This window comes from Rubrivivax sp. JA1055 (assembly GCF_020966565.1).
Classification (GTDB): Bacteria; Pseudomonadota; Gammaproteobacteria; order Burkholderiales; family Burkholderiaceae_C; genus Rubrivivax; species Rubrivivax benzoatilyticus.
Genome location: NZ_JAJKFP010000001.1, coordinates 225,799 through 282,678, shown reverse-complemented (window position 1 = coordinate 282,678; position 56,880 = coordinate 225,799). Strand labels below are relative to the sequence as shown.

At 73.6% G+C, this 56,880-nt stretch carries 46 protein-coding genes and 1 riboswitch (2 of these 47 cut by a window edge); of the genes, 10 read left to right on the top strand and 36 right to left on the bottom strand.

Features of this window, described 5'->3' with window-relative positions; genetic code table 11:
* Together LOC65_RS01175 and LOC65_RS01170 are read right to left on the bottom strand one after the other, a co-directional pair.
* Positions 1-34, bottom strand: partial view of a hypothetical protein gene (locus LOC65_RS01175; RefSeq protein ID WP_009856087.1) — the 5' end (the start) only. 323 nt of this gene lie to the left of the window's left edge; 34 of the gene's 357 nt are visible here — the first part of the coding sequence; it begins with the start codon at positions 32-34; the stop codon falls past the left edge of the window.
* Positions 35-79: 45 nt separating this feature from the next.
* The gene (locus tag LOC65_RS01170) at positions 80-922 is read right to left on the bottom strand and encodes a dioxygenase (protein WP_230246299.1); all 843 of its coding nucleotides are present in this window, start codon (positions 920-922) and stop codon (positions 80-82) included.
* An 86-nt stretch (positions 923-1,008) separates the two neighbouring features.
* Between LOC65_RS01170 and LOC65_RS01165 the strand changes: the two genes are divergently transcribed.
* On the top strand, positions 1,009-3,540 hold the full coding sequence (locus LOC65_RS01165) for an ABC transporter permease (RefSeq protein WP_009856089.1): 2,532 nt from the start codon (positions 1,009-1,011) through the stop codon (positions 3,538-3,540).
* A 7-nt stretch (positions 3,541-3,547) separates the two neighbouring features.
* On the opposite strand, the gene LOC65_RS01160 is transcribed toward LOC65_RS01165, so the two are convergent.
* From LOC65_RS01160 to LOC65_RS01120, 9 genes are all read right to left on the bottom strand, one after another.
* Positions 3,548-6,862, bottom strand: a complete 3,315-nt coding sequence (locus LOC65_RS01160) for a PAS-domain containing protein (protein WP_230246298.1) — start codon at positions 6,860-6,862, stop codon at positions 3,548-3,550.
* A gap of 94 nt (positions 6,863-6,956) precedes the next feature.
* Positions 6,957-8,888: a Cache 3/Cache 2 fusion domain-containing protein gene (locus LOC65_RS01155; RefSeq protein ID WP_230246296.1), complete on the bottom strand. Its 1,932-nt coding sequence runs from the start codon at positions 8,886-8,888 to the stop codon at positions 6,957-6,959.
* A gap of 308 nt (positions 8,889-9,196) precedes the next feature.
* On the bottom strand, positions 9,197-9,754 hold the full coding sequence (locus LOC65_RS01150) for a chemotaxis protein CheW (protein WP_230246294.1): 558 nt from the start codon (positions 9,752-9,754) through the stop codon (positions 9,197-9,199).
* Positions 9,755-9,844: 90 nt separating this feature from the next.
* On the bottom strand, positions 9,845-11,494 hold the full coding sequence (locus LOC65_RS19435; RefSeq protein ID WP_310736910.1) for a methyl-accepting chemotaxis protein: 1,650 nt from the start codon (positions 11,492-11,494) through the stop codon (positions 9,845-9,847).
* 37 nt (positions 11,495-11,531) lie between these two features.
* Complete coding sequence (locus LOC65_RS01140) at positions 11,532-13,304, bottom strand: methyl-accepting chemotaxis protein (RefSeq protein ID WP_230246292.1); 1,773 nt, start codon at positions 13,302-13,304, stop codon at positions 11,532-11,534.
* 58 nt (positions 13,305-13,362) lie between these two features.
* Positions 13,363-14,976 carry a methyl-accepting chemotaxis protein gene (locus tag LOC65_RS01135; protein ID WP_230246291.1) on the bottom strand — a complete coding sequence of 538 codons (1,614 nt, stop codon included), beginning with the start codon at positions 14,974-14,976 and terminating at the stop codon, positions 13,363-13,365.
* A gap of 122 nt (positions 14,977-15,098) precedes the next feature.
* Positions 15,099-17,252 (bottom strand): chemotaxis protein CheA, encoded by a 2,154-nt coding sequence (locus LOC65_RS01130; protein ID WP_029718952.1) that lies wholly within the window; start codon positions 17,250-17,252, stop codon positions 15,099-15,101.
* Positions 17,253-17,292: 40 nt separating this feature from the next.
* Positions 17,293-17,655, bottom strand: a complete 363-nt coding sequence (locus tag LOC65_RS01125) for a response regulator (protein ID WP_009857434.1) — start codon at positions 17,653-17,655, stop codon at positions 17,293-17,295.
* Positions 17,656-17,709: 54 nt separating this feature from the next.
* Positions 17,710-18,171 carry a hypothetical protein gene (locus LOC65_RS01120; protein ID WP_009857433.1) on the bottom strand — a complete coding sequence of 154 codons (462 nt, stop codon included), beginning with the start codon at positions 18,169-18,171 and terminating at the stop codon, positions 17,710-17,712.
* 217 nt (positions 18,172-18,388) lie between these two features.
* Between LOC65_RS01120 and LOC65_RS01115 the strand changes: the two genes are divergently transcribed.
* Genes LOC65_RS01115 through LOC65_RS01105 form a run of 3 tightly spaced genes read left to right on the top strand, consistent with a single transcriptional unit; the run spans position 18,389 to position 21,376 of the window.
* Positions 18,389-19,525 carry a response regulator gene (locus LOC65_RS01115; RefSeq protein WP_029718953.1) on the top strand — a complete coding sequence of 379 codons (1,137 nt, stop codon included), beginning with the start codon at positions 18,389-18,391 and terminating at the stop codon, positions 19,523-19,525.
* A 25-nt stretch (positions 19,526-19,550) separates the two neighbouring features.
* Positions 19,551-20,186, top strand: coding sequence for a response regulator transcription factor (locus LOC65_RS01110; protein WP_009857431.1), 636 nt, complete (start codon positions 19,551-19,553; stop codon positions 20,184-20,186).
* Complete coding sequence (locus LOC65_RS01105; protein ID WP_230246290.1) at positions 20,183-21,376, top strand: SUMF1/EgtB/PvdO family nonheme iron enzyme; 1,194 nt, start codon at positions 20,183-20,185, stop codon at positions 21,374-21,376. The genes LOC65_RS01110 and LOC65_RS01105 overlap by 4 nt, the downstream gene beginning before the upstream one ends.
* Positions 21,377-21,412: 36 nt before the next feature.
* Here the strand turns inward: LOC65_RS01105 and LOC65_RS01100 are convergent, their stop codons facing one another.
* Positions 21,413-21,889, bottom strand: coding sequence for a hypothetical protein (locus tag LOC65_RS01100; protein WP_230246289.1), 477 nt, complete (start codon positions 21,887-21,889; stop codon positions 21,413-21,415).
* A 205-nt stretch (positions 21,890-22,094) separates the two neighbouring features.
* On the opposite strand from LOC65_RS01100, the gene LOC65_RS01095 reads away from it, so the two are divergent.
* From LOC65_RS01095 to LOC65_RS01085, 3 genes are all read left to right on the top strand, one after another.
* On the top strand, positions 22,095-24,815 hold the full coding sequence (locus LOC65_RS01095; RefSeq protein WP_230246288.1) for an HAD-IC family P-type ATPase: 2,721 nt from the start codon (positions 22,095-22,097) through the stop codon (positions 24,813-24,815).
* Positions 24,812-25,813 carry a sodium:calcium antiporter gene (locus LOC65_RS01090; RefSeq protein WP_009856426.1) on the top strand — a complete coding sequence of 334 codons (1,002 nt, stop codon included), beginning with the start codon at positions 24,812-24,814 and terminating at the stop codon, positions 25,811-25,813. Before LOC65_RS01095 ends, LOC65_RS01090 begins: the two co-directional genes overlap by 4 nt.
* Before the next feature lie 68 nt (positions 25,814-25,881).
* On the top strand, positions 25,882-28,047 hold the full coding sequence (locus tag LOC65_RS01085) for a TonB-dependent receptor (RefSeq protein ID WP_230246287.1): 2,166 nt from the start codon (positions 25,882-25,884) through the stop codon (positions 28,045-28,047).
* Here LOC65_RS01085 and LOC65_RS01080 read toward each other — a convergent pair.
* Positions 28,044-29,084 carry a substrate-binding domain-containing protein gene (locus LOC65_RS01080; protein ID WP_230246286.1) on the bottom strand — a complete coding sequence of 347 codons (1,041 nt, stop codon included), beginning with the start codon at positions 29,082-29,084 and terminating at the stop codon, positions 28,044-28,046. The two genes, LOC65_RS01085 and LOC65_RS01080, sit on opposite strands and share 4 nt — an antisense overlap.
* A gap of 125 nt (positions 29,085-29,209) precedes the next feature.
* Positions 29,210-31,723 carry a GspE/PulE family protein gene (locus LOC65_RS01075; protein WP_230246285.1) on the bottom strand — a complete coding sequence of 838 codons (2,514 nt, stop codon included), beginning with the start codon at positions 31,721-31,723 and terminating at the stop codon, positions 29,210-29,212.
* Positions 31,724-31,949: 226 nt separating this feature from the next.
* Here LOC65_RS01075 and LOC65_RS01070 point away from each other — a divergent pair, with 226 nt between their 5' ends.
* Positions 31,950-35,552: a hydantoinase B/oxoprolinase family protein gene (locus tag LOC65_RS01070; protein WP_230246283.1), complete on the top strand. Its 3,603-nt coding sequence runs from the start codon at positions 31,950-31,952 to the stop codon at positions 35,550-35,552.
* Here LOC65_RS01070 and LOC65_RS01065 read toward each other — a convergent pair.
* Positions 35,537-36,214 carry a phosphatase PAP2 family protein gene (locus tag LOC65_RS01065; protein WP_230246282.1) on the bottom strand — a complete coding sequence of 226 codons (678 nt, stop codon included), beginning with the start codon at positions 36,212-36,214 and terminating at the stop codon, positions 35,537-35,539. The genes LOC65_RS01070 and LOC65_RS01065 overlap by 16 nt on opposite strands.
* Positions 36,211-37,845, bottom strand: a complete 1,635-nt coding sequence (locus LOC65_RS01060) for a phosphoethanolamine transferase (RefSeq protein ID WP_230246281.1) — start codon at positions 37,843-37,845, stop codon at positions 36,211-36,213. The genes LOC65_RS01065 and LOC65_RS01060 overlap by 4 nt, the downstream gene beginning before the upstream one ends.
* A gap of 43 nt (positions 37,846-37,888) precedes the next feature.
* Here LOC65_RS01060 and pcp point away from each other — a divergent pair, with 43 nt between their 5' ends.
* Entirely contained in the window at positions 37,889-38,542 is a 654-nt protein-coding gene (gene pcp, locus LOC65_RS01055; protein WP_230246280.1) for a pyroglutamyl-peptidase I, read from the top strand.
* Here the strand turns inward: pcp and tolA are convergent, their stop codons facing one another.
* From tolA to LOC65_RS00960, 19 genes are all read right to left on the bottom strand, one after another.
* On the bottom strand, positions 38,543-39,388 hold the full coding sequence (gene tolA / locus LOC65_RS01050; protein WP_164963214.1) for a cell envelope integrity protein TolA: 846 nt from the start codon (positions 39,386-39,388) through the stop codon (positions 38,543-38,545).
* 4 nt (positions 39,389-39,392) lie between these two features.
* Entirely contained in the window at positions 39,393-39,833 is a 441-nt protein-coding gene (locus LOC65_RS01045) for an ExbD/TolR family protein (protein WP_164963215.1), read from the bottom strand.
* 1 nt (position 39,834) lies between these two features.
* The gene (gene tolQ, locus LOC65_RS01040) at positions 39,835-40,518 is read right to left on the bottom strand and encodes a protein TolQ (protein WP_164963216.1); all 684 of its coding nucleotides are present in this window, start codon (positions 40,516-40,518) and stop codon (positions 39,835-39,837) included.
* Positions 40,515-40,919: a tol-pal system-associated acyl-CoA thioesterase gene (gene ybgC / locus LOC65_RS01035; protein WP_164963217.1), complete on the bottom strand. Its 405-nt coding sequence runs from the start codon at positions 40,917-40,919 to the stop codon at positions 40,515-40,517. The genes tolQ and ybgC overlap by 4 nt, the downstream gene beginning before the upstream one ends.
* A gap of 60 nt (positions 40,920-40,979) precedes the next feature.
* Entirely contained in the window at positions 40,980-42,161 is a 1,182-nt protein-coding gene (locus LOC65_RS01030) for a pyridoxal phosphate-dependent aminotransferase (RefSeq protein WP_230246279.1), read from the bottom strand.
* The gene (gene nusB, locus LOC65_RS01025; RefSeq protein ID WP_009856581.1) at positions 42,161-42,640 is read right to left on the bottom strand and encodes a transcription antitermination factor NusB; all 480 of its coding nucleotides are present in this window, start codon (positions 42,638-42,640) and stop codon (positions 42,161-42,163) included. Before nusB ends, LOC65_RS01030 begins: the two co-directional genes overlap by 1 nt.
* Positions 42,637-43,101: a 6,7-dimethyl-8-ribityllumazine synthase gene (gene ribH / locus LOC65_RS01020; protein WP_009856582.1), complete on the bottom strand. Its 465-nt coding sequence runs from the start codon at positions 43,099-43,101 to the stop codon at positions 42,637-42,639. The genes nusB and ribH overlap by 4 nt, the downstream gene beginning before the upstream one ends.
* 9 nt (positions 43,102-43,110) lie before the next feature.
* Positions 43,111-44,208, bottom strand: coding sequence for a bifunctional 3,4-dihydroxy-2-butanone-4-phosphate synthase/GTP cyclohydrolase II (gene ribBA / locus LOC65_RS01015; RefSeq protein WP_230246278.1), 1,098 nt, complete (start codon positions 44,206-44,208; stop codon positions 43,111-43,113).
* A gap of 106 nt (positions 44,209-44,314) precedes the next feature.
* Complete coding sequence (locus LOC65_RS01010) at positions 44,315-45,112, bottom strand: PEP-CTERM sorting domain-containing protein (protein WP_029718958.1); 798 nt, start codon at positions 45,110-45,112, stop codon at positions 44,315-44,317.
* Between the two features lie 92 nt (positions 45,113-45,204).
* A complete protein-coding gene (gene ribD, locus LOC65_RS01005) occupies positions 45,205-46,317 on the bottom strand; it encodes a bifunctional diaminohydroxyphosphoribosylaminopyrimidine deaminase/5-amino-6-(5-phosphoribosylamino)uracil reductase RibD (RefSeq protein WP_230246276.1) in 1,113 nt (370 codons plus the stop codon).
* 43 nt (positions 46,318-46,360) lie between these two features.
* Complete coding sequence (locus LOC65_RS01000; protein ID WP_230246274.1) at positions 46,361-47,563, bottom strand: prepilin-type N-terminal cleavage/methylation domain-containing protein; 1,203 nt, start codon at positions 47,561-47,563, stop codon at positions 46,361-46,363.
* Complete coding sequence (locus LOC65_RS00995; protein WP_230246272.1) at positions 47,560-48,942, bottom strand: PilX N-terminal domain-containing pilus assembly protein; 1,383 nt, start codon at positions 48,940-48,942, stop codon at positions 47,560-47,562. The genes LOC65_RS01000 and LOC65_RS00995 overlap by 4 nt, the downstream gene beginning before the upstream one ends.
* The gene (locus tag LOC65_RS00990) at positions 48,939-49,691 is read right to left on the bottom strand and encodes a prepilin-type N-terminal cleavage/methylation domain-containing protein (RefSeq protein WP_230246270.1); all 753 of its coding nucleotides are present in this window, start codon (positions 49,689-49,691) and stop codon (positions 48,939-48,941) included. The genes LOC65_RS00995 and LOC65_RS00990 overlap by 4 nt, the downstream gene beginning before the upstream one ends.
* Positions 49,685-50,281 (bottom strand): Tfp pilus assembly protein FimT/FimU, encoded by a 597-nt coding sequence (locus LOC65_RS00985; protein WP_009857415.1) that lies wholly within the window; start codon positions 50,279-50,281, stop codon positions 49,685-49,687. The genes LOC65_RS00990 and LOC65_RS00985 overlap by 7 nt, the downstream gene beginning before the upstream one ends.
* Positions 50,281-50,766: a type IV pilin protein gene (locus tag LOC65_RS00980; protein WP_029718961.1), complete on the bottom strand. Its 486-nt coding sequence runs from the start codon at positions 50,764-50,766 to the stop codon at positions 50,281-50,283. The genes LOC65_RS00985 and LOC65_RS00980 overlap by 1 nt, the downstream gene beginning before the upstream one ends.
* 91 nt (positions 50,767-50,857) lie before the next feature.
* Positions 50,858-51,385: a Tfp pilus assembly protein FimT/FimU gene (locus LOC65_RS00975; RefSeq protein ID WP_230246269.1), complete on the bottom strand. Its 528-nt coding sequence runs from the start codon at positions 51,383-51,385 to the stop codon at positions 50,858-50,860.
* Positions 51,386-51,499: 114 nt separating this feature from the next.
* A complete protein-coding gene (nrdR, locus tag LOC65_RS00970) occupies positions 51,500-51,943 on the bottom strand; it encodes a transcriptional regulator NrdR (protein ID WP_009857412.1) in 444 nt (147 codons plus the stop codon).
* Positions 51,944-51,959: 16 nt separating this feature from the next.
* On the bottom strand, positions 51,960-53,210 hold the full coding sequence (gene glyA / locus LOC65_RS00965) for a serine hydroxymethyltransferase (protein WP_230246268.1): 1,251 nt from the start codon (positions 53,208-53,210) through the stop codon (positions 51,960-51,962).
* A 54-nt stretch (positions 53,211-53,264) separates the two neighbouring features.
* Positions 53,265-53,380: riboswitch (ZMP/ZTP riboswitch) on the bottom strand.
* 54 nt (positions 53,381-53,434) lie between these two features.
* Entirely contained in the window at positions 53,435-54,304 is an 870-nt protein-coding gene (locus LOC65_RS00960) for a lytic transglycosylase domain-containing protein (RefSeq protein WP_009857410.1), read from the bottom strand.
* 264 nt (positions 54,305-54,568) lie between these two features.
* Between LOC65_RS00960 and LOC65_RS00955 the strand changes: the two genes are divergently transcribed.
* On the top strand, positions 54,569-56,122 hold the full coding sequence (locus LOC65_RS00955) for a UbiD family decarboxylase (RefSeq protein ID WP_230246267.1): 1,554 nt from the start codon (positions 54,569-54,571) through the stop codon (positions 56,120-56,122).
* Between the two features lie 486 nt (positions 56,123-56,608).
* Here the strand turns inward: LOC65_RS00955 and LOC65_RS00950 are convergent, their stop codons facing one another.
* A protein-coding gene (locus tag LOC65_RS00950) for a GNAT family N-acetyltransferase (RefSeq protein WP_230246266.1) crosses the window boundary here: on the bottom strand, positions 56,609-56,880 show its 3' end. Its footprint extends 568 nt past the window's final position; only the last 272 of its 840 coding nucleotides appear in the window; its start codon lies beyond the right edge, outside the window; it ends in the stop codon at positions 56,609-56,611.

Here is a 56,880-nt window from a genome sequence, read left to right as displayed (position 1 = left end):
CCAGCGCGGTGACGATCCAGATGAAGGCGATCATGGCGCGACGATAACCGCGCCGCCGAAGCCTCGTGCGCCGCGTGCCTCAGCCCGCCAGCGCCGCGGCCAGCCGCGCCGCCTGCGGCCCGAAGGCGTAGGCGTCCATGCCCAGGTCGCCGTAGGTCAGGCTGGCGTGCACGCGGCGCGCCACCGGCGCAACGCCGGCGGCGCCGGCGGCGACGAAGTACGGCAGCAGGTGCTCGTCGCTCGGGTGCATCAGCGCCGCGTGCGGCGCCTGGCTGCGCCAGGCCAGCAGCGCGGGCCAGTCGGCCGCCTCGCCCTTGTCGGCGAACCAGTCGCGGAAAGCCGTGCTCTCCGGCGTCGCCGGGGCGTCGATGCGGCCGGCGCCCAGCGCGGCGAAGACCCGGCGCAGGTTGTGCGTGATGCTGCCGCTGGCCAGCACCAGCACACCGTCGGCGGCCAGCGGCGCCAGCGCACGGCCCAGCGCGAACAGCCGCGCCGGCGCCCAGCCCGGCGGCCAGGCCAGCGGCAGCACCGGCAGGTCGGCGTCGGGGTAGACGTGCAGCAGCGGCGTCCAGACGCCGTGGTCCAGGCCGCCGCCGTCGTGGCGCTGCACGGGGATGCCGGCGTCGGCCAGCAGCGCCTGGACGCGGGTGGCGAGCTCGGGCGCACCCGGCGCGTCGTAGCGCAGCCGGTACAGCGCGTCGGGGAAACCGCCGAAGTCGTGGATCGTCTCGTGCTGCTCGCCGGCCACCAGCACCGGCTCGCGTGTCAGGCCGTGCGCCGAGATCGCCAGGATCGCGCGCGGGCGGCCGAAGGTGGCGTCGATGGCCGGGCCGAGGCGGCGGAAGAAATCGCCGGCTTCGCCCGGTTCGAGCGCGGTCATCGGCGAGCCGTGGGACAGGAACAGCGGGGGCAGCGGGTTCATGGCCTCATTTCAGCAGCCCGCCGGGCTGTCCGGGTTCAGCCCGCTTGCACGGGCCGTTCAAGGGCTTTCGGGTACCGTCGCGCCCCATGCACGCCTCGATCCCTGCGCTCGCGTGGCGCCAGACGCTGCGCGACCTGCGCGCCGGCGAACTGCGCCTGCTGTTCTTCGCCGTGATGCTGGCCGTCGCCGCGCTGACGGCGGTGGGTTTCTTCGCCGACCGCCTGAATGGCGGCCTGGCGCGCGACGCACGCCAGCTGCTCGGCGGTGACGCGCTGGTCAGCAGCGACCGCCCGACGCCGCCGGAGCTGGTGCAGCTCGCCGCCGCCAGCGGGCTGCGCAGCGCGACCAGCGTCTCGTTCCCGAGCATGGCGCGTGCGCCCGACGATCTCGGCGGTGCCAGCCGGCTGGTCGCCGTCAAGGCGGTCAGCGACGGCTACCCGCTGCGCGGCGCGCTGCAGCTCAAGGCGCTGCAGGGCGACGGTGTCGAGACGGTGGCCGCCGGCCCGCGCCCCGGCACGGTGTGGGTCGACGCGGCGGTGCTCGCCTCGCTGCAACTCGCGCCCGGCCAGCCGCTGCTGCTGGGCGACGCGACGCTGACGGTGGCGCGGGTCATCGCCGTCGAGCCCGACCGCGGTGCCGGCTTCACCAGCTTCTCGCCGCGCGTGATGCTGCACGAGAGCGACCTGGCGGCCACCGGCCTGGTGCAGCCGGCGAGCCGGCTGAACTACCGTTTCGCCGTCGCCGCGCCCGAGGGCCGCGATGCGCTGGTGCGCCAGTTCGTGCAGCAGGCCGAGGAACGCATCCACGCCGTGCCGCTGCGCGGCGTGCGCCTGGAGTCGCTGCAGAGCGGCCGCCCCGAGATGCGCCAGACGCTGGACCGCGCCGAGAAGTTCCTGAACCTCGTCGCGCTGCTGGCGGCGCTGCTGGCCGCGGTGGCGGTGGCGATCGCCGCGCGCGACTTCGCTGCGCGCCATCTGGACGACTGCGCGATGCTGCGCGTGCTGGGGCTGGCGCAGCGCCGCATCGCCGGTGCCTACGCGCTGGAGTTCGCGGCGCTCGGGCTGGCCGCCAGCGCCGCCGGTGTCGCCGTCGGCTGGCTGGTGCACCACGTCTTCGTCTTCCTGCTCGCCGGCCTCGTCAACGCCACGCTGCCGGCGCCGTCTCTGTGGCCGGCGGCCTTCGGCGTCGGCGTCGGCATGACGCTGCTGCTGGGCTTCGGCCTGCCGCCGGTGCTGCAGTTGGCGCGGGTGCCGCCGCTGCGCGTGATCCGCCGCGACGTCGGCACGCTGAAACCGGCGTCGCTGCTGGTGCTGGCCGCCGGCACCGGCGGCTTCGCGGCGCTGCTGCTGGCCGTGGCGTCCGACCCCAAGCTCGGGTTGATCGCGGTCGGCGGTTTCGCCGCCGCGATCGCGGTCTTCGCGCTGCTGTCCTGGGCGGCGGTGACGCTGCTGCGCCGCGCCGTGCCCGAGGCCGGCGCGCCGCGCTGGCTGGTGCTGGCCACGCGCCAGCTCACCGCGCGCCCGGCCTTCGCGGTGCTGCAGGTCTCGGCGCTGGCCGTCGGCCTGCTGGCGCTGGTGCTGCTGGTGCTGCTGCGCACCGACCTCGTCGCCAGCTGGCGTGGCGCGACACCGCCGGACGCGCCCGACCGTTTCGTCATCAACGTGCAGCCCGACCAGGCCGCACCGTTCCGCCAGACGCTGGCCGAGGCCGGCGTCACGCGCTACGACTGGTATCCGATGATCCGCGGCCGCCTGGTGGCGATCAACGGCCGCGCCGTCAGCGCCGACGACTACAGCGACGACCGCGCGGCGCGCCTCGTCGACCGCGAGTTCAACCTCAGCCACGCCGAGCAGCGCCCGGAGCACAACGAGATCGTCGCCGGCCGCTGGACGCCGGGCGAGGCCGGCGCGGTGTCGGTCGAGGAAGGCATCGCCCAGACGCTGGGCCTGAAGCTCGGCGACACGCTGCGCTTCGACGTCGCCGGGCTGCAGCAGGAGGCGCGTGTGACCAGCCTGCGCAAGGTCGACTGGGGCTCGATGCGGGTCAACTTCTTCGTCGTCTTCCCGGTGGCCGAGCTGCCCGAGCTTCCGGCCAGCTACATCGGCGCCTTCCGCGCGCCGGCGCAGCCGGGTTTCGACAACGCGCTGGCGCGCGCCTACCCCAACGTCACCGCGATCGACGTTTCGGCCTCGATCGCCCAGGTGCAGGGCGTGCTCGACCAGGTGATCCGGGCGGTGGAGTTCCTGTTCGGCTTCACGCTGGTGGCCGGGCTGGTGGTGCTGTTCGCGGCGGTGTCGGCGACGCGCGAGTCGCGTTCACGCGAGTTCGCGGTGATGCGCGCGATGGGCGCCGGCAGCCGCCTGCTGGCCCAGGTGCAGCGTGCCGAGCTGCTGGGCGTCGGCGCGCTGGCCGGGCTGCTGGCCTCGCTGGCGGCGATGGCGGTGGGCTGGGCGCTGGCGCGTTACGCCTTCGAGTTCGACTGGCGGCCGTCGCCGCTGGTGCCGCTGGCCGGCGCGGCGGCCGGCGCGGCGCTGGCGCTGGCCGCCGGCTGGTGGGGCTTGCGCGACGTGCTGCGCCGCCCGGTCGTCGAGACGCTGCGCCGCGCGACGGTGCAGTGAGCCGGCGTCAGCCGGCGTCGAGCGCGCGGTCGATGGCCTCGAGCAGCCGGCGCTGTTCGAGCGGCTTGGTCAGGTAGTCGGCGAAGCCGGCCTCGCGTGCGGCGGCGATGCGATCGGGCATCGCGTCGGCGCTGACCGCGACGACCGGGATCGCCTGCGTCTCGGGGCGCGCGCGCATCCGGCGCAGCAGCTCGAAACCGTCGGCGTCGGGCAGCTGGATGTCCAGCAGCACCAGCGCCGGCCGCGCCGCCAGCGCCAGCGCCAGGCCGGACTCGGCGTCGTCGGCCAGCAGCAGCTCCAGCTCGGGCCGGCGCGCCAGCATGGCCTCCATCAGCATCTGGTTGACGGCGTTGTCCTCGACGTAGAGCAGGGTGCGGCGCTGCGGCGCCGGCGGCCCCGAGGCGTCGGCGCTGCTGCGCTCCAGGCGGACCCAGAAGGTGCTGCCGCGGCCCGGTGCGCTGTCCAGCCCGATGCGCCCGTGCATGGCCTCGACCAGCCACTTGGCCAGCGCCAGGCCGACACCGGCGCCGTCACTGGCGGCGTGCGCGCCCTCCAGGCGCTCGAAGGCCTGGAACACGCGCCGCTGGTCGGCCGGCGCGATGCCGGGGCCGTCGTCGTGCACCTCCAGGCGCAGGTGCTCGCCCTCGTCGCGCCAGGCGATGCTGACGCGGCCGCCGCGGCGGTTGTACTTGACGGCGTTGGTCAGCAGCCCGGCCAGCCCCTGGCGCAGGCGCGCCGCGTCGGCGAGCACGAAGCCCTCGACGGCGACGGCCGGCGGCTCCAGCCGCACGCCGCGTTCGGCGGCCAGCGGCGCGACGAGGCGGCAGGCTTCGGCTACCGCGGCCGCCGCCGGCACCGCCTCCAGCCGCACGCCCAGCGTGCCGCCGTCGATGCCGGCCAGGTCCAGCACCTGGTCGATCATCGCCAGCAGGTGGCGGCCGCCGCGCAGCACCTGCTGCAGGCGCTGGCGCTGCAGCGGCGTCAGCGGCTCGGCAGCGTCGGACTCGAGCAGCTGGCCGAAACCCAGCACCGCGTTCAGCGGCGTGCGCAGCTCGTGCGACATGCGCGATAGGAAGTCACTCTTGGCGCGGTTGGCGCGTTCGGCGTCGTCGCGCGCGGCGATCAGCGCCGCCTCGGCCGCCTTGCGTGCGGTGATGTCCCAGCCGTAGCGGATCCAGCCCTCCAGGCCGCCGCCCGGCGTGCGGCGCGGCACGCAGGTGTCGGCGATCCAGCCCCAGCCGCCGTCGGCGCGGCGCAGCCGGTATTCGGCGGAGAAGCTGCGCGCCTCGGGGCGTGCGGCCTCGAAGGCGGCGATGCAGGCGGCCTGGTCGTCGGCGTGCACGCGTGCGTGCCAGGGTTCGGCCAGCGCCTGCTCGACACCGCTGCCGGTGAACGCCTGCCAGCGCTGGTTGACCCACTCGGGCCGGCCGTCGGGCGCGCAGACGACGACCAGCGCCGGCGCCGCGTCGGCCAGCGAACGGAAGCGCGACTCGCTCTCGCGCAGCGCCTGCTCGGCGTGCAGTGCGTCGGTGATGTCGGTGAAGGTGCGCACCACCGGCCCGCCGTCGCTGCGGTAGGTGGCGACCTGCAGCGTGCGGCCGTCGGCGCCGGTGCGCTGGTAGCTGGCGGGCAGGGCGTCGAGGTCGCCGCGCAGCGCGGCCTCGATCGGCTCGCGCGCCGTCGGGTCGAGCTCGCCCGGCGCCGGGCCGACGCCGCCGTGGTCGACCTGCCAGCGCGCGAACTCGTTGAGCGTCGGGTGCGTGCGCAGCAGCTCCTCGGGCACGCCGGTCAGCTCGACGAGGCGGCGGTTCCAGGCCGCGGCGCGCCCCTGCTCGTCCAGCGTCAGCACGCCCTGCGGCAGGTTGGCTAGCGTGGCCTCGAGCAGGCGCGACTTCTCCTCCAGCAGCCGGCTGGTGCGCTGCTGCAGCTCGGTGGCGCGGCGCAGCTCGCCGATGTCGGAGAACAGGCCGATGGCGCCGGTCTTGCGGCCCTGCGCGTCGAGGATCGGCGTCGCCTGGTTCATGCACCACAGCGGCGTGCCGTCGTCGCGGCGCAGCCGCAGCTCGTAGTGGCCGACCTCGCCGGCCTCGCGGCGGCGCACCTGCTCGCGCAGGATCACCGCCTGGTCCTCGTCGACGAACTCCCAGACCGTGCGTCCGCGCAGCGCCTCCAGCCGCAGGCCGAGCATGCGGCACATCGCCGGGTTGGCGTCGGTGGTGCGCAGCGCGTTGTCGACGAACCAGAAGCCCTGCGTGGTGCTGTCCAGCAGCAGCGCCAGCATGCGCTGCTTCTCGGCCAGCGCGGCCTCGGCGGCCAGGCGCTGGGTGATGTCGACGGCCACGGCGACGAAGCCGCCGTCGGGCGTGGCGTTGCGGCGCAGCTCGACGGTGCGGCCGTCGGGCATCACGCGCACCGTGGTCGCGTGGCCGCCGCCGCGCAGCAGCGCCAGCCAGCGCTCGATGGTGGCCTCGGGGTCGCCGCCGCCCAGGCGGCCGGCGCGCACCTGCGCCTCCAGCAGCGCGCGCACCGGGGTGCCCGGGCGGCCGAGCGCCGGGTCCAGCCGCGTGATCTCGGCGAAGCGCGGGTTCATCGCCCGCACGCGCAGGTCGGGCCCGGCGACGAGCAGGCCTTCGTCGACGTGGTCGAAGATCAGGCGCAGCAGGGCCTCGCTGTCGCGTGCGGCCACCAGGCTGCGCTGTTCCTGGCGGCGTGCCGTCGCCAGCGCCAGGCGCTGGCGCCAGTTGCGCTCGGCCGAGACCAGGCCGTACAGCCCCAGCAGCGCCGCCACCGCGATGCCCAGCAGCACCGACGGCGCCGGCGGCTGGTTCTCCGTCAGCAGCCGCAGCGTCACCGGCGTCACCGCCGGCAGCGCGAACAGCACGCCGGCCAGCCGGTCGAACTGCGCCAGCACCAGCGCCGCGGTCGACATGCCGGCCACCGCGATCATCAGCACCGTCAGGCCGTGGTGCGTGTCGGCCATCGGCATCAGCGCCGCGCCGCCCCAGACGCAGCCGTTGAGGAAGGTGCCGGCGCGAAAGCGTGTCAGCCAGGGCGCCTGCACCTCGGGATCGGGCGCGCAGCGGCGGTGGCGCGACAGCGCCCACAGCCGGCCCGCCAGCAGCAGCGCCAGCACGGCCAGCCAGCCGAGCAGGGCGCCGTCGGGCACGTCGCCGTGCAGCGCCCAGGCGACGAACGTCGCGACGCCGGCACTGCCCAGCACCGAGAACGGGACCGCCGACGCGTGCTCGGCCACCTGCGACAGGTGCACCTCGCGCTCGATCTCGGCGTCCTTCTCGTGCTCCGCGGGCTTCGGTGATCGCACGGGGCGCTTCCCTCCGGTCAGGTCACGTAGTGTGACCGCAGGCGGGGGCGGTCTTCCACGCCCCGGCACCGGTTCGCGTGGGCCGCCTCACGGCTCAGGAGCCGGACACGCGGAACGCGGCGATGGCCTGCGCGAGCTGCCGCGCCTGTTCGCGCAGCGACTCCGACGCGGCGGCCGACTGCTCGACCAGCGCGGCGTTCTGCTGCGTCATGCGGTCCAGCGTGGCGACGGCGTCGTTGATGTCGCCGATGTCCTGGTGCTGCTCGGCCGACGCGGCGGAGATCTCGGCGATGGTCGCGCTGACGCGTTCGACCGCGGCGACGATCTCGTCCATCGTCGTGCCGGCGTCGGCGACCAGGCGGGCGCCGGTGTCGACCTTCTCGACCGAGTTGCCGATCAGCACCTTGATCTCGCGTGCGGCCTCGGCGGCGCGCCCGGCCAGCGAGCGCACCTCGCCGGCGACGACCGCGAAGCCGCGGCCCTGCTCGCCGGCGCGCGCGGCTTCCACCGCCGCGTTCAGCGCCAGGATGTTGGTCTGGAAGGCGATGCCGTCGATGGTGCCGATGATGTCGGCGATGCGGCGCGAGCTGGCGTTGATCTCGTCCATCGTCGCCACGACCTGGCCGACGACCTCGCCGCCGCGGCGTGCGGTGCCGGCGGCGGCGCCGGCGAGTTCACGCGCCTGCGACGCGGCGTCGGCGCTGTGGCGCGCGCTGCCGGCGAGCTGGCCGACGCTGGAGGCGGTCTGCTGCAGGCTGCCGGCGGTCTGCTCGGTGCGCTGGCTGAGGTCGGCGTTGCCGGCGGCGATCTCGCCCGAGGCGGTGTCGATCGACTCGGCCGACTGGCGCACGCTGGCCAGCGTGCCGCCCAGGCGCAGGCGCATCGCCTCGACGTCGCGGATCAGCTCGCCGACCTCGTCGTCGCGCTCGCTCTCGACGTGGCGCGTCAGGTCGCCGGCGGCCACCGCCTCGACGGCGTGCGCGAGCTCGCGCAGCGGCTGGGCCACGCCGCGGCGCAGCACGACGAACAGCGACGCGCCCAGCGCCGCGGTGACCAGGCCCAGCAGCAGCCAGAACGGCCGCAGCCCGGCCCAGGTGGCGGCCATCGCCTGGCCTTGCGAGACCTCGGCGAGCACGACCCAGCCGGTGGACGGCACCTTGCGCGCCACGGCCCAGGTGTCGCCGCTGTCGCGGTCGACGAAGCCGGGCGAGGGCAGGCGCTCGCCGGCGCCGGCCGCCGGCAGCGCCGCCAGCAGCGCGGCGGCGCCGGGCACGGCCTCCAGCACCTTCTGGCCGGCGGCCTCGCGGTGGGCGATGAAGACCGCGTCCTCGGGCCTGGCCTTGGGGTCGACGATGACGATGCCGCCGGTGCCGGCGAGCCGGGCCTCGGCGGCCAGTTTGCGCAGCGCGGCGCGGTAGGCGCTCTGGTCGAAGCCGACGAAGAGCACGCCGACGACGCGGCCCTGGGCGTCGCGCAGCGCGTCGTAGCGCGCCATGTAGGGTTTGCCGAAGAGCTGCGCCGGGCCGACGTAGGAGCCGCCGGCCTTCAGCGCCGCGTAGGCCGGGTGCTGCGTGCCCAGCGGCGTGCCGACGGCGCGCGAGCCGTCCTCCTTCTTCAGCGAGGTCGTGATGCGCACGAAGTCCTCGCCCTGGGCGGCGAACACCGTGGCCACGCCGCCGGTCAGCGACGCGAAGCGGTCGACGAGCGTGAACTCGCCGGCGAGCGCCTGCCCGGCGGCCGTCAGCGTGTCGCCGTCGAGCGCGTAGGGGCCGGGCAGGTCGGCGGCGAAGGCGCCGTAGAGCTTGTCGGCCATCGTGCGCGCCGCGCCGTCGAAGGCCTCGGCCATGTCGGCGACGGCCTGGGCGCGTTCGCCGAAACGCTCGACGTTGGCCTCGTTGGCGTTGCGCACCGTGATCCAGCTCTGCAGCGCCGCCGCGGCGCCCAGCGCCAGCGCCAGGCCCAGGCCGCCGGCCAGCGAGATGCGGCGCGCGATCGAGCCGTTGCGGGAAGCCGTGGGCCTGTTCATCGGGGCGGGTGCGGGCTGGGGCATCGGGTCGGCAGATCGTGCGTCGCGCGCAGGTTCGACCGGTCCGGGGCGGCGCGTGCCCGGCGGCGTGGAGGCGGCGTCGCCGCGGCGCCGGGGCCTGCGGGGGCCGCCGGCGTGAGCGGCTGCGCCCGTTCAGCCCGCGGCGCGGGTGCAGGGCCGGCGGCGGCTGCAGACGGCGCTGCCGCCCGAGGCGGCAGCGGCCGGAACGCGGCCCGGCGACGGAGACGGCGCGGCCCGTGGTCCTCATCAGGGTGGGCCCCGGCGAGCGCGGCCCGGCTCCCGAGGGCTCAGTGCGTGGCGCCGTCCATCAGGCCCATGTCGGCGCTGCTCATCAGCGCCTCGATGTCGACCAGGATCAGCATGCGCTCGGCGTCGCCGCTCTTCACCGCGCCGATGCCGGTGATGTAGTGGGCCTCGATGCTGGAGCTGAGCTCCGGCGCCGGCTTGATCTGCTCGCGGTTGAGCTCGAGCACGTCGGACACCGAGTCGACCACGGCGCCGACGACGCGGCCGCGCACGTTGAGCACGATGACGACGGTGAAGCCGTTGTACTCGGCGCTCTCGCAGCCGAGCTTCAGGCGCAGGTCGATGATCGGCACGATGACGCCGCGCAGGTTCACGACACCCTTGATGAACGACGGCGCGTTGGCGATGCGCGTCGGCGGCTCGTAGGAGCGGATCTCCTGCACGCGCAGGATGTCGATGCCGTACTCCTCGCCGCCGAGGCGGAAGGTGAGGAACTCACCGCCGGCCTGGCCCTCGACGGCCGCGGCGCCGTTCGAGGCGGAGGCCGCGCGCGTGCGCTCGCTGCGGGCAGAGGGGGCAACTTCGGTCAGCATGTCCATTTCGTGTCCTTCAGGAAGGCGTCGTACGGGTTATCGACCGTCGCGGCGCCGAGTTGAGCGGGGCGGGCGTGGCAGATGCCACGCCGGGCGTCAGAACGTTTCCCAGTCGCCGTCGTCGCGTGCGGCCGGCGCGGCGGGCGAGGCGGGCGCCGCCGGGGCGGTCGGACGCGGCGTCTGCGCGCGCACCGGGGCGGCGGCCGGCTCCGGCGACGCGGCCTCGCGGGCCGGTGTCGCGGCCGGCCTGGACGGCGGCTTCGGCGCGGCCGGCGGCGTCGCGGCGCGGGCGCTGTCGCCGGCACGGGCGATCAGCTCGCGCGCCAGCACCGGCGGCGTGGCCGTGGCGGTCTGGGTCAGGTGGAAGGTGGCCACCAGCTCGGCCAGGCGGGTGCCCTGCTCGCGCAGCGAGCCGGCGGCGGCGGCCGACTGCTCGACCAGCGCGGCGTTCTGCTGCGTCATCTGGTCGAGCTGGTTGACGGCGCCGTTGACCTGGGCGATGCCACTGCTCTGCTCGGCGGTGGCGGCGCTGATCTCGCCGATGATGTCGGAGACGCGCTGCACGCTGGCGACGATCTCCTGCATCGTGCTGCCGGCGTCGCCGACGAGCCGGGCGCCGGCCTCGACCTTGTCGACCGAGTCGCCGATCAGCGTCTTGATCTCGCGCGCCGCCGAGGCCGAGCGCTGGGCCAGCGCCCGCACCTCGCCGGCGACGACCGCGAAGCCGCGGCCCTGCTCGCCGGCGCGCGCCGCCTCGACGGCGGCGTTGAGCGCCAGGATGTTGGTCTGGAACGCGATGCCGTCGATGACGCCGATGATGTCGGCGATCTTCTTCGAGCTGGTGTTGATCTGGTCCATCGTCGAGACGACCTGGGCCACGACCTCGCCGCCGCGCTGGGCGGTGTCGGCGGCGCTGCCGGCGAGCTGGTTGGCCTGGCGCGCGGCGTCGGCGCTCTGGCGCACGTTGCCGGTCAGCTGCTCCATCGAGCTGGCGGTCTGCTGCAGGCTGCCGGCGGTCTGCTCGGTGCGCTGGCTCAGGTCGAGGTTGCCGGTGGCGATCTCGTTGGACGCGGTGCGGATCGAGTCGGCGCTCGCGCGCACCTCGGCCAGCGTCTTCTCGACGTGGCGCAGCGCCTGCTGCAGGCGGTGCGTGGCCGGCGACTGCGCGGGCAGGTGCGCCGGCGCGAAGGTGACGTCGCCGCGTGCGTCGACCAGGCCGTCGGCGATGGCCACGAGCTCGTCGGTGGTGCGGTAGTCGCTGCGGCTGCGCAGCGCCAGCATCACCAGCACGCCGGCTTCGCCGACGACGAAGGCGGCGTGTTCGATGACCTTCAGCAGGCTCGGCTCGGTGAAGCACACCGGGCCCCAGCCCCACTGCTGGAAGTAGTTGAAGCTCAGGTGGTGCACGGCGATCGTCGCCGCGCCGGCGATGACCGCCTCCCAGCGGCGGTAGACGACGGTGGCGGCGAGCAGCGCGAAGACCGCGAAGTGCGCCTCGGCCGCGCCGCGCGCGACATGGATCAGCAGCGCCACGGCGGCCATGCCGAGCACCGGCAGGCCGATGAAGCTGGCGGCCTTGCGGCTGCCGCCGCCGAGGCCGGCCAGCGCTGCCGCCGCGGCCAGCAGCAGCAGGCCCAGCCCGAGCGCGAGCCCCAGGCCGTCGAAGGCGACGCCGTAGGCCACGGCGCCGAGCACGACGAGCGCCATCGAGGCGAGCATCGCGCGGTCGTTGAAGTCGATGTTCATACTGCTTGCGTCGTCTCGCGGCGACGCCCTCGTGGGCTCAGAAGGTTTCCCAGTCGTCGTCGGCCCGCGCGGTCTGCGGCGTCGCGGCGGCGGCCGGCGCCGGCCGCGGCGCGGCGGCGGCGGGGGTTGCCGCGGCGGCCGGCGCGGGACGGGCGCCGTCGCGGGCGCGGGCGATCACGGCCTTGGCCACCGGGGCGGCCTGGGCGCGTGCGGGGGCCGGCTTCGGCGCTTCGGGCGCCGCGGCGGCGTGGCCGGTCGAGCCCGGCACGCGGAACGCGGACACCAGCGCGGCCAGGCGTTCGGCCTGCTCGCGCAGCGACTCGGCCGCGGCGGTGCTTTGCTCGACCAGCGCGGCGTTCTGCTGCGTCATCTGGTCCAGGCCGGCGATGGCGCCGTTGACCTGGCCGATGCCCTGGCTCTGCTCGGTGGCCGCGGCCATCACCTCGCCGATGATGTCGGCCACACGCTGCACGCCGGAGACGATCTCCTGCATCGTGCTGCCGGCGTCGGCGACGAGCCGGGCGCCGGACTCGACCTTCTCGACCGAGCCGCCGATCAGCGTCTTGATCTCGCGCGCGGCCTCGGCGCTGCGCTGGGCCAGCGAACGCACCTCGCCGGCGACGACGGCGAAGCCGCGGCCCTGTTCGCCGGCCCGCGCCGCTTCCACGGCGGCGTTGAGCGCCAGGATGTTGGTCTGGAAGGCGATGCCGTCGACGGTGCCGATGATGTCGGCGATCTTCTTGGAGCTGGCGTTGATCTCGTCCATCGTCTGCACGACCTGGGCGACGACCTCGCCGCCGCGCTGGGCGACGCTGCTGGCGCTGCTGGCGAGCTGGTTGGCCTGGCGCGCCGAGTCGGCGGTCTGGGCGACGGTGGCGGTGATCTCCTCCATCGTGCTGGCCGTCTGCTGCAGCGAGCCCGCGGTCTGTTCGGTGCGCGAGGACAGGTCGGTGCTGGCCGCGGCGATCTGGCTGCTGGCACCGGCCACCGAGCCGGTGCCGCTGCGGATCTGCTCGACCATCGTCGTCAGGCTGGCCTGCATGTCGCGCAGCGCGCGCAGCAGCGTGCCGATCTCGTCGGCGCGCGTGGTGTCGGGCACCGGCTGGGTCAGGTCGTGCGCGGCGATGCGCTGCGCGGCCTCGATCGATTCGGCCAGCGGGCGGGTCACCGAACGTGTCATCGACCAGGCCAGCGCCATGCCGGCGGCGATCGCCGCGGCCAGCATGCCGGCGAGCGTGTAGACCGCGGTGCGAATGCTGTCGTTCACCCGGGTGGCGAGCTGGTCGGCGTGCTGCCTGGCGCGCTGCTGGTGCGCCTCGATGGCGGCGAGATAGGCCTGGGCGGTGCTCGTCATCGGGCCGTTGACGAGGCGGTCGCCCTCGGCGACGGCGCCTTCCTTGAAGGCGGCCGAAGCCTGGTTGCGCGTGTCGATGTAGACCTTGCGCTTGGCGGCGATGTCGGCGAACGCGGCCTTCTCCTCGGCCGAGTCGCCGCTGGCTTCGAGCGCCTTCTGCAGCGTGCCGATCTCCGCGGAGGTCTGCTTCATCTGCGGGTCGACCACCGCGACGACGTTCTCCGGGAATCCCGCGGCCGCGACGGCCAGCGCGCGAGCCAGGTTCAGCCGCGTGTTGGACTTCCAGGTCTCGAGATCGGCGGCGCGCGACATCGCGGCGTCGCGTTGGGCCCCCAGCCTGGCGATGTTGCGCAGTTCGTTGATGCCGACGGCCGTCGTGATCGCCATCAGCGCGAGCACGGCCGCGAAGCTCAGCCCGAGCCGGGTGCCGATGCGCAGGTTGGACAGGGATTTCATCGTTTTCTCCTGGGGGCGAGCTTCTGCCTGGGTGGTCCGTCGAGGCCTGTCGGCCTCGTCAGACCACCGGGGTGGCCAGCTCCTTGGCCGCCGGCTCGTGCGAGCCGGCGGCAGTGCGGAAGGCGGCGACGATCGCGCCGAGGCGCTCGGCCTGTTCCTTCAGTGATTCGGCGGCGGCGGCCGACTGCTCGACGAGCGCGGCGTTCTGCTGCGTCATGCCGTCGAGCTCGGAGACGGCGCCGTTGACCTGGCTGAGGCCCGAGCTCTGCTCGCCGGCGGCGCGGCTGATCTCGCCGATGATCTGGTTGACACGCTGCACGCTGGCGACGATCTCGCCCATCGTCGTGCCGGCGTCGGCGACCAGGCGGGCGCCGGTGTCGACCTTCTCGACCGAGTTCCCGATCAGCGCCTTGATCTCGCGCGCGGCCTCGGCCGAGCGCTGGGCCAGCGAGCGCACCTCGCCGGCGACGACCGCGAAACCGCGGCCCTGTTCGCCGGCCCGTGCCGCCTCGACGGCGGCGTTCAGCGCCAGGATGTTGGTCTGGAAGGCGATGCCGTCGATGGTGCCGATGATGTCGGCGATGCGGCGCGAGCTGGCGTTGATCTCGTCCATCGTCGTCACGACCTGGCCGACGACCTCGCCGCCGCGCTGCGCGACCTCGGCGGCGCTGCCGGCCAACTCGCTGGCCTCGCGCGCGGCGTCGGCGCTCTGGCGCACGGTGCCGGTGATCTCCTCCATCGCGCTGGCGGTCTGCTGCAGGCTGCCGGCGGTCTGCTCGGTGCGGCTGGACAGCTCGGCGTTGCCGGCGGCGACCTCGCGGCTGGCGAGCTCGATGCTGTCGGCCGAGCTGCGCATCTGGCCGACCATGCGCTGCAGCGACTCCTGCATGCGCGCCAGCGCGGCCAGCAGGTCGTTGGCCTCGTCGCGGCCCTGCAGCTGGATCGGGCGCGTCAGGTCGCCGTCGGCGATGGCCTGCGCCACCTTGCGGGCGTGGTCGATCGGGCTGGTGATCGAGTGCGAGTTGGCCAGCGTCATCGGCGTGATGACCAGCATCACGACGGCGATCAGGCCGCCGAAGACGAACAGCGCCTGCTGCATCGTCTCGTCGAACCGCGCCGCGGCCTCGGCGCTCTCGGCCATGACGATCGTCTGGATCTTGCCGGCGGCCTGCTCGACGGCGGCGATGTGGCCGCCTGCGCGCTCGAGCATGCGGTCGACGACGCGGGCGTTGTCGAACACGCCTTGCTGCGCCCGGTCGAGCACCATCGCCGCGGCCTTCTCGTACTCGGCCAGGCGCTCGATGGCGCCGCGCGCGATCGGGTTGTCCTCGTCGTCCTCGCCTTCGAGCAGCGACTTCAGCGCCGCCGTGGTGGCGTCGATCTCGCGCTTCCACTCCTGGCGGTGCTTGGCGATCGCGGCGCTGTCCTCGTAGTCGATGACCATCTGCTTCTCGTGCAGGCGGGCCTGCGCGATGTGCTGGTCGATCGCCGCCGTCGCGGCCTGCTCGCCGCGCGACTGCTCCAGGATCTTCTGGTTCAGCTCGCGCAGCTCGAGCCCGCCGACGAGCCCGGCGGCCCCGACCACGACGAAGGACAGCAGCACGACGGCAATCGCGCCGCGCATGCGGGTGCGGATCGTGAATCCGCGCATTAGGGCCAGCAGTGCATTCATCGCGCTAACTTCCAGGGGCTGATCGGATCAAGCTTCCCGCCACGGTCCGGCTTTGCCGGACCGTCGGCGGACGGCCCCCTCGGGGGGTAGCGAGCGCAAGCGAGCTCGGGGGCACAGGTCCATCAATGTCTAGAGCGGCGAACCAGAGAACCGATGTCCAGGATCAGCGCGACACGCCCGTCGCCCATGATCGTGGCGCCCGAGACGTCGTCGACCTTGCGGTAGTTGGACTCGAGGTTCTTGACGACGACCTGCTGCTGTCCGAGCAGCTCGTCGACGAGCAGCGCCACGCGCCCGCCCTCGGCCTCGACGACGACCATGATGTTGCTGACGCGCTCGAAGTCGAAACGCGGCACGTCGAAGACGCGCTCCAGGTCGACGACCGGCATGTACTCGTCGCGCACCTCGACGACGCGGCCGGTGCCGCCGATCGTCTTGATCATGCCCGGCTGCACCTGGAAGGACTCGACGACCGAGGACAGCGGCAGGATGTAGCACTCCTCGCCGACGCCCACGCTCATGCCGTCCATGATGGCCAGCGTCAGCGGCAGGCGCACGCGCACCGTCATGCCGTAGCCCTCGGCCGAGTCGATCTCGACCGTGCCGCCGAGCGCGGTGATGTTCTTCTTGACGACGTCCATGCCGACGCCGCGGCCGGAGACGTCGGTGACGACGTCGGCGGTCGAGAAGCCCGGCGCGAAGATCAGGCCGTAGACCTCCTGGTCGGTCATCGTGTCGGGCGCGTCCAGGCCGCGCTCGCGCGCCTTCTTCAGCAGCTTCTCGCGGTTCAGGCCCTTGCCGTCGTCGCGCACCTCGATGACGATCGAGCCACCCTGGTGGCTGGCGATCAGCGTGATCGTGCCGGTCTCGGGCTTGCCCTTGGCCAGGCGCTCGGCCGGCAGCTCGATGCCGTGGTCGCAGCTGTTGCGCACCAGGTGCGTCAGCGGGTCGGTGATCTTCTCGACCAGGCCCTTGTCGAGCTCAGTCGCCTCGCCGACCTGCACCAGCTCGACCTTCTTGCCGAGCTTGCCGGCGAGGTCGCGCAGCATGCGCGGGAAGCGGTTGAAGACCAGCGACATCGGGATCATGCGGATCGACATCACCGCTTCCTGCAGGTCGCGGGTGTTGCGCTCCAGGTCCGCCAGGCCGGAGGACATCTGCTGGTACAGCGCGGCGTCGACGCCCTTGCTGTTCTGCGCCAGCATGGCCTGGGTGATGACGAGCTCGCCGACGAGGTTGATCAGCTGGTCGACCTTCTCGACCGAGACGCGCAGCGTGCTCGACTCGGGCGCGGCGGCCTTGTCGGTCCGGGCGGCGGCGCGGGCCGGCGCGGCCGGCACGGCGGCGCGCACCGGCTCGGCTGCCGCGGCGGGCGCTGCGGGCGCGGCGGCGGCCTCGGACGGCGCGCCCGGCGCGTCGTCGAAGAAGCCGTAGCCGGGGTCGGGTTCGGTCTTGCTCGGCTCGGGTGCGCCGGGCGCGCCGGCGTGGAAGCCGTAGCCCGGGCCCAGCGGGCCCAGGCGCAGCTGCTCGCGCGCGACGTGGAAGGTGAACAGGTCCAGCAGGTCGTTGTCGGGCGTCGTCGTGACGACCTTGAAGCGGCGCATGCCGTCGGCGGCGCGGCCGGCGTCCAGCGGCTCGATCGTGCCCAGGTCGGCGATCTCCTTGAACAGCTCGACCAGGTTGTCGGCCATGCCCGGGTCGGCCAGCGGCCCGACGGTCAGCTCCAGCGCACGCGCGGCCGTCCCCCCGGCGGCAGGCGCGGCGACCGGGGCCGGGGCCGCAGCGGCGGCCGCGGCAGCGGGCTGGGCTGCGGCGGCAGCGGCCGGCGCGGCCGGCAGCGGCGCGGCGGCGGCCTGGCCGGTGACCAGCGCGCGGATCGACACCAGCAGTTCGCGCGTGTCCACCGGGTCGGCGCCGTTGCCCTGGTGGCGGGCGAGCTGCGCCTTCAGCGCGTCGCCCGAGGCCAGCAGCACGTCGACCATCGCCGCCGTCGGCGCCAGTTCGTGGCGGCGCAGCTTGTCCAGCAGCGTCTCCATCTCGTGCGTCAGCTCGGCGATGTCGCTGAAGCCGAAGGTCGCGGCGCCGCCCTTGACCGAGTGCGCGCAGCGGAAGATCGCGTTGAGCTCCTCGTCGTCCGCGTTCTCGATGTCGAGGTTGAGCAGCATCTGCTCCATCGTCTCGAGGTTCTCGCCGGCTTCTTCGAAGAAGACCTGGAAGAACTGCGAGAGGTCGATGCCGGCGGACAGGTGGGCGCCTTCTTGTTGGGTGTCGGCCATGGTCGTGCTCCGTGTTCCTGCTGGGGTCCCGTCGCGGGACTCAGCGAATGACCTTGCCGATGACCTCGACGAGCTTGGCGGGGTCGAAGGGCTTGACCAGCCAGCCGGTGGCGCCGGCGGCGCGGCCGGCCTGCTTCATCTGGTCGCTCGACTCGGTGGTCAGGATCAGGATCGGCGTGCTCTTGAACTTCGGGTTCTCGCGCAGCTTCTTGGTCAGGCTGATGCCGTCCATGCGCGGCATGTTCTGGTCGGTCAGCACGAGGTTGAAGTCGCGCTGGTTGGCCTTCTCGTAGGCATCCTGTCCATCGACGGCCTCGACGACATGGAAGCCGGCGTTCTTCAGCGTGAAGGACACCATCTGGCGCATCGAGGCGCTGTCATCAACGGCAAGGATCGAGTGCATGGGAGGTCTCTCGGGGGGGAAGGTTGGAGTTCTGGGGGCGGATGCGCCGGGCGGTCAGAAGAGCTCGACGGACCCGGCGTCCATCTCGTCCTGGGTCACGGGGTTGGGGCGCAGCGGCGCCTCCTCGACGAGCGTCTCGCCGTCCTCGTCGTCGCCCATGGTGTCGCGGGCCAGCCGGTCGGCGCAGTTGCGCAGGCGCCGGGAGGTGTGGTGGACCAGTTGCGAGGCCATGTCCTGGAACTGCATCGCCGTGATCGCGCCAGCCATGTGCTCCATCGCGGCATGGAGCTGGTGGCTGTCGAGCTCGGGGTGCGGAGCGGCCGAATGCAGCAGCTGCTTCAACTCCTGCGTCGCGCCGTAGAAGTGCACGAGCAGCGAGTCGCAGGCGTCGCTGAGCAGGCGCTGGAGGCGGTCGAGGTCGTTGCTGGCGACGAGCAGGTGGTCCTGCAGGTCCGCGGCGGCCAGCAACGGCATCGTGCCTTCGTGTGCCGTGTCGTGAGGTTCCTGGGAGAGCATCCGGACTCCGGGTGTTCGGTTCTTGTTCGACCTCGTCCGGCCGCGGATGCACCGTGTTGGTGCAAGCCTGATGCGGCCAGCCGGGCCTCTTCCGACCCATTTTCGGCACGCGCCCCGCAAACATTGAGCGGAAGACGCGGTGATTCGCGTCATATTTCTGTGCTCCCGGCGGGCCCCCCGGGCGGGGGCGGTGCGCAGGGTGCGCGATACTTCACGGATGAGCGCTCCTTCGCCGCCGGTGCGCCTGCTGCACCTCGAGGACTCCGAAGCCGACCACGCGCTCGCGATGGCGCAGCTGCGCCGTGCCGGGCTGCAGGTGCAGGTCGAGCGCGTGGACAGCCGCGACGCCTTCGTCGAGGCCCTGGGCCGGCCCTGGGACCTGATCCTGTCCGACTACAACCTGCCGTCGTTCACCGGGCTGCAGGCGCTGGAGATCGTGCGCGAGCGCGGCTGCCTGGTGCCCTTCATCCTGGTCTCCGGCGAGATCGGCGAGGACACGGCCGTCGAGGCGATGCGCAACGGCGCCAGCGACTACCTGCTGAAGAACAACCTCGCGCGGCTGGCGCCGGCGATCGAGCACGCCATCGCCGCCGCCGAGACGCGGCGCGCCAAGCTGCGCGCCGACCTGGAACTGCAGGCCTCGCAGGAGCGGCTGTCGGAGCTGGCGCAGCATCTGCAGCTGTCGGTCGAGGCCGAGCGCAACGCGATCGCGCGCGAGATCCACGACGACGTCGGCGGCTCGCTGACCGCGCTGAAGTTCGACCTGCACTGGATCGGCCAGCGTGTCACCACGCCGGAGCTGAAGACCCGCGTGCTGAGCGCGCTGGACACCGTGACGCACGCCATCGAGGCCAGCCAGCGCATCATGCACAACCTGCGCCCGGCGATCCTGGAGCAGGGCCTGGTGCCGGCGCTGCAGTGGCTGGCCGGGCGTTTCGAGCGCAGGAGCGGCGTGCCCTGCGCCTTCCGCACCAGCCACGAGAAGCCACAGCTGCCGCTGGGCGTGCCGCTGGTGGCGTACCGCACGGCGCAGGAAGCGCTCACCAACATCTCCAAGCACGCGCAGGCGACGCGGGTCTCGCTGGACCTGTCGCTGACCGGCGGCGTGCTGTCGCTGGAGATCAGCGACAACGGCCGCGGCCTGTCGGCCGAGGATCTGGCCAAGGCGCAGAGCTTCGGCATCCGCGGTCTCAAGGAGCGCGCGGCCACCGTCGGCGGCTGGATCGACCTGAGCAGCGGCCCCGGCGGCACGACGCTGATCCTGTCGGTGCCGCTGGAAGCCGGTGCCGGCACCGTGTTCGACCCGGCGCGCGACGACCGCGAGCACGATCCCTCGGCCTGGGCCTCGCTGTAGCGGCCCGCAGTCCCGGAGCGACCCGATGATCGACGTCATCCTCTGCGACGACCACGCGCTGATCCGCCGCGGCATCCGCGACACGCTGTCCGACGCCCCGGACATCCGCGTCGTCGGCGAGGCCGGCGACTACGGCGAGTTGCGCACGCTGATGCGCGGCACGAGCTGCGACGTGCTGGTGCTGGACATCAACCTGCCCGGGCGCAGCGGGCTGGACGCGCTGCACGCGCTGAAGGACGAGGGCTCGCCGGTCAAGGTGCTGATCGTCAGCATGTACCCCGAAGACCAGTACGCGATCCGCGCGCTGCGCGGCGGCGCCTTCGGCTACGTCAACAAGGGCGGCGAGCCGCGCCAGATCGTCGACGCGGTGCGCACCGTCGCCCAGGGGCGCAAGTACGTGACGCCGGAGATCGCGCAGATGCTCGTCGAGAGCCTGACCGCGCCGGTGCTCGAGACCCCGCACCAGAAGCTCTCCGACCGCGAGCTGCAGACGCTGGTGATGATCGCCTCGGGCAAGCGCCTGGCCGACATCGCCGAAGAGCTGATGCTCAGCCCCAAGACCGTCTCGGTCTACCGCGCGCGCGTGCTCGAGAAGCTGCAGCTGGCGAACAACTCCGAACTGACGGTCTACGCGATCCGCAACGGGCTCGTCGGCTCGTGAAGCCGCGCGCTGCGGCGCTCGACGACGCGCAGGCGATGCGTGTCGCCGGCGCCGAGCTGCTGTCGCTGGCGCTGATCGACGCACGCAACCACACGCTGCGCTGGCTGGTGGCCTTCGAGACCCGCGACGCGCTGTCCCGCGCCGATGGCGGCCCGTCGCCGCTGGCGCTGGCCGCACGCGCCGGTGCCTGGCAGGACCGCTGGATCGCGCGCAACGTGTGCCGCCAGCGTGGCGAGGCCGCCGACGCCTCGGCGCTGCGGCTGCCGCCGGCCGACGCGGCGATCGACGCCTGGCTGGCCGGCGCCGCGCCGGCGCCGACGCCGGCCGCGCTGCGGGCCTGGCTGGCGCAGACGCTGGAGACGACGCTGGACCTGCTGGGATCGGCGCACGCCGACGACGCCGGGCTGCACGTCTTCCGCTGTGCGCTGCGCCACGAGGACCGGCTCGGCGAGGCGCTGGCCGAACGCGCCGCGGCGCTGCAGCTGCATGCCGGCGGCGAGCCGCCCTTGCCCTGGCGCGAACCGCCGGCGCTGGCCGCGCGCGAGCCGCTGCGGCTGCCGGCGCAGCGCTGGATGCTGGGCTCGCAGCCCGGCGGCGCGGTGCCCGAGAACGAACGCTGGGCGCACGAGGTGGCGCTGCCGGCGTTCGAGATCGACGCCCGGCCGGTGTCGTGGGCGGCTTATGCCGAGTTCGCCGAAGACGGCGGCTACGACCGGCGCGAGTGCTGGAGCCCCGCCGGCTGGGCCTGGCTGCAGGCCGAGGGCCGGCGCGCGCCGCGCCACGTCGAGCAGTTGCGCGGCGGCGTGCTGGTGCAGCGCCATGGCGAGCTGCGCCGCGCCGCGCCCGCCCAGGCGGCGCTGCATCTCAGCCGCCACGAAGCCGAGGCCTGGTGCCGCTGGGCCGGCCGGCGCTTGCCGACCGAAGCCGAGTGGGAGTGCGCCGCGCAGCAGGCGGCCGGCCGCGGTTTCGCCTGGGGCGAGGTCTTCGAGTGGGTGGCCGGCAGCGCCCGGCCCTGGCCCGGCCATGCCGCCGGCGCGTCGGCTCTGGACCCGCTGCCCGCACGCCCCGCCGCCGTGCTGCGCGGCGCGTCCTGGATGACCCGGCTGCGCCAGGCCCACCCCAAGGCCCGGCGCTTCGCGCCCGCCGAGGCGGACACGATGTTCTGCGGCTTCCGCTCCTGCGCGATCTGAGCGGGGGTCAGGTCTTGCCTTTTGCAGCGGCGCCGTTCAGCCGGCGGCCGGGTGCGCGACGAGCGGGCGTGCGTGGCGTCCGGCGGCGGGGGTGCCGTCGTGCAGGATGGCCTGGGTCAGCATCGCGCGGCTGACGTGCCAGCGGGCCAGCGCGTGGTCGAAGACCAGCCGCTCGTCCCAGGAGACCTGGCCGTCGGCGGTCAGCGCGGCGGCGGCCAGGCGACAGACCAGCAGCCGCTCCTGCGGGTCGGCGACGGCGTCGAGCAGGCGGTCGACGTAGGCCTGGTCGCGTGCGTGCAGCCAGGAGCTGCCGGCCAGCCCGCTGCCGACCTCGTGCAGGCATTCGTGCACCAGGGCCTCGAAACGGGCCCGCGGCACGCCGAGGCGGCCGAAAGCCTGCAGATCCTCCAGGGCCTGCAGTTCACGCGGGTCGGCGCGGCCGTTGGCCGCGACCATCACGGCGAGCGCGTGGGCTGCCGCGGTTCGAGGCGGCCGTGAGTCGTGGGTCGTCATCGAGTGCTCCTTCGCGGCGGCCGCCACGCCCCCGTGGCCTGGCCATCCCTTGCCACGGAGCCGCGCCGGGGCGGGAAGTTCCCCCGCCGGCTCGCGGCCGGCGTCTCGCTTGACGTCGCGCAGCGGTTGCAAAACCCCCGCTGCCGTCGGGCCAGGACCCTGCGCAGAATCGAACACACCCGGCATCGAGACGAAAGGCCCCGACGTGCCGCCCTCGACCCCCGAGCGCACCTGCGCCGTCACCGACTGGCACGCGCTGGACGCCGACGAAGCCCTGCGCCGCTGCGGCACCGACCCGCAGCGCGGCCTGGACGGCGCCGCCGCGGCGCGCCGGCTGGCCGAGCACGGCCCGAACGCCTTGCCCGAAGCGCCGCCGCGGCCGGCCTGGCTGGGCCTGCTGCGCCAGTTCAAGAGCCCGCTGATCTACATCCTGTTCGCTGCCGCGGTGCTGGCCGTGGCGCTGGGCCACCACGGTGACGCCGGTGTCATCCTGGCCGTCGTCGTCGTCAACGCGCTGATCGGCAGCTTCCAGGAGGGCCGCGCCGAGCGCTCGATGGCGGCGCTGCGCCGGCTGTCGGGGCTGCACGTGCGCGTGCTGCGCGACGGTGCCGAGCGGGTCGTCGAGGCGCGCGAGCTGGTGCCGGGCGACCTGATGCTGCTGGCCGCCGGCGACGCCGTGGCCGCCGACGCCCGCCTCGTCGAGCAGGTGCAGCTGCAGGTCGCCGAGGCGGCGCTGACCGGCGAGTCGGTCCCGGTGTCCAAGTCGGTGACCCCGCTGCCCGAGGTCATCGGCCTCGCCGACCGGCACGACATGGTCTATTCGGGCACCCACGTCACCGGCGGCCGTGCCCGCGCCGTCGTCGTGGCCACCGGCGTGCACACCGAGGTCGGCCGCATCGCCGGCCTGACCGAACGTGCCGAGGAGCCCAAGACGCCGCTGGAGCTGCGCCTGGAGCAGTTCGGCCGGGCGCTGGTGGCCGCGGCGCTCGGGCTGTTCGTGCTCGTCGTGCTGCTCGGGCTGTGGCGTGCGCTGCCGCTGCCCGAGGTGCTGATGGTGGCGATCAGCCAGATGGTCTCGATGGTGCCCGAGGGCCTGCCGGTGGCGATGACGATCGCGCTGGCGGTGGGCATGCAGCGCATGGCCGAGCGCGGCGCCATCATCCGGCGGCTGTCGGCGGTCGAGACGCTGGGCTCGACGACGGTGATCTGCAGCGACAAGACCGGCACGCTGACCCGCAACGAGATGACCGTGGTCGAGCTCTGGCTGCCCGGCGACGGCACGCCGCGCGAGATCGCCGTCGGCGGCATCGGCTACGCACCCGAAGGCCGGCTGCTGGAGCAGGGCCGGCCCGTCGACGCCCGGGACCCGGCGCTGGCCGGGCTGCTCGCCGCGGCGGTGCTGTGCAACGACGCCGAGCTGCAGCCGCCGGCCGGCGACGCCGCCTGGACGGTGCTCGGCGACCCGACCGAAGGCGCGCTGCTGGTGCTGGCCGCCAAGGCGGGTGCCGACCCCGCCACGCTGCGCCGCGACGCGCCGCGCGAGGCCGAGCTGCCGTTCGACTCCGACACCAAACTGATGGCCACCCGCCACCGCCTGGGTGGCGCGCCGCGCCGCGTGCTGCTCAAGGGCGCGCCCGAGGCCCTGCTGCGCCTGGCCCACGGCGAGGACGCGGCGACGCTGGCGGCCGCGCGCGCCCAGGCCGAGGCCATGGCCACGCGCGCGCTGCGTGTGCTGGCCTTCGGCTGCGTCGACGACGACACGCTCGACGCCGCGGCCGGCTTCGACGCGCTGGCCGGGCGCGTGCGCCTGCTCGGCCTGGCCGGCCAGATCGACCCGCCGCGCGAGGAAGTCCGGCAGGCGGTGGCCGAATGCCGCCGCGCCGGCATCCGCCCGGTGATGGTGACCGGCGACCACAAGCTCACCGGGCTGGCGATCGCGCGCGCGCTGGGCATCGCCGACGACGGCGACGGCGGCGGCGCCAGCCGGGCCGTCGACGGCCCCGAACTCGAGCGCATGGGCGAGGCCGAGCTGCGCGAGGCGCTGCCGTCGATCGCCGTCTTCGCACGCGTGCAGCCGGCGCAGAAGCTGCGCATCGTCGAGGCGCTGCAGGCGCGCGGCGAGGTCGTCGCGATGACCGGCGACGGCGTCAACGACGCGCCGGCGCTGGCGCGTGCCGACGTCGGCGTGGCCATGGGCATCACCGGCACCGAGGTCGCCAAGAGCGCGGCCAAGATCGTCGTCACCGACGACAACTTCGCCACCATCGTCGGCGCGGTGCAGCAGGGGCGGGTGGTCTACGGCAACCTGAAGAAGGTCATCCTGTACCTGCTGGCGACCTCGATGGCCGAGGTCCTGGTGCTGCTGCTGGCGCTGCTGGGCGGCTTCCCGCTGCCGCTGGCGGCGGTGCAGATCCTCTGGATCAACATCGTCACCGAAGGCACGGTGACGGTGAACCTGGTGATGGACCCGCCCGACGGCGACGAGATGCGCCGCCGCCCGGTGCCGCGCGACGACCGGCTGCTGGGCGCCGCGCTGCTGCGCCGCGTGGCGCTGATGACGCCGATGATCGCCGCGGTGACCTTCGGCTGGTTCGCCTGGCGGCTGTCCCAGGGCGTGCCCGAGGACCTGGTGCGCACCGAGACCTTCACCGTGCTGGCGATGTGCCAGTGGTTCAACGTGCTGAACTGCCAGTCGGCCACGGCCTCGGCGCTGGGCCCGCGGCTGCTGCGCAACCGCTGGCTGGTCGGCGGCCTGTCGCTGAGCGTGGCGCTGCAGGCCGCGGTGCTCTACCTGCCGCCGATGAACGCGCTGTTCCACACCGTGCCGCTGCCCCCGGCCTCGCTGCTGCCGCTGCTGGCGCTGGCCAGCCTGGTGCTGTGGGCCGAGGAGGCGCGTAAGCTGCGTGCGCGCGGGGGGCGGCGATGAGCCTGGCCTGGCTGTCGATCCAGTTCGTGCTCTGCGCCGCGGCGATCGCCGGCGCCGGCTTCGTGCTCAGCCGCAGCGCCGACACGCTGGCCGAAGCCTACGGCTGGGGCCGCGGCTGGGTGGGCCTGGCGCTGCTGGCCACCGTGACCTCGCTGCCCGAGCTGGCCTCGGGCGTCAGCGCGGTGGCGCTGGTCGGCGAGCCCGACCTGGCGGTCGGCAACGCGCTCGGCGCCTGCGTCGTCAACCTCGTGTTCCTGGCCGTGGTCGACCTGCTGCAGCGCGGCGAGCCGCTGTACCGGCGCGCCGGCGGCACGCACCTGCTGTCGGCAGGTTTCGGCGTGCTGATGCTCGGCTTCGCGGCGATGAGCCTGGTCGGCGGCGCCGCGGCGCCGCAGCTGCTGGGCGTGGGCCTGTACAGCCCGGTGCTGCTGGCGCTGTACCTGCTCGCGCTGCGCAGCGTGTTCGTGCACGAACACACGCGGCCCACCGGGCCGGCGCCCGCGCCGCGCCCGCCGGCGGCGGCCGTGCGGCACGAATGGCGGCGCTTTGGCGCCGCCGCGGCGGTGGTGCTGGCGGCGGGCACCTGGCTGCCCGAGGTGGCCGACGGGCTGTCCGGCGCGCTCGGCCTGTCGCACGGTTTCGTCGGCACGGTGTTCATGGCGCTGGTGACCACGCTGCCGGAGATGGCGGTCACGGTGTCGGCGCTGCGCCTGGGCGCGCTGGACATGGCGGTCGGCAACCTGCTGGGCAGCAACCTGTTCAACGTGCTGATCCTGGCCGTCGACGACCTGGCCTACACGCGCGGCCCGCTGCTGGCCGACGCGGCGCCGGCGCATGCGGGCACCGCCGCGGCGGCGCTGGCGATGACCGGCCTGGTCATCGTCGGCCTGGTGCTGCGGCCGCGGCAGCGGGTGCTGGGCCTGTTCAGCGGGGTCAGCCTCGGGCTGCTGGTGGTCTACGCGGTGAATGCGGTGCTGATCTACCGCGCCGCGGCCTGATCCGCAGCGGGTATTCCGGGGTGCGATACACGATCACCGCCAACGCCGCCTCCCGCCCCGCCGTGCCCATGGCCCTCGCCAGCCGCCGCCCGTACCGTCCGTCCCGTCCCCGCGCCGGCCGCCGCCGGCCGCGTCTGCTGGCGGCCCCGCTGCTGGCGGCGCTGGCCGGCCTGGGCGGAGGGCCGCTGGCGGCGCAGACCGAGACCATCGTCGTCACCGGCTCGGTCGCCGAGCGCCTGGCTTTCGACGCGCCGTACGCGATCGGCGTCGTCGGCACCGAAGACCTGCGCCGGGCCGGGCCGATGATCAACCTCAGCGAGGTGATGGCGCGGGTGCCCGGGCTGGTGGTCGCCAACCGCGGCAACTATGCCCAGGACCTGCAGATCAGCTCGCGCGGCTTCGGCGCGCGGGCCGGTTTCGGCGTGCGCGGCCTGCGCCTGCTGGCCGACGGCATCCCGGCCAGCGGCCCCGACGGCCAGGGCCAGGTCTCGCACATCGACCTGGCCGGCGCCGAACGCATCGAGGTGCTGCGCGGGCCGTTCTCGGCGCTCTACGGCAACAGCTCGGGCGGCGTGATCTCGGTGTTCAGCGCGCCGGTGCGCCGCGCCGAGGCCGAGGCCGGGCTGGACCTGGGCAGCGATGGCTTGCGCCAGTGGCGCGCCGCGGTGCAGACGCCGCTGGCCGGCGGCTGGGAGATCCGCGCCGCGGGCTCGGCGATGGACTGGCAGGGTTACCGCCCGCACGGCGAAGCCGAACGCCGGCTGGCCAGCCTGCGTGTCGGCTGGCGCGGTGCAACCGACACCGTGATCGCCAGCGCCAGCCACTACGAGCAGCCGGCCGACGACCCGCTGGGCCTCGAGCGCGAGCAGTTCGACCAGAACCCGCGCCAGACCGCGCCCGAGGCCGAGACCTACGACACGCGCAAACGCTCCAGGCAGGACCAGCTGGGGGTGAACTGGCGCCACCGCTTCGCCGACGGCGCGCTGCGCGAGTTCGAGGCCAGCGCCTATGCCGGACAGCGCAGCGTCACGCAATGGCTGGCGATCTCCAGGACGACGCAGGACAACCCGCGCCACGGCGGTGGTGTCGCCGATGTCGACCGCGACTACCGCGGCGCCCAGGCGCAGTGGCGCTGGGCCTGGGAGGCCGTCGACCTGCTGGCCGGCGCCGCGATCGAGGACCAGCGCGACGACCGCCGCGGCCACGAGAACTACCTGCTCGACGGCGCCGGCAACCCGGTCTACGGCGTGATCGGCGACCTGCGGCGCGACGAGATCGACCGCGCCCGCACGCGCGACCTCTTCACCCAGGCCGAATGGCGTTTCGCGTCGCGCTGGGCGGCCAGCGCCGGCCTGCGCGCCGGCCGCGTCACACTCTCTGCCGACGACCGCTACCTGAGCAACGGCGACGACTCGGGCAACCTGTCCTTCGGCTATGCCAACCCGGTGCTGGGCCTGCGCTGGCAGGCGGCGCCGGGGCTGAACCTGCACGTGTCGGCGGCGCGCGGCTTCGAGGCGCCGACGCTGGGCGAGCTGGCCTACCGGCCCGACGGCACCAGCGGCTTCAACGCGGCGCTGCAGCCGCAGAAGAGCCGCCAGCTCGAGCTCGGCGCCAAATGGCGCGCCGGCGACACGCTGGATCTGGATGTCGCGCTGTTCGAGACCCGGGTCGACGACGAGATCGGCATCGCCAGCAACGCTGGCGGCCGCGCCTCGTACCAGAACGTCGGCCGCACGCTGCGCCGCGGCGCCGAGCTGGCTGCCGGCTGGCGCCCGGCGCCGGCCTGGCGCACGCGCGGGGCGCTGACGCTGCTGGACGCCCGCTACCGCGACGACTTCCGCAGCTGCTCGGGCATCCCGTGCCCGGCGCCGGACACCACGGTGCCGGCGGGCCAGCGCATCGCCGGCACCCGGCGCGCCAGCGCCTTCGCCGAGGCGTCCTGGCGCAGCGCGGCACTCGGCGAGTGGGGCGTCGAATGGCGTGCCGCCGGCCGCACCGCGGCCAACGACCGCAACAGCGATTTCGCCGCCGGCTACGCGCTGGCGGCGCTGCGCTGGAGCCACACGCTGGCGGTGGCCGACGGCCAGCGGCTGGAGCTGCTGGTCCGCGTGGACAACGTCTTCGACCGCGACCACGCCGGCAGCCTGATCGTCAACGACGCCAACGGCCGCTTCTTCGAGACCGGCGCGCCGCGCAGTGCGCTGCTGGCGCTGCGCTGGTGCGGCGCGATCTAGGAGTCCGCGGCCTCGGTGGCGGGCAGCGGCTCGACGCCCGGCAGCGCCGACAGCGCCTGGCGCCAGCGGGCGTCGGCCAGCACCGTGTCCAGCGTCTCGCGCGCCGCGTCGGCCGGCGCGGCGGCGGCGACGAGCAGCAGCCGGTCGTGCGCCAGCGCCCGGAAGGCCAGCCCCTGTGCCGCGGCCGCCGTCTCGCAGCCGAACGCGGTGTCGGCCAGGCCCTGGGCGACGGCGGTGGCGGCCGCCTCGTGCGTGGGCTCCACGCGGGCCGGTGCCGGCGGCACGAGGCCCGCGGCCCGGCACAGCCGCAGCCAGCCGAGCTCGGCCGACGAGCCCGGCGGCCGGCCGGCCCGCCGCAGGCCCGCCGCGACGACCGCGGCGACGCCGCCGGGCAGCGCCTGCGGCGCGGCCATCAGCCCCAGCGTGCGTCGCAGCGCCAGCAGCGTCGTGAAGCGGCCGGACGCGAGCAGGGCCTGCGCCGCGGCCGGCACCGGCTCGTCGCCCGGGCCCTCGGGCAGCGCGAAGGCCGCCAGCGCCGTGCGGCCTTGGGCGAGCGCGTGCACGGCGTCGGCGCCGGCACAGGGCTGCAGCACGAGGTTCAGGCCGTGGCGCTCGGCCGCCGCCTCGCGCAGCAGGGCCAGCGCCGGATCGGGCACCGCGGGCAGCTCCAGCCGCAGCGTCTCGTCGCCGGCGGCGAACTCGAACAGGCGCTCGAGCTCGGCACGCAGCGCCGCGATCTGCGGCGCATGGCGGGCGCGCAGAAGGCGCTCCTCGGCCAGCAGCGCCTGCGCGTGCGGCGTCAGCCGCGCCGGGTGGCCCTGGGTCCAGACGACGAGCGGCCGGCCCAGCCCGGACTCCCAGCGCTTCAGCGAAGCCCAGACCTGGCGGTAGGACCCGCCCAGCGAGGCCGCTGCACGCTGGATCGAACCCGAGGCCTGCACCGCCGCCAGCAGCTCGAACAGCGGATGGCCGAGTTCGCCGCCGTGCTGGCGGCCGCTCTGCAGCGCGTGGTGGAGGTGGACACCCTGGGCTCGCATGGTTCGGCCCACCTTAACCCGCGTCGGGCGCCTCGTCCCGTCGGGGGATGGGCGCTCCCTAGCTTGCTTGAGGGTGCCGGGTCAACGCAGCGAAGCCGCGCGGCGGCGAACCCGTCTCGCCGCGCTCAGTTGGAGACCGCGCGCACTTCCTCAAGCGTCGTCACGCCGGCCAGCACCTTCTCGATGCCGTCCTGACGCAGCGTGCGCATGCCCTCGGACAGGCCGCAGCGCTGCAGCTCCTCGGCGCGTGCGCCGGTCTGGATCAGCTGGCGCATGCGGCGCGAGACGGTCATCAGCTCGTGGATCGCGGCGCGGCCGCGGAAGCCGCTGCCGTCGCACTTGGGGCAGCCGGCCGGGCGGTAGAGCTTGTAGCGGCCTTCGGGCGTGGTCAGGCGGCGGCGCCAGTCGGCCAGCACCTCGGCCTCGCCAGGCACGTTCTCGGCGTCGCCCATCGCGTGGCGGTAGTCGGCCAGCAGCTCGGCGAGCTCGGCCTCGCCGGCGTCGTAGGGCTGGCGGCAGTCGGGGCACAGCCGGCGCACCAGGCGCTGGGCCAGCACGGCGAGCAGCGCATCGGCGAAGTTGAACGGGTCCATGCCCATGTCCAGCAGCCGGGTCACGGTCTCCGGGGCGCTGTTGGTGTGCAGCGTGGACAGCACCAGGTGGCCGGTCAGCGAGGCTTCGATCGCGACCTGCGAGGTCTCCTGGTCGCGGATCTCGCCGACCATGATGACGTCCGGGTCGGCACGCAGGAAGGCGCGCAGCGCCTTGGCGAAGGTCCAGTCGATGCGCGGGTTGACCTGCACCTGGCGCAGCCCGGCCTGGGTGATCTCGATCGGGTCCTCGGCCGTCCAGATCTTGCGGTCGGGGGTGTTGATGTAGCCCAGCGCCGAGTGCAGCGTCGTCGTCTTGCCCGAGCCGGTCGGGCCGACGCACAGCACCATGCCGTAGGGGCGTGCGACGACGGCCTTGAAGCGCTCGAAGTTGTTCGCGCTGAGCCCCAGCTTGTCCAGCGGCAGCGGCTTGGCGCTGGCCAGCAGGCGCAGCACCGCGTCCTCGAGGCCGCTGTGCGTGGGGATCGTCGCCACGCGCAGCTCCAGGCGCTGGCCGGGCACGAAGCGGCCGAAGTTGATCTTGCCGTCCTGCGGCTTGCGGCGCTCGCTGATGTCGAGGTCGCACATGATCTTCAGCCGCGCCAGCAGCGCGTTGCGGTAGGTGGGCGGCAGCTCCAGGTAGGGGCGCAGCTGGCCGTCCTTGCGGAAGCGGATGCGCACCTTCTCGCGCCCGGGCTGGGTCTCGACGTGGATGTCGCTGACCCCCTGGGCCTGGGCCTCGAGGATCATCGTGTTGATCAGCCGCACCAGCGAGTTGTCGCTCTGCTCGATGCTCGGGCCGTCGTCCTCGGCACCCTTGACCTCGGGCGTCTGCTCCAGCGACGCCAGCAGCTTGCCGGCGTCCTCGGGCTCGAACTCGGTCGCCGCGCCGCCGTCGCCCAGGCGGCGCAGCGACAGGTCGACGGCGCCGACCTTGTCGTAGGCCGCGTGCAGCGCCGCGGCCAGCGTGCCGGCGCGGGCCAGCACCGGCACCACCTTGCATTGCGAGGCGAACTCGATCTCGTCGATCGTCAGGCGTTGCGACGGATCTTCCAGCGCGACGACGAGGCGGCCGCCGTGCAGGATCAGCGGCAGCGCCGTCAGCCGCGAGGCGATCGCGTAGGGCAGGCGCTGCAGCGCGCGGGCCTCGATCGGGAAGCTCCCCGCGTCGACCACCGGGTAGCGCATCTTGCGCGCCAGCGCGGTCTGCAGGTTCTCCTGCGAGACGACGCCCTGGCGCACCAGCAGCTGGCCCAGCGCGACGCCGCGTTCGTTCTTCTGCTGCTCCAGCGCGCCGTCGAGCTCGCGCGGGGTGATGAAGCCCAGCGCGATCAGCGCCTCGCCGATGCGCACCATCGGCATGCGTGCCTGGTCGTCGATGGCCTGGGTGAGGTCCTCGATCGTCGCCACCGGGCGCACGCCCAGCGTCTGGCAGACCGCCGGGGGCGCGGCCGGCGTCGCGGGCGGCGGGGCCTCGTCGAGCGCGACGGCGTCGGTCTCGGCCCAGGCGCTGCCGCCCAGCGAGGCGCGGCGGTAGCTGGCGCTCGGGAAGAAGCTGCGCCGCACCGAGCCGGCCAGGTCCAGCGGCTCGAAGACGAACAGGCCGTGCTCGGTCTCCTCGTGGCCCATCGTCAGGCCCTCGACCGTCGTGCCGTCCTTGAACAGCAGCGCGAACGGCTCGGCCGGGCGCGCGTCGCTGCCGTCGGCCACGGTGTCGGCATCGGCATCGGCCGGCACCGGCGCCAGCGGATGCAGCAGGCGCAGCCGGCGGAACTGGTCGAAACGCAGCGTCACCGTCATGCGCGAGGCGGCCACACGCAGCTTCAGCAGGCCGTCGGCAGGATGGAAGTACATCAGCCGGCCGACCATCACCTTGCCGTTGTGGCCCTCGACCTCGCAGGCCTCGGGCTGCGTCGCGCGCGCCGGCGGCGGGTAGCCGGGCAGCGGCGGCGTCGGCCAGGCGAAAGCCTCGTGGCGCGCGCCGGGCGTGGGCTCGCCGCCGATGGAGTCGCCGGGATAGGAGTGCGGGGGAAGGGACAGGTCGGTCATGGCGGAGGCTCGGTGGGTTCTCCGGGCGGCCGGGCGCCTGCCCGGTCCATTGCGCCGTGCGTCGATGCTAGGCGCGCGGGCCGGCGCCGAAACCTCGAACTGGTCAGGGAAAGCGGCCCAGATGCGGCATGTGCCGCACCGGCCGCAGGGTCGGCCCCCGAGGCGCGCCGGCGCCGGCGCTTCTAGACTCGGCCGGGCCGCGATCGGCGGCGTCGAGGAGCAAGGCGTGACGAAGAGGCTCTGGCAGTTCTGGATCGACCGTGGCGACACCTTCACCGACGTCGTCGGCCGCGACCCGGCGGGTGCGCTGCACACGCTGAAGCTGCTGTCCGTGAACCCGGAGCACTACGAGGACGCCGCCGTCGAGGGCATCCGCCGCCTGCTCGGCCTGGCGCCGGGGCAGGCGATCACGCCGGAGCTCGTCGACTGCGTGAAGATGGGCACGACGGTGGCCACCAACGCGCTGCTCGAGCGCCAGGGCGAGCCGACGCTGCTGGTGACGACCCGCGGTTTCCGCGACGCCTTGCGCATTGCCTGGCAGGCGCGGCCGCGGCTCTTCGACCGCCACATCGTGCTGCCCGAGCGGCTCTACTCGCGCGTCGTCGAAGCCGACGAACGCGTGCAGGACGACGGCACGGTGCTGCAGCCGCTGGACGAGGCGGCGCTGGCCGCCGAGCTGGCGGCGGCGCGCGACGCGGGGTTCAAGTCCTGCGCCATCGTCTTCCTGCACGGCTGGCGCCACACGGCGCACGAGGCGGCCGCGGCGCGGCTGGCGCACGAAGCCGGTTTCGTGCAGGTCAGCGCCTCGCACCAGACCAGCCCGCTGATGAAGTTCGTGCCGCGCGGCGACACGACCGTCGTCGACGCCTACCTGTCGCCGATCCTGCGCCGCTACGTCGACCGCGTCGGCGCGCAGATGCCCGGCGTGCGGCTGCTGTTCATGCAGAGCTCGGGCGGGCTGACCGAGGCCACGCGCTTCCAGGGCAAGGACGCCATCCTCTCCGGCCCGGCCGGCGGCATCGTCGGCATGGTGCGCACCGCGGCAGCCGCCGGCCACCGCAAGCTGATCGGCTTCGACATGGGCGGCACCAGCACCGACGTCAGCCACTGGGCCGGCGAGTTCGAGCGCGCCTTCGAGACCCAGGTCGCCGGCGTGCGCATGCGCGCGCCGATGATGAGCATCCACACCGTGGCCGCCGGCGGCGGCTCGATCCTGGCCTTCGACGGCGCCCGGCTGCGGGTCGGCCCCGAGAGCGCCGGCGCGCATCCGGGCCCGGCGTGTTACCGCCGCGGCGGGCCGCTGGCGACGACCGACGCCAACGTGCTGCTCGGGCGTGTGCAGCCGGCCTGGTTCCCCAAGGTCTTCGGCCCCGGTGCCGACGAACCGCTGGACGCCGACGGCGTCGCCGCACGCTTCGCCGCGCTGGCCGCCGAGGTCCAGGCCGCGACCGGCAGGCCGACGACGCCCGAGGCGCTGGCCGAAGGCTTCCTCGCGATCGCGGTGCAGAACATGGCCAACGCGATCAAGCGCATCTCGGTGGCGCGCGGTTACGACGTCACCGGCTACACGCTGCAGTGTTTCGGCGGTGCCGGCGGCCAGCATGCCTGCGCGGTGGCCGACGCACTCGGCATGGGCCGCGTCTTCGTGCACCCGCTGGCCGGCGTGCTGTCGGCCTACGGCATGGGGCTGGCCGACCGCATCGTGATGCGCGAGGCTTCGCTCGAAGCGCCGCTGGACGCCGCCGGCCTGGCCGCGGCACGCGCCCGGCTCGACGAACTGGCGGCCACCGCCGCCGGCGAACTGGCCTCGCAAGGCGTCGCGCCCGAGAGCATCGACTGCCGCGAGCGCCTGCACCTGCGTTACGCCGGCACCGACACCGCGCTGGAACTGGCCTGGGATGCCGACGCCGGCGCGCTGGCCGCGGCTTTCGAAGCCGCCTACCGCCGCCGCTTCGCGTTCACGATGCCGGGGCGTGCGCTGGTCGTCGAAGCGGTCGGTGTCGAGGCGGTCGCTGCCGGCGAAGCCTTCGGCGCGGCCGACATCGCCGCCGAGCCGGCGCCGTTCACGCCCGAGCCTGCGGCGCACGTTCGCCTGTATCACGGCGGCTGGCACGACGCGGCGCTGCACCAGCGCCAGACGCTCGCGGCCGGCGCGACGGTCGACGGCCCGGCGATCGTCGCCGAGCGCAACGCGACGACGGTCGTCGAACCCGGCTGGCGCGCGCGCGTGCGGCCGGACGCATCGCTGGAGCTGGAGCGCATCGCGCCGCGCGCTGCCGCGCACGCCGTCGGCACCGACGCCGACCCGGTGCTGCTGGAGGTCTTCAACAACCTCTTCATGAGCATCGCCGAGCAGATGGGCTCGCGGCTGCAGAACACCGCCTACTCGGTGAACATCAAGGAGCGGCTGGACTTCTCCTGCGCGCTGTTCGACGCCGAGGGCCGGCTGATCGCCAACGCGCCGCACATGCCGGTGCATCTGGGCTCGATGAGCGAGAGCATCGCCAGCGTCATCGCGCGCAACCCGGCGATGAAGCCGGGCGACGTCTACGTGCTCAACGACCCGTACCACGGCGGCACGCATTTGCCCGACGTCACCGTCGTGACGCCGGTCTACCTCGCCGACGAGGATGCGAAGCCGGCGTTCTTCGTCGCCAGCCGCGGCCACCATGCCGACATCGGCGGCATCACGCCGGGCTCGATGCCGCCGTTCTCGACTTCGATCGCCGAGGAAGGCGTGCTGCTGGACAACGTGCTGCTGGTCGAAGGCGGCCGGCTGCGCGAAGCGGAGATGCGTGCGCTGCTGAGCTCCGGCGCGCACCCGGCGCGCAACCCGGAGCAGAACCTCGCCGACCTGCGCGCGCAGATCGCCGCCAACGAGAAAGGCGTGCACGAGCTGCGCGCGATGGTCGCCCAGTACGGCCGCGAGACGGTGGCCGCCTACATGGGCCACGTGCAGGACAACGCCGAGGAGTCGGTGCGCCGCGTCATCGGTGCGTTGAAGGACGGCGCTTTCGAGCTGCCGCTGGACAACGGCGCCGTGATCCGCGTGCAGGTCACCGTCGACGCCGCGGCGCGCGAGGCGACGATCGACTTCAGCGGCACCAGCGAGCAGCTGGCGAACAACTTCAACGCCCCGAAGGCAGTGACGATGGCCGCGGTGCTCTACGTCTTCCGCACCCTGGTCGACGCCGACATCCCGCTCAACGCCGGCTGCCTGAAGCCGCTGAAGATCGTCGTGCCCGAGGGCTCGATGCTCAACCCGCGGCCGCCGGCGGCGGTGGTGGCGGGCAACGTCGAGACCTCGATGTGCGTCACCAACGCGCTCTACGGCGCGCTCGGCGTGATGGCCTCGGGGCCGTGCACGATGAGCAACTTCACCTTCGGCAACGAGCGCCACCAGTACTACGAGACGATCTCCGGCGGCTCGGGCGCCGGCCCGGGTTTCGACGGCACGGCGGTCGTGCAGACGCACATGACGAACTCGCGCCTGACCGACCCCGAGGTGCTGGAGCACCGTTTCCCGGTGCTGCTGGAGAGCTACGCGGTCCGCGCCGGCTCGGGCGGCGCCGGCCGCTGGCGCGGCGGCGACGGCGGCGTGCGCCGCGTGCGTTTCCTGGAGCCGATGACCGCGTCCATCCTCAGCAACGGCCGCGAGGTGCCGGCTTTCGGGCTGGCCGGCGGCCGGCCCGGCGCGCTGGGCGTGAACCGCGTCGAACGCGCCGACGGGCGTGTCGAGGCGCTCGGCCACATCGGCTCGGTGCCGATGGCGCCGGGCGACGTCTTCGTCGTCGAGACGCCCGGCGGCGGCGGTTACGGCGCGGCGTAGGCCGGCTGCGGCAGCGCCCGCGGCGCGGTGACGGTGGCGGCCAGCCAGCACACCCAGGCCGCCCAGAGCACGTGGCTGACGTAGTGCGCGCCGCGCAGCACCTGGGCGCCGCCGAGCAGGGCCGTCAGCGCCAGCGTCGCGCCCAGCCACAGCCGCGCGCCGCGTGGATGCTGCCGCCGCAGCGCGAACCAGCCGGTGAAGAAGGCCGCCGCCGCGGTCGCGTGGCCCGACGGGAAGCAGCGCCCCGGACCGCCGTCGGCGACGCCCCAGCGCCAGTGCGAGACGTAGGCCGCCTGGCCGCCGAACTCGGCCAGCGACCAGGGGCAGCTCGTCGCGCTGCTGTCCTTGAGCAGCGGCACGACGGCGAACACCGCCAGCGTGACGAGCAGCCAGCGCAGGCGCTCGGCGCGGGTCAGCGCACAGCCGAGCAGCGGCCGCACGACGTTGACCGCCAGCAGCGCGACGACGACCCAGGCCAGCGCGCGCCCGCCCTGGTGCAGCACGGTGCTCGTCAGCCAGTGCGAACGCCAGGCGAAGCCCTCGGGCCCGCCGAGCAGGCGCTGCAGCGGCAGGTCCAGCCCGCCGAAGTCCCAGGCCAGCACCGGCAGCAGCGCGGCCAGCACGACACCGAGGTCGCGGTGCAGCAGCGGCGCGGCCTTCACGGCGTCACGTCTCGGCGGCAGCCGTGGCTGGGGTCCATCGCCGGCTCGTACAGCGAGGTCTGCACGTCCAGCAGGCCCAGCATCAGGTGGAACAGGTTGTCGTGGCTGGCCGGCAGCGCGGCGCGGCGGCCCAGGCAGGCGGTGTCCAGCGAGCCGCCAGCGGTCGACCAGACGACCATCGGCACCTTCTTCTGCTCCTGCGGCGCGATCGGGTAGGGCAGGCCGTGCAGGAACAGGTTGTTCTCGCCCAGCGACTCGCCGTGGTCGGAGACGTAGACCATCGTCGCGTCGACGCGGTCGGCATGCGCCTGCCGCGTGCGCACCAGCGTCGCCAGCAGGTGGTCGGTGTAGAGCAGGGCGTTGTCGTAGGCGTTGACGATCTGCTCGCGCGAGCAGTTGCGCAGGTCCTCGTCGCGGCAGGCGGGCTTGAACCGCTCGAACTCGGGCGGATAGCGGCGGAAGTAGGCCGGGCCGTGGTTGCCCAGCTGGTGCAGCACCAGCACCTGCCGGCCCGTCGCCTGTGCCAGCCAGCCGTCCAGGCCGGTGAGCAGGGCCTCGTCCAGGCAGTGGCCGTCGGGGCACAGCGACGCCGGCCCGACCGCGGCCGCGGTCTCCGACGGCACGCCGTCGCAGACGCCCTTGCAGCCGGCCTGGTTGTCACGCCAGCGCACGCGCACGCCGGCGCGTGCCAGCAGGTTCAGCAGCGACTCGCTGCCGCGGATCGTGTCCTCGTCGTAGCGCCGCCGGCCCAGCGCCGAGAACATGCAGGGCACCGAGACCTCGGTGTTGGTGCCGCAGCTGGTCACGTCGCGGAAGGCGACGACCGGCAGCGTCGCGAGCTGCGGCGTGGTCTGGCGCGTGTAGCCGTCCAGGCCACAGTTGGCGGCACGCGCGGTCTCGCCGACGACGAGCACGACGACCCGCGGCCGGGCGCTGTGGTGCCAGCTCTCGCCCGGCCGGGCGTCGGTGCCGATCGGCGTCTTCGGCCCGCTGGCGCGCGCCTCGCGGCCGAAGACGCTGGCCATCGACCACAGGTAGTTGGCCGGCGTCACCAGGTAGCGCAGCTCCTTCTGGTTGCGCATCAGCGAGGCCAGCGGCTGGTACTGCGCGACCACCGTGCCGACCAGCAGCGCCGCGGCGATGCCGATGCTGGCGACACGAATGCCCAGCGCCGAGGTCCAGCCGCCGCGGCGCACGAGACGCACGCGCCACAGCACCAGCAGCGGCAGCCCGGCCAGCAGCAGCAGGTCGGGCAGCAGCGACGGCGTGAACAGCTCGCTGGCCTCGCGCACGTCGGTGCGCAGCACGTTGCGCAGCATCGACGGGTCGAGGTAGATGCCCAGCCGGTTCATGTAGTGCGCGGCGAAGGCGGTGGCGACGAACATCAGCGCCAGCAGCGGCTTGACGGTGACGCGGGTCGCGAACGGCGCCAGCAGCAGGAAGTGCAGCGCCACCAGCGCCAGGCCCAGCGCGAGCGTGAAGCCCAGGCTGCTGCCGGGGTGGCCGGCCAGCGCACCTGAGAAGAAGCGCTGGTTGACGGCCAGTGCCCAGAAGACGCTGGCGCCCAGCAGCAGGGTCTCGACGCGGGCGTTTATCGTCCAGCGTGGCGGGTCGGTGTCGGCGGTGTCCACGGCCGGCACTGTCTTCAGCGCGACTTAAAGTGACATTAATCCGATGAACGAGCGCCTTGCGACCCTGCTGCTGACCGGTTTCGAGCCTTTCGGCGGCGAAGAGATCAACCCGTCGTGGGAGGTCGGCGCGGCACTGGACGGCGAGCTGATCGGCGGCGCGCGTGTCGTCGCGCAGCGCCTGCCCTGCGCCTTCGGCGCGGCGCTGCAGGCGCTGGACGAGGCCCTGGCGCGGCACACGCCGGTGCTCGTGCTGTGCCTGGGCCAGGCCGCCGGGCGCGCCGACTTCAGCGTCGAGCGCGTGGCGATCAACGTCGACGATGCGCGCATCCCCGACAACCTCGGCGCCTGCCCGGTCGACCAGCCGGTGGTGGCGTGCGGCCCGGCGGCCTACTTCTCGACGCTGCCGGTGAAGGCCATGGTCGCGGCGTTGCACGCCGCCGGGCTGCCGGCCTCGGTGTCGCAGACCGCCGGCACCTACGTCTGCAACCACGTCTTCTACGGCCTGATGCACCGGCTGGCGGCGCGGCCGGGCGTGCGCGGCGGCTTCATGCACCTGCCGCTGCTGCCGGCGCAGGCGGCGCGCCGGCCCGGGCCCAGCCTGCCGCTGGCGACGCAGATCGACGGCGTGCGCGTGGCGCTGGCCGCCGCGCAGGCCACGGCGCAGGACCTGCGTGCGGCCGGCGGCGCCGAGTGCTGATCAGTCGTTGGGGCGCGCGGTGACGACGATCACCGGCGGCACGCGGCCGTCGACGTCGCGCGGCAGCGTGCCGATGCGGTCGATCGCGCGCAGCACGGCCTCGTCCCAGGACGGCAGGCCGCTGGACTTGATCAGCCGGCGGGCGATGATCGTGCCGGTCGGGCCGGCGCGCACCTCGACCTCGGCCTGCGGGTTCCCGCTGACCGACTCGGTGAAGACGGTGTTGTCCTTGATCAGCCGGCGCAGCTTGCCGCCGTAGGACGCCGACGGGCCGGCGTCGCGGGCGGCGGTGCCGGTGGACGTGGCCGCGCCGGTGCCGGTGCCGCCGAGCGAGTTCTGCAGGCGCTTCAGCTGGTCTTCGCGCAGCTTGGCCAGGCGTTGGGCCTCGGCCTTCTGGGCGGCGAGCTTCTGCTGCTCGGCCTTCTTCTTCTCGTCGGCCTCGGCCTTGGCCTTCTTCTCGGCCTCGGCCTTCTCGCGCGCCTTCTTCTCCGCCGCCTGTTTCTCGGCGAGTTCGCGCTTCTCGCGCTCCTCTTCCTTCTTTCGGCGTTCGGCGCGTTCGGTGGCGATCTCGGCGTCGCGCTCGGGCGCGGCCTGCGGCGGCGCCGGCTTCGGCTCGGGGGCGGGCCTGGGTTCGGGCGCCGGGGGCGGCGGCTCGGGTGCCGGCGGCGGCGCGGCGACCTCCGGCACGGCGGCCCAGAGCTCGGCGCTGATCGTCTCGGGCTCGGCCGAATGCCAGTCGACGGCAACCGTCAGGCCGACGATCAGCAGCCCGTGCACGAGCAGCGCCAGCCCGGCGCCGGGCACGAGGCTGTCGGGCGGGCGGGGCTGCAGCGCGTCGTGCGCCACGGGCTCAGGCTCCCTGCTTGACCGAGAGGCCGACGCGCTGCACGCCGGCGCGCTGCAGCGTGTCCATCACGCGCACGACGCTCTCGTACTTGACGTTGCGGTCGGCGCTGATGACGACCGGCACCTCGGCCTTGCCGCCCTGCGCCTCGCGCACACGCTCGACGAGCTGCGGCAGCTTGACGGCGTCGGGCTCGCCGGCCTTGCTGCCGTCGATCAGGCGCAGCTTCAGCGTCTCGTCGCTGCCGACGACGATCTCGACCACCGCGCTCGGGCGCTGCTGCGACTTGCCGACCGACGGCAGATCGACCAGGCCGGTGGTGATCAGCGGCGCGGTGACCATGAAGATGATCAGCAGCACCAGCATCACGTCGATGAACGGGACCATGTTGATCTCGTTCATCGAGCGCCGGCGGCCGCGGCCGCCGCGGGAAGCCACGGCCGGCATCTCAGACGCTCCCTGCGGGGCCGGTCGCGTTGCGCTGCAGGATGTTCGAGAACTCCTCGATGAAGGTCTCGAACTGCGTCGCGATGCGGTCGATGTCGCGGGCGAAGCGGTTGTAGGCGACGACCGCCGGGATCGCCGCGAACAGGCCGATCGCGGTGGCCACCAGCGCCTCGGCGATGCCCGGCGCGACGGTGGCCAGCGTCACCTGCTGCAGGTTGGACAGGCCGACGAAGGCGTGCATGATCCCCCAGACGGTGCCGAACAGGCCGACATACGGCGAGACCGAGCCGACCGAGGCCAGGAAGCTCAGGTGGCTCTCGATCGCGTCGAGCTCGCGCTGGAAGCTGGCGCGCATCGCGCGGCGTGCGCCGTCGAGCTGGGCGCCCGGGTCCAGGCGCTTCTCGCGCAGCTTCAGGAACTCGCGCATGCCGCTGGCGAAGATGCGCTCGATCGGTGCCGCGTCGCTCTTGTTCGTCGCCGCCTGGTTCAGCTCGGTCAGGCTGCGGCCGGACCAGAACTCGCGTTCGAAGGCCTCGTTGCGCGCACGCACGGTCTTCAGCCCGAAGAGCTTGCCGAAGATGACGGTCCAGCTGGCCAGCGAGACCAGCACGAGGCCGGCCATCACGAGCTGCACGACGGCGCTCGCCTGCAGCACGAGGGAGATGATCGAGAGATCCTGGTTCATCGGAGGGCGTCGAAGATCGGGAGCGGGATGCGCACGGGGCGGAAGGTGGCGGCGTCGACGCAGCCGACGCGCACCTCGGCTTCGGCGAGCAGCTCCTCGCCGCGCCAGGCCTGCTGGGCGAAGACGAGCGAGGCCCGGCACAGCTCGCGCACGGTGGCGGTGACGACGAGCTCGTCGTCCAGCCGCGCCGGGCGGCGGTACGAGACGCTGGCGTCGGCGACGACGAAGACGGTGCCGGTGGCGACGCGGCCGGCTTCCTGCCCGATGCCCAGCGAGCGCAGCCATTCGGTGCGCGCGCGCTCGAAGAACTTCAGGTAGTTCGCGTAGTAGACGACGCCGCCGGCGTCGGTGTCTTCCCAGTAGACGCGGACGCGGTGGCGGAAGACGGCGGGCTCGGACATCGGCGGGCGATTATGCGGCAGCGCAGCAACGGCCCCCGGGCCGGCAGGGCTGCCGCGGGCTCATCGGAGTTCGCGCGCCAGGCGCGAGATCGCGGCCTCCAACTGGGCCATCGAGTTGGCGAAGGACAGGCGCACGAAACGCTCGGCCGCGGCCAGGCCGAAGTCGCGTCCCGGCGTCATCGCGACGTGGGCACGCTCCATCATCTGCATGCAGAAGTCCCAGCTGCTGGGCGAATAGCGCGAGCAGTCGGCCCAGGCGTAGAACGCGCCGTCGGGCACGACCGGCACGTCCAGCCCCAGGCCCTGCAGCGCCGGCACGATGTAGTCGCGGCGGCGGCGGAACTCCTCGCGCCGGCGTTCGTACTCGGCGATCGCCTCGGGCTCGAAACACGCCAGCGCGGCGTGCTGGGCCACCGTCGAGGCGCAGATGAAGAGGTTCTGCGCCAGCTTCTCGACGGCGCCGACCAGCGCCGGCGGCAGCACCACCCAGCCCAGCCGCCAGCCGGTCATGCTGAAGTACTTGGAGAAGCTGTTGATCGAGACGACGTCCTCGCCCAGCGCCAGCGCCGTGTGGCCGAAGGCCTCGTCGTAGCCCAGCCCGAGGTAGATCTCGTCGACGATGGTCACGCCGCCGCGCGCGCGCACGGTCTCGGCGATGGCCCCCATCTCGGCCGGCGCGATCGAGGTGCCGGTCGGGTTGCTCGGCGAGGCCAGCAGCACGCCGCGTGTGGCCGGCGTCCAGTTCGCCGCGACCGAGGCGGCATCGAGCTGGAAACGCGCCTCGGGCGTGGCCGGCAGCAGCCGCGCCGTGCCGCCGGCGGCGGCGACGAAGTGGCGGTTGCAGGGGTAGCTCGGGTCCGGCATCAGCACCTCGTCGCCGGCCTCGAACAAGGCCAGGCAGACGAGTTGCAGCGCCGCCGACGCGCCGGCGGTGACGGCGATGCGCGCCGGGTCGACGTCCACACCCCAGCGTGTGCGGTACCAGCCGGCGATGCGCTCGCGCAGCGCGGGCAGGCCCAGCGCCGGCGTGTACTGCGTGCGGCCGGCCCCCAGGCAGGCCTCGGCGGCGCGCTGCACGCCCGGCGGCGCGGTGAAGTCGGGTTCGCCGATGTTCAGGTAGATCATCGGCTCGCCGCCGCGTGCGGGGTCGCAGGCGGGGCTGGCGGCGATGCGGTCGGCCGCCTTGGCGCATTCCATGACGTAGAACGGGTCGATGCGCCCGACCCGGCTGGCGACGCGCATCAAGCCCCCTGGGCGCGGCGCTGCGCGACCTCGGCCGGGCGCAGGTCGCCGGCGGCCTTGTCGAGCACGCCGTTGACGTACTTGTGGCCGTCGGTGCCGCCGAAGCTCTTGGCGAGCTCGACGGCCTCGTTGATCGCCACGCGGTACGGCACTTCCAGGCAGTGCGTCAGCTCGTAGGCGCCGATCATCAGCACCGCGTGCTCGACCGGCGACAGCTGGTTGGTGCGGCGGTCGACGTGGCGCGCGAGCACCGCGTCGAGTGCCGAGGCTTCGGCGATGCAGCCGTGCAGCAGGGCGTCGAAGTGGGCGCGGTCGCACTTGTCGAAGCCGTCCTGCTCGCGCATGTGGGCGTCGATGGTGCCGGCGTCGGCGCCGCTGATCAGCCACTCGTAGAGGCCTTGCAGCGCGATCTCGCGCGAACGGCGACGGGCGGACTTGGGCGCGGCGCGTTTGCGCGCGGCAGTGGGTTCGGTGCTCACGACAGGTCTTCCAGCAGGTTCGCCATCTCGACGGCGACGCGCGCGGCGTCGCGGCCCTTGTCCTCGGCACGGGCCCAGGCCTGGGCTTCGTTCTCGACGGTCAGGATGGCGTTGGCAATGGGGAGGCGGTGGTCCAGCGCGACGCGGGTGACGCCGGCGCCGCTTTCGTTGGCCACCAGTTCGAAGTGGTAGGTCTCGCCGCGGATGATGCAGCCCAGCGCGACCAGCGCGTCGTAGCCGCCCGAGGCGGCCAGCGCGGCCAGCGCCACCGGCACCTCAAGCGCGCCGGGCACGGTGACTTCGCGCACGTCGGCCGCGTCGACGTCCAGGCGGGCGAGCTCGGCGCGGCAGGCGTCGGCCAGCGCGGCGGTGATCGAGTCGTTGAAACGCGCCCGCACGATGGCGATGCGCAGGCCGCGGCCGTCGAGATCGGCGGCCTGGCCCTGTTCGGCGTTCTGCATGGCGGTCCTTCAGGCGTGCGCGGCGACGAAGCCGGTGATCTCCAGGCCGTAGCCCGGCATGCTCGGCATGCGGCGCGGGTCGCCGAGCAGGCGCATGCGGCGCACGCCCAGCTCGCGCAGGATCTGCGCGCCGACGCCGTAGGTGCGCAGGTCGGCCGGGGTGCGCGGCGCGGCCTCGCGCTGCTCGGGCGGCAGCAGCTGCGGCAGCAGCGTCTCGACGTCGTGGGTGCAGTTCAGCAGCACGGCGCAGCCGCGTTCGGCGGCCTGCAGCGCGGCCAGCGCCGCCGGCAGCGGCCAGGAGTGGCCGCCGCCGCAGGCGTCGAGCACGTCGAAGACGGTGAAGGGCTCGTGCACGCGCACCGTGACCTCGTCGGCCGGCGTCCACTGGCCGTGGGTCAGCGCCAGGTGCAGGCCGCCGCCCTTGTCGCGGTAGGCGATGCAGTCGAACTCGCCGTGCGGCGTCGTCACGCGGCGCTGGCCGACACGCTGGATCAGCGTCTCGTTGCGGCTGCGGTAGTGGATCAGGTCGGCGATGGTGCCGATCTTCAGGCCGTGCTCGCGCGCGAAGACCTCCAGGTCCGGCAGGCGCGCCATCGTGCCGTCGTCCTTCATGATCTCGCAGATCACCGCCGCCGGCGTCAGCCCGGCCATGCCGGCGAGGTCGCAGCCGGCTTCGGTATGGCCGGCGCGCATCAGCACGCCGCCGTCCTGCGCCATCAGCGGGAAGATGTGGCCGGGCTGCACCAGGTCGCTGGCCTTGGCGTCGCGCGCGACGGCGGCCTGCACGGTGCGCGCGCGGTCGGCCGCCGAGATGCCGGTCGTGACGCCGGTGGCGGCCTCGATCGACACCGTGAAGGCAGTGCCCATGCGGGTGCCGTTGCGTGCGGCCATCGGCTGCAGCTGCAGGCGTTCGCAGCGCTCGCGCGTCAGCGTCAGGCAGATCAGGCCACGGCCGTAGCGGGCCATGAAGTTGATCGCCTCGGGGGTGACGTGCTCGGCGGCGAGCACGAGGTCACCCTCGTTCTCGCGGTCTTCCTCGTCGACGAGGATGACCATGCGGCCGGCTGCCAGTTCGGCAACCAGCTCGGGGACGGGGGAAATCGGCATCGTGGAATTGTAGGCGGCGCGTCCGCCACGCCCCGGGCGGGCAAACGAAAGGGCGGACGCCTCGCGGCGTCCGCCCGTGAAATGGAGCCGCCCGGGGCCGGCCGCGTCAGCGCGGGCGGCGGCGGCGGGCGACCCCGGCGCCGGCCAGCGCCAGCCCCGCCAGCGCCAGCGACGCCGGCTCGGGCACGTCGCCCGGCGGCTGCGCGGCGAGCCTGACAGTCAGCAGGTCGTCGAAGCCGAGGTAGTCGTTGCCTTCGCTCTGGCCCTGGGAGATGGTGAACACGACCTCGCGGAAGGCCAGCAAGGGGTCGGACTCGAGGAAGCCCCAGAACAGCAGGTTGCCGTTGGTGCTGTCGTTGCCGGCCTCGGAGTTGCCGCCCGGCAGCGGCACGCCGCCGCCGCCGTCGAACGAGAACACGACGACGCCGCCGATGCTCACCTGGAGCAGGCCGTTGAAGTCACCGAAGTCGGTGCCGTAGAAGCCGATGCCGCTGATCGCGTCGGCGAAGCTCAGCGTGAACGAGCGCGAGGTCTCGAAGAACTTCTCGCCGCCGGGCGTGGTGTTGAAGCGGCCGGCGCTGCTGCCGTCCTCGGGCAGCTTCTGCACCTGGCCGAAGCCCGGGCCGTCGGCCAGGCTCAGGCCGGCCGTGCCGCCGAACAGCGTGGCCGGCGTCGACAGCGTCGCGTAGGACTCGAAGCTCTCCCGCGCGAAGCTGCCGCCGGCGGCCGTGGCGGCGGTCTGGAAGCCGTTCAGCGCGCCGACGGCCTGGCCCAAGGGCGGCACCTGGCCTTCGGGGGTCTGGTCGACGCCGTAGTACGTGGTCGGTGCCGCGAACGCCGCGCCGGCGAAGGCCAGCGAGCACGCGGCCAGTGCGGCACGCCCCCAACGATTCTTCGAGACCATCGGTCCTGCCCCTCCTCGGACCCCGTGGGCACGATCGCGCACGGCAGCTCGAAAAGATCATAGCGACGGCCCCCGGGCGGACATCCCCCCATTCACATGGCTGCGCGACGCAGGCGCAGCCGCAGGTCCTCGCCGACAGGCGTGGCGTCGACGAAGCCGTAGCGGTGGCCTTGCGCCAGCGTCTCGAAAGGCCCGAGCGCGGCCATCGGCCGGCCCTCGCCGAGCAGCAGCGGCGCGGTGTAGACCAGCAGCTCGTCGACGAGCCCGGCGGCCAGCAGCGCGCCGTTCAGGCGTGCGCCGGCCTCGACGTGCAGCTCGTTGACGCCGAGCGCGGCCAGGTCGGCGAGCACCGCCGGCGCGTCGACGCGGCCGTCGGTGCCGGGGCGCGCATGCAGTTCGGCACCCGCCGCCGCCAGCACGGCGACAGCGGGGCTGTCGGGCGCGGCGTGGAACACCAGGCAGCGTCCCGGCGGGGCGAGAACACGCGCGCCGGCGGGCAGGCGCAGCCCCGAGTCCATCACGGCGCGCATCGGCTGCAGCACCGTCGGCACCCGGCGCACGTCGAGCCGGGGGTCGTCGTCGAGCACGGTGCCGATGCCGGTCAGCACGCAGCCGGCGCGCCGTCGCCAGGCGTGGCCGTCGGTGCGCGCCGCCTCGCCGGTGATCCACTGGCTGGCGCCGTTGGGCAGCGCGGTGCGGCCGTCCAGCGAGGCGGCGATCTTCATGCGCAGCCACGGCCGGCCGCGCTCGACGCGCGAGAAGAAGCCGATGTTGAGCTCGCGGGCCGCGGCGGCGAGGTCCTCGTCGCCGAGCTCGACCTGCACGCCGGCGGCGCGCAGCCGGGTGATGCCGGCGCCGGCGACCTGCGGGAACGGGTCGCCGACGGCGACGACGACACGGGCGATGCCGGCCGCGACCAGCGCGTCGCAGCACGGCGGCGTGCGGCCGTGGTGGGCACAGGGCTCCAGCGTCACCCAGGCGGTGGCGCCGCGGGTGTCGTGGCCGGCGGCGGCCGCGTCGCGCAGCGCCATGACCTCGGCGTGGGCCTGGCCGGCGCGCTGCGTGGCGCCGCGCCCGAGCACGCGGCCGTCGTCATGGCCGATGACGCAGCCGACGCGCGGGTTGGGGTCGGTCAGGCCGATCGAGCCCTCGGCGAGGGCGAGGGCTTCGAGCAGACGGGTGCGGTCCAGCGGGGCGAGCGGCATCGGGCGGCGGGGCGCGTGCGCCCGGCGGGTCGGGACGCCGATGCTACGGCTGGTGCGGCCAGGTCGACGAGATCACCTGCGTCTGCGGATCGTCCGCCGGGCAGGTCCAGGGGCCGGCCGGCGTGCTGTCGGTGGCCGGGCCGGCGCTGATGACGAGGAAGTTCTGGTTCACCAGCGCGCCGCCGACGCTGCTGTAGGCGGCCGGGTGGTCGCTGTTGCGTGTCGGGTTCTGCGCCGGCGAGTAGCGGCAGACGCGCAGGTGGTTCGGCGCGGCGTCGGTGGCGTCGCTGGCCAGCTGGCGCAGGGCGGGCGCGACCGGCGGGTCGGCGAAGTGCAGGTCCGAGCGCCCCGACCAGACGCCGGCCGACACCTCCACCGGCACCGCGCAGTAGTAGACGACGAAGCGCGGGCGGGGGCCGGTGGGCTGCGGGTCGGCACGGTGCACGCAGACGTCGTCGACACTCTGGCCGACGCGCCGCACGCGCACGAAGCCTTGCGCGGGCACCGAGGCGAGGTCGGCGTCGTCGAGCTCCGGCGGGTTCTCGGCGAGCGCCGCGCTCGGCGCCTGCCCGGTCGCGAAGCGCACGTAGCCGGTCAGCAGGAAGGCGTAGCTGGAGCTGCAGACCCCGGCCACCGAGCAGGTCCGGGTGATGACACCGGTCAGGTTGTCGAAGGTCCAGCTGACGCCGCCGCTGCCGCCGGGCTGGAAGCTGCTGCTGCCGTCGCCGTTGTCCTGGGCCTGCGGCGGGATCGCCGGGTGGCGGCCGCCGGGCGTGGCCAGCGCCGTCTTCGCCGGCGACAGGATCAGCGAGCCGGCCAGCGCCGGCGGCGTGCCGGCGATCAGGGTCGCGAAATCGACCCACTGGTTGTCGCTCTCGGCGCGGCGGTCGCGCCAGGCGACCTGCAGCTCGACCATCTTGGCGCGGCCGGCGCCTGCCGCGGTCACCGTCTGGTGGAGCGTGAACTCGGTGTTCGCGATGCCGGTCGCGACGGGTTCGCCGTCGAGGTCTGCGATGCCTTCGTAGCTGAGGCCGCTGGCGCCGGCCAGCGAGGTGTAGCCGCGCAGCGTGTCCAGCTGTTCCTGGGCGATGCGCACGGCCTCGCTGCGCTGGCGCGAGACGTCGGCGTTGGCACGCAGCGTGGCCTGCAGCCCGACGACGCCGAGCAGGCCGATCGCCATCACGGCCAGCGCGACCATCGCCTCGACCAGCGAGACGCCGCGGGCCGCGTGCAGGCGCGCCGTCACGGGAAGTCCTTCCAGCTGCCGGGCACGCGCACGAAGCTGCCGCTCAGCGTCGCGAGGTGGCGCATCACCTCGGGGTCGTGACGCACCGCGCTGCCGGGGCTGGTCGCGATGTCGAGCTGGTTCTCGGCGACCAGCGCACCCTCGACACGCGCCAGGCCGCTGAGGCGCCAGTTGGCGGCGCGGCCGTAGACCAGGCCGTGCACGGTGCGCCCGCCGGCGTCGAAGTCGAGGTCTCCGGTGACGACGAGGGTCACCGGCATGGCGCTGCTGCCGATGTCGCCGCTGCCGTCGAGCAGCAGGTCGCCCTCGACCCAGATCGGGCGGCCCGGGTTCAGCGCGACCGTGGTGGCCAGCGTGCTGCCGTCGCAGGCCGACATCCCGCAGTCGAGCACGACGGCGGCCGGCTGGTCGCGGAAGGTCTCGGGCCGCATCATGAAAACCGACGCGAACATGCGCATGCCGGCGAGCGAGGGCTCGGGCAGGGCCAGGCCCGCGAGCGCGCCGTCGCCGGCCCGCAGCGCCGTGGCCGTGTCGGCGGGCGAGCCCGGCGCGGCTTCGACGCCGATGCCGGCAATCGTGCCGCCGGCGCGCGCGGCAAAGCCGAGGTCCTGGCCGCGGCGCCCGGCCACGAGGCTGCCGCCGCTGCTGCCGATGTCCTGCCGCGCGACGATCGTGTCGCGCGGCGCGACCCCGCTGACGATCTTGGTGGCGCTGCGCTCCAGCGCCGGGACGCGCCCGGTCATGCCGGCCCAGGTGGAGATCGCGGCGAAGCCTTCGCCGCCCGGCGCGACGGCGCGCACGATCGGCAGCGTGCTCATGTTCGGCGCGAAGGCCAGGCACGCCTCGGCGAGCCGGGTGCAGGCGTTGGCGTAGATGCGCACCATGCCCGGCCGCGTGCTGGAGCCGACGAGCGCGACGCGGAACGCGGGGTGGGGGCCGTCGCCGGCCGGTGCGTCGGGCAGCTCGACGCCGGTGGCCGGGCAGCGGCAGCGCCAGGCCGCGCCGTCGCGCACGCAGGTCGCGAACGCGGCGGTGCCGGTCGCGGCGTTCAGGCGGGGGCCGTAGAAGCCCTTGTCCGGGTCCACCACCAGGTAGCGCTCGCGATAGCTCGTGTCGCTGGGCTCGGTGCTGGGTTCGCAGTCGCCATCGATGCGGCCGCCGTTGAGCTTCAGCAGCGCCCACTCCAGCGCCGCCTCGGCGGTCTCCATCGCCTGCGTGGACCGGTACTGGTTGATGCCGGTGCGCTGCTCGAAGATCAGGTTGCGGCTGGTGTAGGCGGCCACCAGCGAGACGACGAAGAACAGCAGCAGCACGACGGCCAGCGCCGCCAGGCCCTGCTGGCCGGCGCGGCGGCGCGGGGGTGGGGCGGCGGGCCTCATGCCGGGCACATGCGCGTCGGCTCCGCCGGGTCGCGGAACTCGATGTCGTCGTTGCGCAGCTTGACCGTGGCCTGCAGCGCGCGGCGCACGCTCGGGTCGGCCACCGACTCGGCCTCGATCGTGACCTTCAGCAGCCGCACGCGCAGCACCGGCCAGCAGTCGGTCGAGCCGTCGGCGCAGAGCTTGGCGCAGGGCAGCGGCTCGGGCGTGCTGCCGTCGTCCAGCCATTCGACGTCGAAGCGTGTCACCTTGACCGAGCGGCCGTCGGTCAGCTCCTGCCAGTTCGCCGGCGTCGCCGACTGCAGGCAGGTGCTGCCGGAGACGGCGTCGGCGGCGTGGATCGCCGACCGCAGCACGCCGTTGTCGAGGCGGATGCCCAGCGCGCTGTTGTTGTCGCCGCTGCGGTAGTAGCGGTAGACCACCGAGCCCGAGCCGGGCGTCACGGTGGTGTAGCGGTTGCACTGCGGGTCGGGGTTCTCGGTGGACCAGACGGCGCTGCTCTGGGCCTCGTTCCAGATGCCGGCGCGGCGCAGGTCGCGCACGACGATGTCGGCGGTGGCGCGCAGGTCCTGCTGCAGCTGGGTCTCCAGCAGCAGCCGGCGGTTCTCGGTGAGCTGCCCGGACACCAGCAGCGCCGACGCGGCGACGACCAGCAGGCCGATCGTCACGCCGACCATCAGCTCGACGATCGACAGCCCGCGCTGGCCGCGGCGCGGCGGCGCGGCGCGCCGCGGCCGGCGGCTCAGCACGGCGAGGCCCCCAGCGCCGGCCGGCTGGCGCAGGCGCTCGGCCGGCCGGCGCGGCCGACGGTGGTGCGCAGGTAGCGTTCGGTGTCGAGCAGGGTGTCGAGCACGAAGGCGTTCAGCGGCTGGGGCAGCAGGTCGAGGCTGTGCGTCAGCAGGCCGCCGGTCAGCGGGTCGAAGCCGAAGCCGCGGTCGCCGGCGGGCAGCTGGAAGCGCACGCCGCCGTCGGCCGGCAGCACGACGGTGCGCAGCTCGATGGCCACCGCGTTCGGGCAGGCCAAGCCGGGGCCGCGGGTGCAGTCGCAATAGAGCTTGCTCGCGTCGGCGCCGGGACGCAGCTCGTAGATCGTGTAGCAGGCCACCGGCGTGCCCGCCGCCGGGAAGAGCACGAAGGACCGCAGGCCGTGTGCCACCGCCTGGCCGCGGGCGAACTGCACGTCGGTGCCGAGCTGCGCGTTGACGCTCTTGAGCCGCTGCACGCGGATGTAGTCGAACAGCGACGGCGCGCCCAGCGCCAGCATCACGCCCAGCAGGCCGATCGCGAGCATCAGCTCGATCAGCGTCAGGCCGCGCGGCCGGGGCGAGGCGGCGCGCATCACCGGGGCCAGCAGGCGTGGGCCACGCCGTAGGAGAAGTCGCCGCAGCTGCCGCAGCCGGCGTACTCGAGGTTGCCGCCGCGCAGGCGCATGCTGAGGTGGCGGCACTGCGGGTCGGCGGCCTGGCTGGTGCCGCTGCGGCCGCGGGCGGTGACGACGTAGGCGCTGGCCAGCGTGTCGCCCGGCGCGGCCGAGCTGCCGATCTCGATCGTGTAGTAGCCCGAGACGCTGGCGTCACCCAGCCCGAGGTCGGCGAGCGAGGTGGCGTATTCGGCGTGGTTGCTGCGCCAGCGCTCCTGCGCCTGCTGCACCGCCGCGACCGCGGCGTAGGCATCGGAGCGCCGGCTCTTGCGGATGCTGTCCAGGAAGGAGGGCAGCGCCAGCGCGCCGATCACGCCCAGCACCACCAGCGTGATCGCCAGCTCGACGAGCGTGAAGCCGCCGCCAGACCCCACCGCGGAACACCGACGCGACCGGTTGGACATGCGGCAGATTATTTTCAGCGTGGTCCGCGGCCGAACCGTTCGTCGCGGCGGCGCCGCCGTTCGTCGCGGAGTGGGGCCCGGGTTCAAGGGATCAGCAGGCGGCTTCGCCCGGCAGGCCGTCGGGCGAGCAGCGCCGCACCCGGCCCATCAGGTTGACGACGAGGTGCAGCCGCGGCCCCTGCGGCAGCGACAGCCGCACCGTGGTCGTCGGCGTGACGGTGCCGCGTGTCGGCTCGAAGAGGATCGAGCCGACGTTGGCGCGCAGTTCGACGGGGTGGCCGGCGCCGAGATCGGCCTGGCGCAGCACGAGCCGGCCCGGGCAGGCCGCGGCGCCGGGCCCGCAGCCGCAGCCGGCCGGGCCGTCGTGCAGCAGCCAGCAGCGCGGGCCGGCGAACTCCAGCCGCAGCGGGCGCGACTGGGCGGCGGCCTGGCTGCGTGCGAACGCGATGTCGGTCTGCAGCGCCGAGGCCACGGCGCGCAGCCGCTCGCGCTCGCCGATTGCCGCGAAGCCCGGCACCGCCAGGCCGACGACCACCGCGGCCAGCGCCAGCGTGACGGCGCTCTCGACCAGCGTCAGCCCGCGCCTGCGGCGCGGTCGTGGAACCCGGATCTCGGCCATGCTCGTCCTCCCGTGCCGGGGCACTCTAGGAAGACGGGGCGCGGCCTGCGCTCCCCTCGTGGCGGGTTCGCGGGGCGCCCGCCGGTGGCGGCCCCCGCGCGGGGGATCAGCGGCTCAGATGTCGCGGATCAGCTGGCTGAACTCGTCGACGTCCTCGAAGCTGCGGTAGACCGACGCAAAACGCACGTAGGCCACCTTGTCCAGCTTCTCGAGCTCGCGCATCACGAGCTCGCCGACGCGTGTGCTCGGCACCTCGCGTGCGCCGCCGGCGACGAGCTGCTCCTGGATGCGCTCGATCGCGGCGTCGATCTTCTCGACGCCCACCGGACGCTTGCGCAGCGCCAGCAGCATCGACGCGCGCAGCTTCTCGGGGTCGAACTCGACCCGCGCGCCGTCTTTCTTGACGACGGCGGGCATCGCGACCTCGGCGCGTTCGTAGGTCGTGAAGCGCTTCTCGCACTTCAGGCAGCGGCGGCGTCGGCGCACGACGCCGCCCTCGTCGGACTCGCGGGTCTCGACGACCTGCGTCTCGCCGTGGGCGCAGTACGGACAACGCATGCGCCGCCGCTCCTGTTCAGCGGTAGACCGGGAAGTCGCGCGTCAGCGCCGCGACCTTCTCGCGCACCGCGGCCAGGTTGGCCTCGTCGTGCGGGTTGTCGAGCACGTCGGCGATCAGGTGCGCGGTGCGGCGCACCTCGTCTTCCTTGAAGCCGCGCGTCGTCATCGCCGGCGTGCCCAGGCGGATGCCGCTGGTGACCATCGGCTTCTGCGGGTCGTTCGGGATGCCGTTCTTGTTGCAGGTCATGTGGGCCTTGCCCAGCAGGCTTTCCGCTTCCTTGCCGGTCAGGCCCTTGGGGCGCAGGTCGACGAGCATCACGTGGCTCTCGGTGCCGCCGCTGACGATGCGCAGGCCGCGCGCGATCAGCGTCTCGGCCAGCACCTTGGCGTTGGCGACGACCTGCTGCTGGTAGGCCTTGAATTCGGGGGACAGCGCTTCCTTGAACGCGACCGCCTTGCCGGCGATGACGTGCATCAGCGGGCCGCCCTGGATGCCGGGGAAGATCGCGCTGTTGATCTTCTTGGCGATCGCCTCGTCGTTCATCAGGATGATGCCGCCGCGCGGGCCACGCAGGCTCTTGTGCGTGGTGGACGTGACGACGTCGGCATGCGGCACCGGGTTCGGGTAGACGCCGGCGGCGATCAGGCCCGCGTAGTGCGCCATGTCGACCATGAAGTAGGCGCCGACGGCCTTGGCGACCTTGGCGAAACGTTCGAAGTCGATGCGCAGGCTGTAGGCCGAGGCGCCGGCGATGATGAGCTTGGGCTTGTGCTCGTGCGCCAGGCGTTCCATCGCGTCGTAGTCGATGGCTTCGTGGGCGTCCAGGCCGTAGCTGACGACCTTGAACCACTTGCCGCTCATGTTCAGCGGCATGCCGTGCGTCAGGTGGCCGCCTTCGGACAGGCTCATGCCCATGATCGTGTCGCCCGGCTCGAGCAGGCCGAAGAACACGGCCTGGTTGGCCTGCGAACCCGAGTTCGGCTGCACGTTGGCGAAGTTGGCGCCGAAGAGCTGCTTGACGCGGTCGATCGCCAGCTGCTCGACGACGTCGACGTGTTCGCAGCCGCCGTAGTAGCGCTTGCCGGGGTAGCCCTCGGCGTACTTGTTGGTGAGTTGCGAGCCTTGCGCGGCCATCACCGCGGGGCTGGTGTAGTTCTCCGACGCGATGAGCTCGATGTGCTCTTCCTGGCGGCGGTTCTCGTCCTGGATGGTCGCCCAGATTTCAGGGTCGACGTTGGCGAGCGTGGATTGGGTACGGTCGAACACGGCAGTCCTCTTCGGAGTGAAGGGCCATCGAGCGCCCCGCGGCGGAGCGTCGTCGAGGGCTGCCCAGGCGAACGGCTGACGCCGGCGGTGGGCCGGCCTGCGCTTCCCGGTGGTCAGTCCACCTCGGGGCCGGCGGTTGCGGCCCCTCATCGCCAGTCGCGCAGGACGCGGAGTGTAACGGCAGCGGCCGGGGCCGCCGCCGTGGCGAGGTCAAACGCCGGCGCTCAGGGGCGCAGCATCGCCAGCTGTTCGGCGCGCGGCGGCGCCGGGGGCGCGGCCGGCAGCGGCATCGGCGCGGCGTCGCGCGGCACCGTGATCGGCGCGTTGATTGACACACGGTTGCCCGCGGCCACGCGCTTGAGGTAGTCCTGCTCGGTCATCACGCGGTCGACGTAGCCGCCGTCGCTGTCCAGCAGCGCGGCGCCGACGTAGTGCTTCAGGCCCTGCTGCAGGCCGCCGGCGCGCGTGATGCACTCCTTGAGCACCTGCACGCCGACCCGCAGGTTGCTGATCGGGTCGAACGCGGCGTGGGTGCCGCCGAAAGCCTGGTACTTGTCGTCGTGGATGCGGGTCATCACCTGCATCAGGCCCTGGGCGCCGACCGGGCTCTGCGCGAACGGGTTGAAGCTCGACTCGACGGCCATGATGGCCAGGATCAGCGTCGGGTCCAGGCCGGCGCGCTGGCCGATGGTCCAGGCTTCCTGCACCAGCGCGCTGATCGGCTCCGGCGCCACCTTGTAGCGGCGCGAGATCCAGCTCGCGACGGCGGCCTGCTGGTCGGTCAGGCCGTTCGGGTCGGCTGCGGTCGCACGCGTCACGGCCAGCGGCTCGGACGGCACCAGTTCCGCGTCCGCGATGGCCGCAGCGCGCACTTCATGGCGCGTCTGCAGCCACTCGAAGGCCAGGGTCTCGGCCTGCTGACGCAGGTCCTCCCGGCCGGCCACGAAGACGAGCACCGCCACCACCGCCAGGCCGACCACGGCCAGGGTGTTGTGCCCGATCTCGAGCAGGCCGTGACCGACGTCACGTGCGAATACCGTCAGCGAGCGCCCCGTGGCTTGCTGCGCGCTGCGCAGCACGGCAATGGCTTTCATCGCATCCCTCTTCCAAGCGCCGTCCTCTAGGCCCCAGGGCCGCGGCGCCAAGGGGGCGCTGGGGCGGGGTGACGGCGATAATCGACCGACTACCGCAAGCGACCGACGAATGGGCCGCGCGGAGCGGGACTTCAGCGACCGTCCAGGTGATTACGCTGAGGACGGTACGGGTCTGCCCTGATCCAGATCCAGGGCTTCCGAAATTTTAGGAAGGCTCTCATATCCGGTCAAGAATATGAAAGCCGTCTCTTATATCCACAGAGAATGAACTACCGAGACTTGCGGGACTTCATCACCCAGCTCGAAGCCCGCGGCGAGTTGCGCACCATCACCGATCCGGTGTCCCCGGTGCTCGAGATGACCGCGCTGGGCGACAAGCTGCTGCGTGCCGGCGGGCCGGCCGTGCTGTGCCGCAACCCGACCGGGTTCTCGATCCCGGTGCTGATCAATCTGTTCGGCACCCCCCAACGTGTCGCCCTCGGCATGGGGGCCTCGTCGACCGCCGAGCTGCGCGAGGTCGGCCGGCTGCTGGCCGGTCTCAAGGAGCCCGAGCCGCCCAAGGGCCTGAAGGACGCCGGCAAGCTGCTGTCGATGGCCAAGGCGCTGTGGGACATGAAGCCCGCGCTGCAGCGCAGCGCGCCCTGCCAGGAGGTGGTGCTCGAAGGCCCGGACGTCGACCTCGGCCGGCTGCCGATCCAGACCTGCTGGCCCGGCGACGCCGGCCCGCTGCTGACCTGGGGCCTCGTCGTCACGCGCGGCCCGCAGGCCGTGGCCAACCCGCGCCAGCGCCAGAACCTGGGCATCTACCGCCAGCAGCTGATCGGCCGCAACCGGCTGATCATGCGCTGGCTGGCGCACCGCGGCGGCGCGCTGGATTTCCGCGAGTTCGCGCTCGCCAACCCCGGCAAGCCCTTCCCGATCGCGGTGGCACTCGGCGCCGACCCGGCGACCATCCTCGGCGCCGTGACGCCGGTGCCCGACAGCCTGTCCGAATACCAGTTCGCCGGCCTGCTGCGCGGCAGCCGCACCGAGCTCGTCGAATCCGGCGTCGGCGAAGGCCGCGCGCTGCAGGTGCCGGCCAGCGCCGAGATCGTGCTCGAAGGTCACATCCCGCCGGCGCCGGCCGGCTTCAGCGGCGAGTCCGACCGCGGCGTCAAGCTGTGCGAGCGCGGCGGCTACCTGCATGCGCTGGAAGGCCCGTTCGGCGACCACACCGGCTACTACAACGAGCAGGACTGGTTCCCGGTGTTCCAGGTCGACCGCATCACGCACCGCCGCGACCCGATCTACCACTCCACCTACACCGGCAAGCCGCCCGACGAGCCGGCGGTGCTGGGCGTGGCGCTGAACGAGGTCTTCGTGCCGATCCTGCAGAAGCAGTTTCCGGAGATCGTCGACTTCTACCTGCCGCCCGAGGGCTGCAGCTATCGCATGGCGGTGATCTCGATCCGCAAGGCCTACCCCGGCCACGCCAAGCGCGTGATGTTCGGGCTGTGGAGCTTCCTGCGCCAGTTCATGTACACCAAGTTCATCGTCGTCACCGACGAGGACGTGAACATCCGCGAGTGGCGCGAAGTCATCTGGGCGATCACCACGCGCATGGACCCGGTGCGCGACACGACGCTGGTCTCGGAGACGCCGATCGACTACCTGGATTTCGCGTCGCCGGTCAGCGGCCTGGGCGGCAAGATGGGCCTGGACGCGACCAACAAGTGGCCCGGCGAGACCACGCGCGAGTGGGGCCGGACGATCACGATGGACGCCGCCGTCGAGCAGCGTGTGCAGTCGCTCGCAGAACGTTTGATCTCGGCCTCTTGACCTCCGCCGGCGACGCAAAACGCCTTGAAACCGCGTGCCGCGTCGCCTAACTTGGAGAGGCCTGACAGCAGGCATCTAGGAAGACGGCGCAATTCCTGCGCGTCGGGAGCCCCGGACCACTTTCCTCTGGAGCTCCATCGGTGACGAGAGGTCACCCGCCCCCTCCGGTCCCCTGGGCCGGAGGGGGTTTCGTTTTGTGGGGCTTGTTTTGCGCCTGCGCAGGCCCGGAGCTTGCTCGATCCCGTGTGTGACCCCCCCGCGCGCCGCCACGGTGCGAGCGGTGTTCTCCCGGTGCCCGGCCTCGGTGCGCCGGGTTGCGGCGTCTTCCGTGTGAATTTCCACGCCTGACGTTGGCATCTCTGTGGACAACTCGTGCGCGGCGTCGCCAGGTGCTTGATTCACCGGGCTTTTCATCGGATTGCCACAATTTGTGGCAGCGCCCGGCGGCTGCCGGCGCGGTGCACCGGCCCCGTGCGGGCGGCCGGTTCAGGCCCCGATGAAGTGCCGCCGGTAGCGTGCCGGCAGGTCCGCCAGGCGCAGCATCACCGGCAGGTCGGCGGTGTTGAAGTCGGGGTCCCAGGCCGGTGCGCCGAGCACGCGTGCACCGCAGCGCAGATAACCCTTGAGCAGCGGCGGCGCGTCGACCGGCAGGTCCTGGCGCAGTTCGTCGACCGGCAGCGCCAGCCGCGGCGTCACGCGCCATTCGGGCGCGGCCAGGTGCGTGGCTTCCAGGCGCCGCCACAGGCTGGCGGCGGCGT

Excerpts from the sequence above, each read along its gene's own strand:
- LOC65_RS01115 (WP_029718953.1), top strand. The coding sequence starts at position 18,389 with ATGAGCGCTCCTTCGCCGCCGGTGCGCCTGCTGCACCTCGAGGACTCC.
- LOC65_RS00980 (WP_029718961.1), bottom strand. The coding sequence starts at position 50,766 with ATGTCCAACCGGTCGCGTCGGTGTTCCGCGGTGGGGTCTGGCGGCGGC.
- LOC65_RS01045 (WP_164963215.1), bottom strand. The coding sequence starts at position 39,833 with ATGCCGGCCGTGGCTTCCCGCGGCGGCCGCGGCCGCCGGCGCTCGATG.
- LOC65_RS01090 (WP_009856426.1), top strand. The coding sequence starts at position 24,812 with ATGAGCCTGGCCTGGCTGTCGATCCAGTTCGTGCTCTGCGCCGCGGCG.
- LOC65_RS01100 (WP_230246289.1), bottom strand. The coding sequence starts at position 21,889 with ATGACGACCCACGACTCACGGCCGCCTCGAACCGCGGCAGCCCACGCG.
- LOC65_RS01165 (WP_009856089.1), top strand. The coding sequence starts at position 1,009 with ATGCACGCCTCGATCCCTGCGCTCGCGTGGCGCCAGACGCTGCGCGAC.
- pcp (WP_230246280.1), top strand. The coding sequence starts at position 37,889 with ATGAACGAGCGCCTTGCGACCCTGCTGCTGACCGGTTTCGAGCCTTTC.
- ybgC (WP_164963217.1), bottom strand. The coding sequence starts at position 40,919 with ATGTCCGAGCCCGCCGTCTTCCGCCACCGCGTCCGCGTCTACTGGGAA.
- LOC65_RS01170 (WP_230246299.1), bottom strand. The coding sequence starts at position 922 with ATGAACCCGCTGCCCCCGCTGTTCCTGTCCCACGGCTCGCCGATGACC.
- LOC65_RS00960 (WP_009857410.1), bottom strand. The coding sequence starts at position 54,304 with ATGAAAGCCATTGCCGTGCTGCGCAGCGCGCAGCAAGCCACGGGGCGC.
- LOC65_RS01110 (WP_009857431.1), top strand. The coding sequence starts at position 19,551 with ATGATCGACGTCATCCTCTGCGACGACCACGCGCTGATCCGCCGCGGC.
- LOC65_RS01085 (WP_230246287.1), top strand. The coding sequence starts at position 25,882 with ATGGCCCTCGCCAGCCGCCGCCCGTACCGTCCGTCCCGTCCCCGCGCC.
- LOC65_RS00955 (WP_230246267.1), top strand. The coding sequence starts at position 54,569 with ATGAACTACCGAGACTTGCGGGACTTCATCACCCAGCTCGAAGCCCGC.
- ribBA (WP_230246278.1), bottom strand. The coding sequence starts at position 44,208 with ATGCCGATTTCCCCCGTCCCCGAGCTGGTTGCCGAACTGGCAGCCGGC.
- LOC65_RS01010 (WP_029718958.1), bottom strand. The coding sequence starts at position 45,112 with ATGGTCTCGAAGAATCGTTGGGGGCGTGCCGCACTGGCCGCGTGCTCG.
- LOC65_RS01030 (WP_230246279.1), bottom strand. The coding sequence starts at position 42,161 with ATGCGCGTCGCCAGCCGGGTCGGGCGCATCGACCCGTTCTACGTCATG.
- LOC65_RS01080 (WP_230246286.1), bottom strand. The coding sequence starts at position 29,084 with ATGCGAGCCCAGGGTGTCCACCTCCACCACGCGCTGCAGAGCGGCCGC.
- LOC65_RS00975 (WP_230246269.1), bottom strand. The coding sequence starts at position 51,385 with ATGGCCGAGATCCGGGTTCCACGACCGCGCCGCAGGCGCGGGCTGACG.
- LOC65_RS01130 (WP_029718952.1), bottom strand. The coding sequence starts at position 17,252 with ATGGCCGACACCCAACAAGAAGGCGCCCACCTGTCCGCCGGCATCGAC.
- ribH (WP_009856582.1), bottom strand. The coding sequence starts at position 43,101 with ATGCAGAACGCCGAACAGGGCCAGGCCGCCGATCTCGACGGCCGCGGC.
- ribD (WP_230246276.1), bottom strand. The coding sequence starts at position 46,317 with ATGCCGCTCGCCCCGCTGGACCGCACCCGTCTGCTCGAAGCCCTCGCC.
- LOC65_RS00985 (WP_009857415.1), bottom strand. The coding sequence starts at position 50,281 with ATGCGCGCCGCCTCGCCCCGGCCGCGCGGCCTGACGCTGATCGAGCTG.
- LOC65_RS01125 (WP_009857434.1), bottom strand. The coding sequence starts at position 17,655 with ATGCACTCGATCCTTGCCGTTGATGACAGCGCCTCGATGCGCCAGATG.
- LOC65_RS01075 (WP_230246285.1), bottom strand. The coding sequence starts at position 31,723 with ATGACCGACCTGTCCCTTCCCCCGCACTCCTATCCCGGCGACTCCATC.
- LOC65_RS01155 (WP_230246296.1), bottom strand. The coding sequence starts at position 8,888 with ATGAACAGGCCCACGGCTTCCCGCAACGGCTCGATCGCGCGCCGCATC.
- LOC65_RS19435 (WP_310736910.1), bottom strand. The coding sequence starts at position 11,494 with ATGAACATCGACTTCAACGACCGCGCGATGCTCGCCTCGATGGCGCTC.
- LOC65_RS01140 (WP_230246292.1), bottom strand. The coding sequence starts at position 13,304 with ATGAAATCCCTGTCCAACCTGCGCATCGGCACCCGGCTCGGGCTGAGC.
- tolQ (WP_164963216.1), bottom strand. The coding sequence starts at position 40,518 with ATGAACCAGGATCTCTCGATCATCTCCCTCGTGCTGCAGGCGAGCGCC.
- LOC65_RS01135 (WP_230246291.1), bottom strand. The coding sequence starts at position 14,976 with ATGAATGCACTGCTGGCCCTAATGCGCGGATTCACGATCCGCACCCGC.
- LOC65_RS01120 (WP_009857433.1), bottom strand. The coding sequence starts at position 18,171 with ATGCTCTCCCAGGAACCTCACGACACGGCACACGAAGGCACGATGCCG.
- nrdR (WP_009857412.1), bottom strand. The coding sequence starts at position 51,943 with ATGCGTTGTCCGTACTGCGCCCACGGCGAGACGCAGGTCGTCGAGACC.
- LOC65_RS00995 (WP_230246272.1), bottom strand. The coding sequence starts at position 48,942 with ATGAGGCCCGCCGCCCCACCCCCGCGCCGCCGCGCCGGCCAGCAGGGC.
- LOC65_RS01150 (WP_230246294.1), bottom strand. The coding sequence starts at position 9,754 with ATGGACATGCTGACCGAAGTTGCCCCCTCTGCCCGCAGCGAGCGCACG.